The following is a 57,671-nucleotide window of genomic DNA, read 5'->3' as shown; positions in this document are numbered from 1 at the left end:
AGGTGGTCGACCACCGACCACGGCACGTCCAGCGGATCGTCCACCAGGAACCGGCCGACGTACCGGACGGTGCACATCTGGACCCGCGAAGCCGAGCTGGTGGTGCGGCGCGCGCCGCAGCGCGATCAGGTCCCGGTCGACGTCGTCCAGGAAGAAGAACCGCTCCAGCTCCGGGCGGGTCGGCTCCTCCACGAACCGTCCGTACGCCTCGGCCTGCTCATCAGTTAAGAACTCAACCGGCACGGGCGGAGGGTAGCCGGGGTGACACAGGATCAGTTAGCTGTCACCCGAACGCCTGCGCAGAAGATCCCTCCCGCGATATCGGCCCCGGAGCCTTGATCAATCTCAGCGCCAACCACGGTTCCATTGATCCCCGAGGCCGGTTCTGTTCGCGGGCGGCTGGCGTTTGCTGGTGCCGGCCGATGACGAACGGTCGGCGTGGACCGTGACGGCCCTCGGCTATGGATTTCTCACCGCCAAGCCCGGGGGAGGGGTGGCGGTGAGCGGCTCCATTTCTGGCATCAGCTCATAGTTCGGCCTCGTGCAGCGATCTGGGCTTCGATCTCGGCGGCCGGCGCGGCCAGCGCGGCCACGTCGCGTACGTGTGTGTCGAACGTGGTCGCGCACTCGTCCATCATTTGCGAGAGTGCGTCGAGCTTCTCCTGAGTCACGCGGGAGATTCTGGTCGGGGCACGCGGTGCCGACGAGATGGATGTTCAGTGACGCTGGGCCGTGCCACGATTCCCTGGTGAGAGTCCCTGATGCTTCTTTCCGTGGACGGCTGCTTGTCGAGGCGCTGACCGTGCTGGCGGCCGATCCCTCGGCTCAGCTGACCTGGGTGGACGAGCGCGGTGTCCTGGTGGATGAGGTCGCCCTGGACTTCGACCACGCCTTCCGCATGGCCGAGGGCCTGGTCGAGGACGGGGATCTCAGCCGTGAGGTACTACGCGACCTTCGAGCGATCGATGCGATCTTCGCCGGGATGAGCGGCCGGGAGAACTCGGACCGGTGGAACAGGGAGGCTCTGGCGGTCGATCCAGGGTGGATCGAAGCCCGGGAACTGGCCCGTCAGGTCCTCATCGGGTTGCGGGGCGAGTGGTGCCTGCCGATGCCGGAGATTCTTGTCGTGCGATAGCGGGCCCGGATCCCCCGTGGCCGGGTCGGGCCTCATCGCCCGCGCGGGCGCCCCGCGGCAACCAGTGAAGTCACCGAAGGGCAATTCCGTAACAGCCTGTCTTCGCCGTGAATACTCAGAGTGACTGCTATATGTGGGGATATGACGTATGAACAGCACTCAGCCCCTCCTGGACAGCGCCCGCGGCGCGTCCGGACGGCCCGGCTCGCCGCAGGGGCCCTGGCCCTGATCGTGGGCGCCGGAATGCCCCTGTGCCTGGAAACCGGCGCCGAGTCCCTGCCTCGGGCCGGCGGCTCGCCCCTGGTCAGCGAGACGTTCACCCAGGCCGCCGCTCCGGAGTTCACCGGAGTGGGGTCGGCCTGTCTCACCGGCGCGTTGGCTGCCGCCGCGCCCGGCCCCGGGGACCATCCGCTGGGCGGCTGCCCTGGCGGCGTGGGCCCGGTGCCGCCCCCCGACGGCGCGCCACACGGCTATCTGCGGCTGACGGACGCGTCCAACGACCAGGCCGGCGCGGTCCTCTACAACCACGCGCTGCCCGCCAACCAGGGCCTCGATGTCACCTTCGACCAGTGGCAATACGGGAGCACGACCCCGGCCAACCCCGCTGACGGCATCTCGTTCTTCCTGGTGAACGGCGACGGCGCACTGACCCACCCCGGCGCCTTCGGCGGCAGCCTCGGGTACGCGCAGAAGCTTCCCGACGACGACCCCACCGCCACCTTCCTGCCCGGCGTGGACCGCGGCTACCTGGGCGTGGGGCTCGATGTCCTCGGGAACTACTTCGGCGACTGGGAGCACCGCGGCAACGGCTGCCCCACCCGCTCGCCCGCCGGAACGGCGTTCCGCATCCCCGGCCCCGGGGCCAACATGGTCACGGTGCGCGGCCCGGGCGACGGGACCGAGGGCTACTGCTTCCTGACCGCCACCACCAGCAACTTCAGCACCACCGCACCCTGGCCGTCGACGCTCCCGGGCACCCTGCAAGGGCCGCTCACCACGCTGCCTCCGGGGGCCACCCCCGTCCAGGCCGAGACCGCGCTCGAACCCTCGCGCCGCCGGGTCCACGTCGAGCTCACCCCGACGCCCGACCCGGTGCTCACCGTGTCGGTCGACTTCAACGACGGCACCGGCTCCCACCAGGTGCTCAGCACGCCCGCTCCGCAACCGGTGCCCGCCACCTACAAGTTCGGGTTCGCGGCCTCCACCGGCCTGTTCACCGACGTGCACCTCATCCGCAACGTGGTGGTGAGCAGCAACCAGCCGCTGCCGCAGTTGAACCTCGTCAAGCAGGTCCGGCAGCCGCTGCCCGGTGACCTGGTGGCCGGGACACGAGTACCGTACGACTTCGTCGTCACCAACTCCGGTGCCACGGACATCACCGGCCTCGCCGTCAGCGACCCGAAGGTCGGCCCGGTGTCGTGTCCCACGACGACGCTGGCGAGCGGTCATACGGTCACCTGCACCGCCACCTACACCGTCACCGCCGCCGACGTGATCCACGGTTCCATCGACAACACGGCCACCGCGAAAGGCACTTCGGGCGGTCAGTCGGTCTCCTCGCCGCCGTCCTCGCAGAGCTTGCCGATCGAGCGGCCGCCCGGCCTCGCCATCGAGAAGCAGGTGCAGACGCCCGGCCCCTACGCGGTCGGGCAGACGGTCACCTTCCGCTACATCGTCCAGAACACCGGGGGCGCCGAGCTGACCGGCGTCCACGTGACCGACGACCACGTCGCCGACATCACCTGCGCCTCGACCACGCTCGCCCCGGCGGAGAGCCCGGGCGACCGCACCACCTGCCACGGCACGTACACGATCACCGAGAACGACGCTACGGCCGGCTCCGTCACCAACACCGCCACCGCCACCGGTACGGCGAACGAGCGCCCGGTCGTGTCCCCGCAAACCCAGCTGACGCTGCCGATCGGGGAGCCGCACCTCACCCTGAAGAAGCGGGTCCTCTCGCACGGCCCCTACGCCGTCGGCGACACCGTGGAGTACTCCTACACGGTCACCAACACCGGCAGCACCGACCTGCACGGCGTGCTGGTCAACGACGACCGCATCGCCAGCGTCAGCTGCGAGGCGAGCACGCTGACGCCCGGCGCCAGCGCCACCTGCCACGGCACCTACACGATCACCCTGGCCGACATCGAAGCCTGCAAGGCCACCCACCACCGCGGCGGCGCCGAGAAGGGCTGCGACATCACCAACGTGGCGTTCGCGGCGGCCACCGACCCGCACGGGAACCCGATCGTCAGCGAACCCGCCAAGGCCACCATCACCGTGGGGGAGAAGAAGGACTCCTACTGCCACAAGCACCCCGGCCACGGCCACTGCCGCAAGGGCCTCACCGAGCCCGCGACCGACCAGGAAGACGACTGACGGTACCTCGCCACCTCCGGCCTTCGCGTCCCCGTCCCGCACCGCGTTCACACGCTGTTTCATCTGGAGCCCAGGCCGGTCGGCGTTCCACCCCTCCGGTAGGCCCTTGTCGCAGAAGACGCAGACGAAGTCCTGCTCGCGCACGATGTTGAGCTGCCGGCAGGACGGGCAGCGGCGGAACACCACCTCGTGCGTGAAGCCGGACGGGCGAACGACCCCGGCCTGGTCCAGGGCGTCGGCGACGGCCGGCCACGAGCTGACGTCCGGGCAGTAGCCGGTCGACTGGTTGCCGACCTCGTCGACCGTCCACCGCCCGGACCCCTCTCGGAAACCGGCCTCACCGGCGCCCAGGACCACGTCTGCACCGGCAAACACGCCCACGTGCTCACCGCGGCGCAGGGCCCCGGCCCCGGCCTGGGCGACAACGAAGGCGAAAGGCTCGGGCAACACGTTCCGCGGTTCCACCACGGCGGTGTGTTCTCCGGGTGTTCGGGCCCTGGAGGCCCTTGATCCGCATCCGCGAGAGCCGTTCGACGACGGATACCGGGTCCGCATCCGGCAACTGAAGGCCCTCGGCCACGACGTCACCCTCACCCCCGCGGCCGTCTGACCCGCCCCCACAGCCCGCCGGCACCGACCGCCGACGGGCTACCTCGTGCTGCCCGGCCAACCCCCTGGTTTTCCGGTCAGGTGCACGGTTCTATGGGCGCAGGGTTACGGACGTGCTGGTGGATGGACGGCGGGTCGTCGTCTCGCTGAGGCTGCGGTGCCTGGCGTGCCCGGTGCCCGGCCGCCGGCACCACCGCGGCATCCACTGGGAGCCGGGCCGGGGGAGCGGAGTACCGGGTGGAGGGCGGAGCGGGAGCCTGGTCCTCGTTCTGGTGAGTGATGCCCGGCTACGGGTGTGCTTCGTAGTCTCGGGAGAGTGACCGGGCGGCTCACCCGTGGGACGGGCCGCTGTCACCCTCGCCGCGTGGGGCGGTAAGGAGCGCGAGTGGGCCCGGTGGGTCCGGCAGGAGGCAGTGATGGTGGACAACGCAGGGGCGGGCCTGTCCCGGCGGCGGGTGCTGACGTTGGGGGCGCTGGCCGGTGCGACGGTCCTGGGTACCGGCCTGTCGGGGGGAAAGGCGTCGGCCGCGTCCGCTCCGGCGATCTTCTACTCGCCGCACCAGGACGACGAGGCGCTGGGTCTGGCCGGGTCGATCCTGGAGCACAAGGCGGCCGGCCGGCCGGTGTACCTGGTGCTGGTGACACGGGGTGAGAACGACTCGCTGGCGTCGCTGATGAACACCGATCCCTGCCCGCTGACCACACGCGACGACCGGCATCCGTGCGCGGCCCACGGCCACCACGGGCTGAACTGGCCGACCGGCGAAGCCAGTGACAGCGTGATCGTGCCAGCTCGGACCGCCGAGTTCATGGCCTCGGCGGCCACTCTCGGAGTCGACAAGGTGATCAACCTCAAGGTCCCCGACTCCGTGTGGGCGAACGAGCCCGACGCCTTCGCCAAGTTCACCAGCACGGTCAAGTCGAAGATCGCGTCCATCGCGGCGCAGTACCCGGGTGCCTCGCACAAGTTCACCGCGGGCTGGCTGGAGGTCACCAAGACCCACAAGGCGATCACCGACGCGGCCGTGCAGCTGGCGCGCGCGGGCAAGCTGACCGACGTGCGCTTCAACTTCGTCTACGCCTACGACCATCCGCTCTCCTCCCGCGCCGACGGCGCCGCCTACGTGCTGAACATCCCTGCGGACCATATGGGAACCAAGCGCGACGCCATCTACTGCTACAACAGGTGGAGCCCGTCCAAGAACCTCTACGCGCTCGGCTACCACAGCGTCCCGGAGAAGATGGAGAGCGCGCACAACGACCCGCACGAGTACGTCTTCGCCCTCCCCAACTCCTCCTACAAGTACGGAGAGATCGACAGGCCGCGTACGGACTGGTCCTGACGGACGCGACGCAGCGATGGCCCCGAGCGCCCCGACACAGGGATCGGGGCGCTCGGGGCGTGTCGGGCCGGGGCGGTCAGGTGGTGTGGCGGGCAACTCGGCGGCGGGCCCTTGCCCTTCGTGCGGTTGCCACGGTGCAACCGACGACGCAGGCGCTCAGGAGCCCGAAGAGGGAGCCTCCCAGGATGTTCCCGTCGGGCACGGACACGGCGACGGAGAAGAGCCGCCAGACCAATACCACGGCCAGGGCGACCCGGTCGTTCCTCAGCAATAGGAGGAAGGACCGGTCGGGATGCCTGCGTACGGCCACGGCCTCCGAGAAGCACAGGGCCGAGATGTCGATGATCGACAGGAACACGGACACCGGCGCATCCTCTCCACTGCTCGGGGCTCAGGTTTTCGGAACTCGATTGCGCGCGACGGTCACGGCCGCTCCGCCATCGACGGGGCGGATGAGGTCGTAGCCGCCGGTTTCATTGGCGACGACCTCGGTGCCTGCCGGAAGGCCGAGCTCGTAGCGCTGCTCGGCGGGGGCCTTGATGTCCTTCAGGGTGGCGATGGTGCGCGCGCCAGGCGGAGTCAGTGCCGTTGCTCAATGGCGCCCCCGACGGCGCCCGGTCGCGACGCAGCCGCTGCGCCGCCGTCCGGCTCGGCGATGTCCTGGCCGTCGTCGAAGCCCTACTCGCCGCTCCTGATGCCACACCCCGGGCCCTGGTCGGTTCTGTTCACGAGTTCCGGTTCTGGCCGCATGGCCGAGTTCATTCGGCAACTCAAGACTCTGACACCGGATACAGATTCAGCGGTTCGCAACGAGGCCCAACGGCGGCTCTCACTCCTACAGCAGGACAACTGACGTGCGGTGGTCCGTCACCACTGACGCAAACCGCCGTCGGCACACCTTCGGTGCCACGCGGTCCAGGTTTCCTGGCACAGGTCAGGGGGCGTTCAAAGGTACGCAGCTGAGGAGCGAAGGCCGTACACCGACGCTGGGCCTGATGACGGCGCCGACGCCACCTCACCGTGTGTGCACTCACCGGCTTCCCTGTCTCCGCGCTCCGTTCCGGACCAGGGCCGGTGTGGATCGTGTCCGTGTCGATGGCGTGGGGGAGCACGGCGTCGGCGGGTTCGGTGGTGCCGATCTCTGTGAGGCCCGCCGTCCCCGCCGACTCCGTCGGTTCCGTCGGGACCGCAAATTCTTCGGTGCGCTCCCGCACGGGTAACCCCGTTCAGACCTCCAGGACAGGAGAATTTCCTGTCCCGCATGTCGGCGCCGACACCGCAGGGGGCTGCCCGGGGAGGCCGGCCCGGCTGCTGATCCGTTCGGCGCCGCGGTCGCTGCCGGGCACGGGGGCTGTTCGGACCTCGTCGTCCATCGGCAGTCACTCCGTGATGTCCTTGTCGGCGCCCCCTGTGTTCCCTGCGCGCCTGTGGGCTGCTGCGCCCTGCCGGGCTGCTGGTGTTCCGTCAGCGGGCCGGCCGTGGCGGGACACGCCCGTCCGCGGCCGGCCCGCTGAGGGCCTGAGCCGGGCGGTCAGGGTTGCCTACGGGTTTCCGAGGGCGCGCCGGCCCGGCGGGCTGTTCGCAGGCGCTGGTGGCGACGGCGGTCCCGCCACCATTCCAGCCGGTCGTGTGAGGCCTGGGGGAGAACGGCGTTGAGTACGGCCCAGGCCCCGGCTGGCACGGCAAGGAGCAGGATCGCCCACCAAGGGGTGTGGTTGTGGAGCAGGAGGACCGGTGAGATGACACCGGCGGTCCTGGCCAGGGGCAGGGTTCGGTTGCGTTTGTCCACCTGAAGCCTCTCTCTCCTCAACGCCGGCGGGGGCTGCTCGTCCCGCGTGTGACAGCGTTCCTTCACCGAGTCGGGGCGGTGCCGTGTTGGCCAGTTGCGTGCCCCGGGTGGAGAGGTCTCTTCCGTCGGGGTGGAGAGGGACGGAAGGGGTCGTCGGTTACTCAAACTCTACGACGAAGGGGTTGTCGATACTGAGGGACTACTCGGTGAGGTCGCTGGCGAGGACCTCGCCAGCCTGCCGCCAATCGTCCCGGCGGTGCCCGCCGCTCTGGGGTGGCTGTGTCCCGGGGCGCAGCATCGGCTGGGTTGACCACCTGTTAGCGTGCGCGGATGGAAGATCTGGGAGCTGTGGTCTGGCCGCCTGAGCCGGTCAGGACCGGGAGGCTCGTGCTCCGTGAGTCCGAGGTCCGGGACCGTGCGGCGTTCATCGAGCTGCTCGCCTCGCCGGAGGTGCACGCCTACCTCGGCGGCCCCCGGCCGCGTGACGAGCTCGAGCGCGAGATGTCCGGGGCACCCGAGCGGTGGCCCGGGAGTTTCGTCGTCGAGCTCGACGGGGCGATGATCGGCCAGATCCTGCTGAGGAGGGCGACGGGGCATCGCCGTCCGGCCGCCGCGGGGAAGGTCGATCTCGGCTACCTGTTCCTGCCGCGGGCGTGGGGATTCGGGTACGCCGCCGAGGCGTGCACGGCGGCACTCGACTGGCTCGTCGACGCGCTTCCCGGCGAGCCGGTGGTGCTCACCACCCAGAGCGCCAACGTCGGCTCGATGCGTCTGGCGGCGAAGCTGGGGTTCACCGAGGTGGAGCGGTTCGAGGCCTGGGGTGCCGAGCAGTGGCTCGGCATGCGCTCCCCGGTCACGCCGTCCGACTGAGTCTGCGACGCGACCGCCGGGTACCCCCTCCCACCTGCGCGCGGAAGGCACCTGTCGTTCTCTCGTGTCGGAGAGGGTCGCTTCTCGCGCGTCCAGGCGGGCGTGGGCCCGGCGCGAGCGTGTCGGTAGTGGTCGTCGCGACGGATGCGCCGCCCGCGAACTGGCGCGGAGCAGCACGGGCCCCTGTCCCGGTACTCCAGCGGGCTCGGCATCCGAGCGCAATCCCGATCCTTCGGAGGGACCGTCAAGTACCCTGCCAGGCATCGTTCTCGACCGGCTGTTCTGTCGGTGGCGGTGGATAAGGTCCGTATGCCTGTCCGCCGTCCGAAAGAGATGCCCCGATGGTCCGTGTTACACCGCCGCGCCGAGTGGATATCGCCGCGGTCTTCCCGGAACTGGTGCCGTTGGCGCGGCGGACGGCGCGCCTGCACCCACGGTTGGGCGAGCCGACCGTCCACGACAGTTCGGTCGGGGGCCTGTTGCTGTGGCCGGCCAGTGAGCCGTGGCCGGTGTGCGAGGGCCCGCATCCGGAGGAGGACGAGGGCGATCTGCCGGTGTCGATGGCCGATATCCGGCGGCGCCGGGAGCTCTATGAGACCCATCCCGACGACCGGGAGGAGGCGGCCCTGGACGCGACGTCCGCGGGACATCCGTGGAGCCGGAAGCCGAACGCCCTGCTGCCGGTGGCCCAGCTCTACGCGCGCGACATCCCCTCGCTGCCGTGCCCCGAGGGCGCGGACCTGCTGCAGGTGCTGTGGTGCCCGCTGAACCACGATCCGTCGTGGATGCCCGAGGCCAGGGTGGTGTGGCGCTCTTCCCCACAGGTCGACGCGCTGCTGACCGATCCGCCGCTGCCGGCTGACGTGGAGAATTACGGCAACTACGTGCCCGAGCCGTGCGTGCTGCACCCGGAGGTGGTGACGGAGTACCCGGCGCCGCTGGAGCTGGAGGCCGACCTCGCGGACCGGATCGAGGACTGGTGCGAGCGGGAGTTCACCGGCACCGATCCGAGGTACCGGTACGCCGAGGAGTTCCGGGCCTACTACCAGTACGAGCTGTCGGTCGCCCCTGGGTGGAAGGTCGGCGGCTGGGGGCCGTGGAGCTTCCGCGATCCGTCGGTGATCCGGTGCACCGCTTGCGAATCCGCCATGGTGCCGCTGCTGACGATCAGTTCCGGCGTTCTGGACGGCAGCGGCTGGGACCCGGTCGAGGACCGCGACGCGGACGGCGACATCGGCGTCCAGATCGGGCGGAGCTACAATATGCAGCTCTATTACTGCCCGATCTCCTTCGAGCATCCGTGCGGGGAAGTCATGCAGTAACGGCCTTGGGTGAAGTCGGGGTCGGGGCGTGGCTGTTGGCGGTTCGACCGGTGGGTGAGCAGCGAACGGCGTCGCGGGCGAGGACGAGTTCGGCGCTCGTCCGGCAGCGGCGACGGCGGGCCGGGCGTCGTGCGGAGCGGTCGGGGACCAGGCGTCACAACTCACCCAGCCCGTGCGGCCCTTCCACCGTCACGGTCTCACCAGCACCGGGACCGTTCATCCCAAGGCCGCTAATCCGCCTCGCGGTCCCAGGGCGGTAGCCCGCTGGTCGCAGGCTGTCCGAGGTGGTCGCGCAGTTCGTGTCTGCCCAGGTCCGTGAGGGCGAGGGCACGGGTGGTTCCGATCCGGGTCAGCCACCCGGCGGCCAGGGCGTGCCCGCAGAGGGCGGCGCCGACGGCCCCGCCCAGGTGCGGGCGCCGTTCGGTCCAGTCCAGGCAGGCGCGTACCAGCGGTCTGCGGGAGGTGTCGGGCAGTGCGATGCCCAGGTCGTGGAGCCAGGCCGCCCCTTCGGCGGTGAGCGACGGATCGGCTCCCCACTCCAACAGGCCGCGGGCGGCCATCGAGTCGGTGACGGCCAGGCCCAGTTCTCCGGCCAGGTGGTCGTAGCAGAGCCGCGCGCGGGCCAGGGCCCGCTGCCGCCCTGAGCCCGACAGCGAACGCGGCCTGGGGGTGTGGCGCGGTGCGAGTGCGGCGAGGCTCTCGATCAGGGCCATCACGCGCGGATCGGCCATCCGCAGGTAACGGTGGCGTCCGTGGCGTTCCTCGACGAGGAGTCCGCCACGTACGAGCACGTTCAGGTGCTCGGTCGCGGACGAGGCCGCGACACCGGCATGGCGGGCCAGTTCCGTGGCCGTCCAGGCCCGGCCGTCCAGCAGGGCCAGGCAGAAGTCCGCCCTGGTGCCGTCGGCCAGCAGCCTGGCCACGGCGGCCAGGTCCACGCCGACGTCCCGGCCCTCGCGCTGATGGTCCATGTCCCCGATTGTCGTCGATCTCGCTTCGGGCTCGGCCGAAGCGTCCGCGCCCTAACGTCCCGTACCGGCCGAGGCCACCGCGCCCTGCGCCCTGCGCCCTGCGCCCGCACACCGTCCGCCAACCGCCAACCGCCCTGGGAGCTCCATGTCCGCCACCGACAGCACGCCATCGAACCTTCGGCCCGGCATCGGCCTCACGGTCACCGACGCCCCGAAGCCCACCGACGTATCGCTCATCTCCGACGCCCTGGACCGGTTCAACACCGACTCGACAGCCGTCGACGACCGCCGCCCGCTGGCCGTCCTGGTACGTGACGGCGTGACCTCCCAGGTGATCGGTGGCCTGACCGGTCGCACCTCACTCGGGCTGTTCTTCCTCGACCTGTTCTTCCTGCCGGCCGAGTTGCGCCATGGCGGCCTGGGCAGTGAGATCCTGCGCCGGGCCGAAAGCGAGGCCCGCGCACGCGGCTGCCGCACGGCGGTCCTGTACACGATCAGCTTCCAGGCTCCCGGCTTCTACGCGAAGCACGGCTGGCGACGCCTGGGCGAAGTTCCGTGCGACCCGCCGGGCACCAGCAGGGTCTTCATGACCAAGGACCTCGACCTGCCGACAGCCCCCTGAATCCGCAGCACCGCGGTGCCGCGGCCCGCCCGGCCCGCCCGGCCCGCCCGGCGCGGCCGGTTCTGACCGGGCCTCAGGGCCGCAGGTGTGCAGGCCGGTTACGGGGGTGCTCCCGAAACGGGAACCGTTTCCAAAAACCCCGCCATCGATCGGTCAAGGTCTGTCGGAACGCGGCCGTAGCGACCGCCCGCTGCGCCAGGGTGGGCGCCATGAGACTCCTGAAACCCCGTCCTGCCCCGCGCGCGGGCCGGACGCCGTTCCGCGCGCTGCCGCTGATCGCGCTGGTCGTGGCCGGCGCGGTGATATCCCTCGGCACGGTCGTCCCGGCCGCGGCCGCGACCTCCCGGGTCGACCTGAACGTCCTCGTCGTCACCGACGGCAACCCGTGGGTCGAGGGCATCCACAAGCAACTGGTCTCCGAGGGCGTGCCGACCACCGTGGTCGACCTCACCAGCAGCAACCGTGCCACTCTCACGGCGTCCTTCCTCGCCGACGCCCTGGCCGACGGCACACCGCACGGCCACTTCGAGGCCGTCGTCCTGCCCAACGACGCGCCGAGCCAGCTCTCCACCGCCGAACTCTCCGCCCTCACCGGCTACGAGCAGGCGTACCACGTCCGACAGGTCGACTCCTACGTGTGGCCGGGCACCAACACCGGGCTGAACCCGCCCGCGTGGACCGGTTCGCTCGACGCGACCACCGCCACCGCGTCCTCCTCCGCCCGGACCGACGCCTTCCGCTACCTCAACGGCCCGGTGCCGTTCGAGGGCACCGCGGGCGGCAGCGGCTCGTACGGCGCGCTGGCCACGCCGGTGCCCGACAACCCGGCCACCGGCTCGCACTTCGAACCGTTCCTCACCGAGACGGTGCCCGGCACCTCGACGCAGGGCGTGCTCGCGGGCGTCTACACCAGCGGCGGCCGCCAGCAGCTGGTCCTCACCTTCGCGTACAACTACAACCAGCAGCAGTTCCGGCTGCTCGCGCACGGGATCGTCGACTGGGTGACGCGGGGCGTCCACCTGGGCTACTGGCGCAACTACTTCTCGGCGCACATCGACGACCTGTTCAACGCCAACTCCCGGTGGAGCCAGAGCGGCAAGTGCACCCCGGGCGAAGGCGACTGCGCCGCCGGCGTACCGGACACCACGCCCATCCGGATGGCCGCCTCCGACGTCACCGACACGGTGAACTGGCAGCAGCAGAACGGCTACACCCTGGACTTCCTGTTCAACGCCGGCCCGGGTGTCGAGTACCAGGAGGAGCAGGGCGGCGACGACCCGCTGAGCGACGCGCTGCTGGCGAACAAGAACAGCTTCCGGTGGGTCAACCACACCTACGACCACCCGTTCCTGGGCTGCGTGCAGGACTTCTCGGTGATCCCCTGGCGGTGCCAGACCGACGCCTCGGGTGCGATCGAGTACGTCGACCAGCCCACCATCAGCTCCCAGATCACCCAGAACATCCAGTTCGCCCAGGCCAACGGCCTCCCGTTCCGGCCGAACGAGCTGGTCGCGGGCGAGCACTCCGGCACCGTGATGCTGCCGCAGCAGCCCGCCGACAACCCGAACTTCCTGGCCGCGCTGAGCGCCAACAACATCCAGTGGCTCGGCGTCGACGCCTCCCGCGAGAGCGGGCAGCGTCAGATCGCTTCCGCTCTCGGTACCCCGCGCCACCCGGTCAACGTGTTCTACAACGTCTCCACCCAGGCCGACGAGGTGAGCGAGTACAACTGGCTCTACACCTCCAAGGCGAACGGCGGCAGCGGCAACTGCGAGGCCAACCCGGCCACCACGACCTGCATCGCACCGCTGGACCCGAACACCGCCTGGTCGAACTACGTCCTGCCGCTGCAGGTCAGGATCACCCTCGGGTACGTGCTGTCCAACGACCCGCGGCCCTTCTTCATGCACCAGTCCAACCTGACCGACGACAAGCTCGCACTGCAGACCCTCACCGGCATCCTGTCCACCTACCGCACCTGGTTCACCGCGGACACCCCGGTGGTCAACCAGACCCTCACCGACTCCGGCACGGTCCTCCAGCAGCAGGCCGCCTGGCAGCAGGCCCAGAACACGGGCTCGGCCACCGGCTACATCCAGGGCGGCGTGGTCACCCTCCAGGGGACCTCCGGCACCGCCGTGCCGGTCACCGTGCCCGCCGGCACCACCGTCACCGGCGGCGCCACCTTCGGCGCCACGTACGGTGGCGAGCAGTCCGCGAACACCACGCTCGGCGCGACGGCGACCGCACTGACGCTGCCCACGAACGTGTTCGGTACGGTGGCCGACTCGACCCCCACCGGCCAGGGCGCGGAGCTCGCCTCCTACGCCAAGGGCTCCCCGCACGACGTGCGCCGCAACGGCGACGCCATCGTCATCACCGACCCGACCGGCACCCACGTCCTGCCCAAGCTCGCCGGCGCGCCGGAGGAGCAGCTGCACATCGGCGACCACCACCACAACCCGTACAACGCCGTCCCGAAGGCCCCGGCCAAGAAGTAGCCCGCACCCCGTAGCCCGACCCGTAACGCGGCGGCGGGCCGCACGAGCGCTCCCCGGCCCGTGCGGCCCGCCGCCTGCCGTCGGCCCGGCTACGCGGTGCCGACGGTGAGCCGGGTGATGGTCCCGACCACCTCGGTGTCGGTCGCGTCGGGCAGCGAGGCCCGGACGGCCGCCGTGTCACCCGCGGCGTACCGGCTCTGGTTCAAAGTCGTGACCGGGACGGTCACTTCGACATTCGCGCCCGTGCAGTTCGGGGTGAAACGGGCGTAGCCAAGGGCGCCGGACGTACGGTCATCGGCGGTCACGGTCGCGGACGCGACGAAGCCGCCGGCGTCGCAGGAGTACGCGATGGTGACGTTCACCGTCGCCGAGGTGCCACCGGAAACGGTCGCGCCGTCGACCCGTACCCCGGTCCCTGCGTACGCCGGGGCCGCTGCGAGGACTGCTCCCGCGAGCAGTGCGGGTACGCCGAGCAGAGTCACGATCCTGCCGTTCATGATGCCCCTCCCCATGTCGATCACTGGTGTCACACCGTCGACGACGGTACGGACCGGCCGCACGGCGGTCGATCCCGGATTCCTTCCCCGGGGTGATACGCCGGGGCCTGCACCGCCGGCAACACCACCGCCGTGACCTGCAAAACCGACCTGACCATACATCATCAATACTAACTGGCAAGGAACTTGGCTCAGATCCCGGAGGCACTCCACCTGGCCTCTGCGGCGGCGCTGGACACGTCCTGCGCCCGCGCAGCCTGGAGCTCCTGCCGCGGGCCCGGGCCTTGGTGACGAAGACGAAGCGCACCCGGCGCCCGCCAGATAGCCCGGCGGCCTCGCAATCCGGCCTGGCTCCAGCCCCACCCCGTCTCGTCGCCCTGCGACGGCGAGGACCGCAGGCCACCGCCGCCCCGATGTACCTGGTCTGTCCACAGGTGACAGGGAGTTCAGGTGCCGTGGTGGGCGGTGTGTCCGGGCAGGGGGCCGTAGGCGGTGCAGTAGCCGCAGTCGCAGCTGGTGAGGGAGTTGACCTGGCAGTGAGCGGTGGGCCAGGCCCAGGAGGTGCAGGGCCCGGGGTCGACGGCGGCGCTGGAGATCGAGCCGATGCGCGAGAGTGGCGGCGGCCAGGCCCCGGCGAACGAGCTGTTCAGGTCGGTCATCTTGGCCCCGAGCGGGGACACCGTGCGGCGTGAAAACAACAGGCTGGCGCCTGGCGTGGCGCCCTGGTCATTCGGCCGGGGGCATCCACGTCCGGGCGAGTTCCGCGACCCAGGTGACGGCCGCGTCAGGGGTCGGCGGGGGCGCTCCGACGACGACGACCTCGGTGACGCCGGCTGCGGCGAGTTCTGGAAGGTGCTCCGGGTGGCCGTCACTCAGTGCGACAGCGATGGTGAGTTCACCGGGAGTGCGGCCGCGTCGGGCGCACTCGTCGACGAGGACGGCGACGCGTTCGGGGACGTCGGCGACGGGGAGGTTGAAGCCGTACCAGCCGTCGCCGAGTGTGGCCGCGCGGCGCAGGGCGGTGTTGCTGTTGCCGCCGACCACGACCGGGAGTTGGGCGCCGCGCAGCGGCTTTGGGTTGACCCGGATCGCGTCGAAGCGGGTGAACTCCCCGGTGAAGGAGGCGGGGTCCTTGGCCCAGAGGGTGCGCATCGCGGTGAGGTACTCGTCGGTGCGGCGTCCGCGTCCGGTGAAGGGGACGCCGAGGGCGGCGAACTCCTCGGCTGACCAGCCCGTTCCGATGCCGAGGCTGAACCGCCCGGCGGAAAGCCTGTCGAGGGTGGCGGCCTGCTTGGCGACCACCACCGGGTTGTGCTCGGGCAGCAGGAGCACGCCGGTGGCGAGCTCGATCCGGCTGGTGACTGCCGCGGCGAAGCTCAGGGCGAGCAGCGGGTCCAGCCAGTCCGCGTCCGCGGGCACGGCGATCTGGCCGTCCGCGGAGTAGGGGTAACGGGATGCGGGCGTGTCCACGAGCACCACATGCTCACCGCACCACAGCCTGGCGAAGCCATGCGCCTCCGCTGCGGTGGCGACGGCCGCGATCACTTCAGGGCGGGCACCGTTACCGATGCCGAGCGCGTGCAGTCCTACCCGCATTCCCTACCTCCCGGGGCCACCCTAAGCACCAGGCGCGGACGCACGGTGGCATGGCGCGCCGCGGGCGTAGGGACAAGGCATGCCGCGTAGGTGAGCAAGGCCACCGCACCTCCCGGGCTGCGCTGCCGGCCTCGGGCGGGGATGCCGTGCGGCGTGAAAACATGTGGGGCTGGTGCCCGGCCGGTGAGCCTGCGGCAATAGCCGAATCGCCCGGCTACGGTTCGATTCCTCTGAGCCAGGCGGCCACACTGAGGGACTGCTGGAGGGCTGGTCCAAAGAGCGTAGGGTTGGCCTCCGCCATGGCACGGCGGATCGTGACGGCTTCCCGGATGACGGCCAGGCCCTCCTCCCGCCGGCCCATCCCGCCCAGCGGGATGGAGAGGTTGTTGAGGGCTGTGGCGAGGTCGGGCAGGTAGGCGTTCGGATTGGCCTTGGCCAGGGTGCGGTAGTGGCCGGTGGCTTCCTGGATGGCGGCCAGACACTCTGCCCACCGGCCCACCTCACCCAGCCGCATGGAGAGGTTGTTGAGGGACATGGCGAGGTCGGGCACGTAGGCGTTCGGGTTGGCCTCGGCCAGGGCGTGGTAGTGGCCGGTGGCTTCCTGGATGGCGGTCAGACCCTCCTCTCGCCGGCCCACCTCGCCCAGCCGGTTGGAGAGGTTGTTGAGGGACATGGCCAGATCGGGCAGGTAGGCGTTCGGGTTGGCCTCGGCTAGGGCACGGCGGATCGTGACGGCTTCCTGGATGGCGGTCAGGCCCTCCTCCCACCGGCCCGCCTCGCCCAGCCGGTTGGAGAGGTTGTTGAGGGCTGTGGCGAGGTCGGGCAGGTAGGCGTTCGGGTTGGCCTCGGCCAGGGCGTGGTGGTCGTCGGTGGCTTCTTGGATGGCGGCCAGAGCCTCTGCCCGCCGGCCCATGTCGCCCAGCCGGTTGGAGAGGTTGTTGAGGGCTGTGGCGAGGTCGGGCAGGTAGGCGTTCGGGTTGGCCTCGGCCAGGGCGTGGTAGTGGCCGGTGGCTTCTTGGATGGCGGTCAGGCCCTCCTCCCACTGGCCCATGTCGCCCAGCCGGTTGGAGAGGTTGTTGAGGGCTGTGGCGAGGTCGGGCACGTAGGCGTCCGGGTTGGCCTCGGCCAAGGCACGGCGGATCGTGACAGCTTCCTGGATAGCGGCCAGAGCCTCTGCCCGCCGGCCCACCTCGCCCAGCGAGATGGAGAGGTTGTTGAGGGCCCTGGCGAGGTCGGGCAGGTAGGCGTTCGGGTTGGCCTCGGCCAGGGTGCGGTGGTCGTCGGTGGCTTCTTGGATGGCGGCCAGAGCCTCTGCCCGCCGGCCCATGTCGCCCAGCCGGTTGGAGAGGTTGTTGAGGGCTGTGGCGAGGTCGGGCACGTAGGCGTCCGGGTTGGCCTCGGCCAAGGCACGGCGGATCGTGACGGCTTCCTGGATGGCGGCCAGAGCCTCTGCCTGCCGGCCCGCCTCGCCCAGCCGGTTGGAGAGGTTGTTGAGGGCTGTGGCGAGGTCGGGCAGGTAGGCGTTCGGGTTGGCTTCGGCCAGGGCGTGGTAGTGGTCGGTGGCTTCTTGGATGGCGGTCAGGCCCTCCTCCCACTGGCCCGCCTCGCCCAGCCGGTTGGAGAGGTTGTTGAGGGCTGTGGCGAGGTCGGGCAGGTGGGCGTCCGGGTTGGCTTCGGCCAGGGCGTGGTAGTGGTCGGTGGCTTCTTGGATGGCGGCCAGAGCCTCTGCCCGCCGGCCCGCCTCGCCCAGCCGGTTGGAGAGGTTGTTGAGGGCCCTGGCGAGGTCGGGCAGGTGGGCGTTCGGGTTGGCTTCGGCCAGGGCGTGGTAGTGGCCGGTGGCTTCCTGGATGGCGGTCAGGCCCTCCTCCCGCCGGCCCATGTCGCCCAGCCGGATGGAGAGGTTGTTGAGGGACATGGCGAGGTCGGGCAGGTAGCCGTCCGGGTTGGCCTCCGCCAAGGCACGGTAGCGGCCGGTGATGGTGAGAACGAGGCGGGTTGCGGTGGTGGCGAGGCGACGGCTGGCGTGGGGGAACCGGTCGTAGATCGTGGTGAGGGTGTCGAGGGGGGTGTCGGGGCGGGTGGTGACGGCATCAAGGGCATCGATGAGCGGCTGTGGGTGGTCCGTGCGGGTGGCGGTGGCGACGATGTGCTGCGCGAGCTGGTCGTGGCGGCGGACGCACAGGTCGGTGAGCTGCGTGTCGAGTCGGAGGGCGGGATGGGCGGCGGCGCGGGAGTAGACGGTGAGGAGTTGTCCGGTCTGGGTGTCGTCGGCGCCGTCGAGGAGGTGGTCGGCCAGGCGGGGGTCGGTTTCGAGGGTGCGGCCGGTGTGGCGTTCGGCGAGGCGGTCGGGTTGCAGCGCGCCCCAGGGCGGGCTGCTGGTCGAGCTGCCGCCGGTGGCGGGTGGATAGAGGGCGGCGAGCCAGGCGGTGACCCGGTCACGGCGGTCGCGGGACTGGTCGGCGAGCACGGGCAGGCGCCGCCACAGAAGGTCGGCGTGTTCGCGGTCGGCGGCGCCGGCGAGGTGGGCGGCGGCGAGCGCGGTCTCCAGGGTGCTCCTGCTGAGGGCGGGGGTGAGGCCGCGGGCGGTGGCGCTGCTGCGCCAGTAGCGGGCTTCGTGGCCGAGCAGCCGGTCCTCGACGTCCTGCACGTCCTCGTCCCCGGTGCGGTCTGCGGGTTCGGTCCGTGCGGTGTCGAGGAGGTCGGCGAGGGCGGTCATGTGGAGGGTGAGCGCGTTGCCGTAGGTGTCGTCCCGGGCCAACTGCCGTGGCGGCACCAAGGCTGCGGCGGCCGCAGTCCAGTCGTGCTCGGAGAGGCCGGGGACGGTGGGGAGTGCGGTGGCGAGGGCGTGGGCGGCGTCGCGGTAGTGGCCGGTCCGCCGGTCCGGGTCGTCCTCCAGGGGCGTGAGGCGGCGCGTGCGGGCGGTGGCGAGGAGTTCCTCGGCCTGCCGGCTTTCCACCTGGGCCTGCTGCCACCAGTCCCCTGCGGTGCGGGCCAGGAGCAGGAGCTTGAACGGGCTGGCGCCGGGGTGTTCCGCGGCGGCTTCGACGAGGGCGCCGAGCTGTTCGGGGCGGGTCTCGGCATAGTCGAGGACGACCAGCAGGGGCCTGGTCGCCCGCCGCAGTTCCAGCAACTGGTCCCTGCGGGCGCCGGCCCGCGGCCACAGCACCGTCCAGCCCTGGGCTGTGAGTTGCCGGTTGAGGTGGTGGGCGAGGCGGGTTTTCCCTTGGCCGCCGGGGCCGTGCAGCAGCCATGACCCGAACCCGTCCTGTCGGCACCAGGCCTGCAGTTGGGCGAGCAGGTCGTCGCGGCCGTGGAAGGGGACGGTCTGTCGTCCGGCCTCCAGAAGCGCGGCCGGTGTCACCGGGGGGCGTCGGGCCGGGAACTGGGCGGGGTCGGTGATGTCCTGGAACTCGACCGCCTCCAGCCCGGTGGCCACGCCGCCGCCATGGGTGGAGAGGGCGGTGCGGAAGGCGGGGTCGTGGTGGAGGACGTAGGCGGGGACGACGTTGAGCCGGCCGTGGTCCGAGTTCGCCCGGTCGGCGGCGACGACACCGGTCAGGTAGCGGTCGCAGAACACCGCCGCCCCCGACAGGCCGCCCCACGGCGACGTCCCGTCACCCGGCCAGCCGGCGCCGGAGGTACGGAGGTCCATGACGTACTGGTTGCCGACGAAGCCGCTGCCCGGGTTTATCTCCCCGTGCAGTTGCACGGCCTCGATGGCGCGGCCGGGGCGCTGGGCCTCGTCGGGGACGCCCCACGTCTCGCACGCGGTACCGGGGCGGGTCGTGTCCGGCCGCCCCCACCGAACGGGAACGGTGGGGGGCTGCCACTGCGGGGAGTCGTCCACGAGCACGAGCGCCGCGTCGTCACGCCCACCCGGGGTGCCGGCCCACACCACGGTCCCGGCAGCGGTGCCGCTGCCGGCCGGGTGGAAGACCGTCACCCCGGTGCCCAACGGGCCGGTGACGTGCGCAGCCGTCAGGACCAGCCGGCCGCCGACCGCGTACCCCGACCCGTGGCCGTTCGGTCCGTTCACCCCGGTAAGCCGTACCCGCTCCACCCACGCCCCCTACAAGCAGCCCCGCCCGCCGCCCATGGCTGCGACCGGACGACGGGGCGCCGGCCAAGATCCCGGTTCTCAGTCGTTGATGCGCCCGGTGGTGTCGCCGGGCCCGGCCGGGCGCTCCTGCGCGGAGCTGACCAGGAGGTCGCCTCCGTTCGGGCGCTTGGGGGTGAGGGTGAAGGAGACCCGGTGGGTACGGCCGCGGGAAAGCCCGGCCTCGGTCTCCGCCCCTACCGCGAACAGCTTGAAGCCGGCCTTCGCCTTGGCGTCCGCGCGCAGCTCGACCTCGAACTCCATCTCCACCGGCCCCACCGCGAACACCACTCCGGGATCGTCCCCGGCCCGGGCCGCCGCCTTCAGCAGCTCGTCGCGTACCGCAGCCACCGCGTCCGCCAGAGGAACATCCACCAGACCCACCCCACAGTCCTGACATACCGTCACCCGACACCGTAGAACCCGCACCCCCGTCCCCGCAGCCGAAAGCCGCCTTCTGTCGCGGCCGCCCCGGCCCGCCCCGGATCAACAGGACGGGCACGGGCCGCTCCGGCTACGCGCAGGTGTCGAGCATGTCGGCCAGGGTCTGCTGCTCAGCCTGGGGGACGTTGAGGTGGTAGAGGCATCGACCTCGACATGCCCACCTTCAACCGGATCGCTGGACGCACCACCGACACCCGAAGGCCGCCACCATCGTCCGCTCCATGGGCGACGCGTCAGAAGGGCACGTCCGCGCCGGCTTCGCGGAGGTAGGACAGAGCGCGGGACAGGCACTCGTGGGCGGTGGCTCCGTCGGCCCGCATCGGTTGTCTCAACGGACCGCCGCCAGCGGTGAACGTCCATGCGGGCTTCTGGTCCCGCAACCGCTCGGCGTCCACCCTGATCGCGGCGCCCACACCCTGCTCGCCCAGCCACTCCAGGATGAGCAACACCGCATCCTCGATGCCGCTGTCCTGGTCGATCTTCGGCCACCGGCCCCGGCTCACTGTCACAGGCGCGACTCTAGCCGCAACCGGACGAAGGCGGCCGTCCCGATCGGCCGCAGTCTAGGCAAGCCAACGGGCGCTGTGGCGGTGGCGCCCGGGCTCGGTCTCGATGTCCGGTACCAGTCCCGTTCGAAGCAGGCCCAGCTGATGTCGCGTCATTTGACGAGCGCGTCGCTCCTCAACGTAGGAGAGAGCGGCCACCGCCCCTCCTCTCGTATCACCGCGGGCGAAGGAGTACACGGCAACAGACCTCCGTACCTCTTGTGGCAACGGGCGCCGCCCCTCCAGCGCGGCTGAACGCAAGCACTCGGAGCTGTATCGGAGCTCGCGCACCAGGACGGCCCTCCACGGGCTCCCGCGGCGCGAGGCTGCCTGCCCGGAGCGGGCAGCGGTGCGACGAATGTGATGGGCGCTTCTGGCCATGCCCCCACTCGTACCGCAGGGCTTCACCGCGACGCCATCGGTTTTTCCTCGGCCGGCGCAGCAGCGGCCAGCCGGCGAGGTTTCCCCCGTGTCACTGGTTCGGAGAACCCGAGTCGCTGATCACTTCCCGGGTTCGACCCACTGGGACCGCCAGGCCGGCGGGTCGAACGGGTCGGCGAAGTACTGCGTCTCCCGCACCACGCGTCCTGCCGAGAACTCCATGATGCTCACGGTCTGCGTGGGTTTGCCGTCGTAGGTGAGCACGAACTCGGTCACCCAGAGGTCGCCGGATCCGAGGATCCTGCGCACGGTGAAGGTCCGGGCCGCGGGATGTTGGGTGCGCAGTGCCTGGATGTTGCTCCTGCCGCGGATGACCTCGCCGGACTGCGGGTACTCGACGATGACGTCGTCGGCGTAGATGTCGTGTTCCGCGTCCGCGTCACCGTTGTTCGATGCGGCCCAGTGCCGGTCCAGCAGCGCCCGGGCAACCGTCGCTTCCACCGTCATGGCCCTTTCGCTCGGAACACCACGCGTCCGACGTCCTGTGACGCGGGCGCGTGCCTGGGCGGGATCGCTCCAGGACTGGTCACTTGAGGATCTCCAGCATCCGGTTCCCGAGGACCGCGGCCGAGGCCGGGTTCTGTCCGGTCACCAGGTTGCGGTCCTCGACCATGTAGGGCTCCCAGACCGGACCGCGGCTGAAGTTGACCCCGACCTTCGCCTTCACGTCGGTCTCCAGCAGCCACGGCACCTTGGGGGCCAGTCCGACGCCGTCCTCCTCCTCGTCGGTGAAGCAGGTGATGCGGTAGCCCTTGAACGGCGACTCGCCGTGGATCCTGGTGGCCAGCAGCGCGGCGGGGCCGTGACAGACGATGAACAGCGGGTTGCCCGAGGCCAGTTGCCGGGTCAGCAGCCGACCCACGTCGGCGTCCCACGCCAGGTCCGCCATCGGGCCGTGGCCGCCCGGCAGGTAGACCGCGTCGTAGTCCTCCAGGCGCACGTCCGACAGTTGCAGCGGTCGACGCAGCACCTCCGCGGAACGGATGATGGCCTCCAGCTCCAGGGCGCTGTCGTTTCCGCCGACCATCTCGGGGCGCAGGCTCATCATGTCGACGGTCGGTATCACACCGTTGGGCGTCGCGACGACGACCTCGTGGCCGGCGTCCGTGAGGATCTTGTACGGGTTCGCGAACTCCTCGGCCCAGTAGCCGGTCGCGTGCCGCGTGCCGTCCTTCAACACCCAGTAGGCGGCTCCGCTGACGATGAAAAGCACCTTTGCCATGGCAGAGATCCCCTCTCGGACACATGCCAGGAATGGGTTCGGCGGGATGCCCAACGGCGGGATGTTCCACGGCGGGATGCCGCACGCAACCGACCCGCCCCGCCGGTTTTCTCCCCTCGTCCCACGAAACCACGCTAGGCAGCTGCGCCGACCGCGCGCAACCCGGTGCTTCACAGGTGATAGCGCCCCCGGCCCCGGACGCATCCGGTCATATGTCGAGGACCACGTCGGCCGGGGGCGTCGAGCAGCAGATGAGCGCGCTTCCCGTGGCGGGGGGCTCCAGGGGCTGCGGGGCGTACTCGACGTGGCCGGAGAGGAGCGCGGTCTCGCAGGTGTGGCAGATTCCGGTGCGGCAGGACCAGCGCACGGGCACGTCGCACGCCTCGGCGAGTTCGAGCAGCGTCCCGTAGTCGGGGTGCCAGGGGACGACCAGCCCGCTGCGCGCGAAGGCTACGGACGGTCCCGGGCGGCCGGCGGGAGGAGCGGCCGGTTGGTGTGGTGCCCGGGCGGGTCCGGCCACCACACCGGGGGTGAGGGCGGACGTGGCCCCGAAGACCTCGGTGTGGATCCGGGAGGACAGCAGGCCGCAGGCCTGAAGGGCTCCGGTCATGTCCCGCATGAACGCGTTCGGCCCGCAGATGTAGGCGTCGGCGTCCGGGGGCGGCTCCAGGCCGTGGATCCGTTCGGGACTGAACCGCCCGCTGACCGCGTAGTCGACGCCCGGGCGGTCGGCGCCGGACGGGCGGCTGTAGGAGACGAACGACCGGCCTGCGGGCAGTTGGGAGAGCAGTGCGCGCACTTCGCCGGCGAACGGGTGGTTCTCGCCGTCCCGGGCCGCGTGCAGCCACCACACCGCGCGCTGCGAGTGCTCCGCGGCCAGGGCGTGCAGCATGGCCAGGACCGGGGTGGCGCCGACACCGGCGGACAGCAGCAGGACCGGAGTGTCCGCGTCCGCGAGCAGGAACGTGCCGCGCGGAGCGGCGACATCGAGGACGTCACCCACCGTCACGTGCTGACGCAGGTAGGTGCTGGCGACGCCGTTCGGCTCCTGCTTGACACTGATGCGGTACATTTCCGCGCCCGGTCGGCCGGAGAGCGAGTAGTTGCGGATGACCGGGGAGGCCTCCGGGTCCGGCCGCAGGCGGACCGTGAGGAACTGCCCCGGCAGAGCGGCGGGGAGCGGTTCGCCGTCGACCGCCGCCAGAGTGAGCGAGAAGATGTCCGAGCTCTCCGGCTCGATGCGGGCGACTTCGAGCCGACGGAACCCGGGCCAGGCCGGCGGCGGACTGCTGGTGGTCAGCCCGCGGTTTCCGCCCGCGGCGCCGGAGCCGCGGTCCTCGTCGTCGAGCAGGGCCCGTAGCGACGTCTTCCAGCCGGGGCTCAACGCGCTGATGCGCAGGGCCCGTTCGAGCTGTGGCCGGGCGTGGCCGGGCAGGTAGAGCAGCGCGTCGATCTCCGCGACGGTCATCTCCTCGGGGCCCGAGGCGATCTTCACGATCTCGTCGCCGGCCCGCACCGGCCCTTCGGTCAGCACCCGCATGTAGAAGCCCGGGCGGCGATGGGACACCAGCAGGGCGGCCATCTGCGGCTCGCCGAGCCGCAACCCCACGCGGTAACACGTCACGCGGGGTTGGGTGACCTCGAAGACCGCACCGCCGATCCCGTAGCGGTCACCGATGCACACCTCGTCGTCGGCGAGTCCGTCCACGGTGAGGTTCTCGCCGAACTGGCCGTACGTGAAGTCGTCCCGCTTCAGGTGCTCCTGCCAATGGAGGTAGGAGCTCAACTGGTACACCAGCACGGCGCGTTGCTCGCCGCCGTGCCCGGCGAGGTCGCCCTGCCCGTCGCCGTCCAGGTTGAGCCGGCGCGCCATTACGGGCCCGGCGACGGGGTACTTCCAGATGCCGGTGCGGGTGGTCCTGCCCTGCCAGGGGACGTCCTTGGGCATGCCGACGTTCACGGCGATCAGAACGGCCATGACCTGCGCTCCTCCCGCGCTCGACAGGCCGGTGCCTGCCTCCAGGGTCGTACGGTCGGTCGCCGGCCGCACCCGAAGGGCTCTGCGCGGCGCTGGGGCGCGGCGACGAGTAGAGTGAAAACCGGTGGGTGCCGTCGCCGGACGCGTACCGCAGGCGCGGGTAGGCCGCCGCCGTCGAGGCGATCATGAACCTCGACGATCATGCACCTCGAACAGGCCTCGTTCGTCACCGGCGAGGTCCTGTGCGTCGACGGCGGCCAGAGCGCCGGCTTCTGGAAGAACCGGGATCGGGAGCGATCGACCTATGCGCACGCGCAAGCAGCTGACTCCGCTCGGAGCTGTCGGTGCGGGCCTGGCGGCGGGAGTGGTCGGCACCGTCTGCATGGACGCCGTGAGGTTCCTGCGCCAGCGCCGGGCCGGTGGTGAACGCAGCGCCCTGCACTGGGAGTTCGCCCCGGTCCGCACCTGGCAGGAGGCGCCGGACCCAGGGCAGGTCGGAAAGCGCCTGGTCGAGGCCTTCACCCGGCGCGAGCTGCCGGACAGCGCGGCGTTCCCCGTCAGCACGTTCATGCACTGGTCGTACGGGGTGGGCAACGCGGCCTTCTACGGCGCCGTCAGCGCCTCGCTGCGCAAACCCCGCGTCGTGTACGGGCTCCCGTACGGTGCGCTCGTGTGGCTCAGCGGATACGTGGTGCTTCCGGTCGCGGGACTCTACAAACCCATCTGGAAATACGACGCCAAGACGCTGGGCGATGACCTGACCGCCCACCTCGCCTACGGCCTCGGCACCAGCAGCGCCTTCTGGTTGCTGAGCAGGGTTCCCGTGTTCTCACGACGGCTGTAGTTCGCGATCCGGCCGGTGCCGGTCGGCGAGGTGGGGCGAGGCCGGGCCGGATGCCAGGACCAGACGGTGGCCTGCTCGGATGCCGGTTCCCCGCCGGCTCGCGCGGAGCGTGGCGACACCCGGGGTTCTCATGGGCTCGCTACCTCGAAGCGACCGGGTATGGGCGTCTAATTGTGGTTTGTCATGATTTTTCATCAGGTGTCCTGTGTCGCTTGCGCCTTGTCGCGCAGGGGGCGCGGGGCGCTTTGCTGTGAGGAGAGGTGAACCTGCGGATGAGCACTCGTACTCGTGGACAGGGCGATCTGCCGTGGTACCGGGTCAGCCGTCAGTGGCCCGGGGCCGTGTCCAACAGGGCCCCGGCTGGTGCCGTCGTCGTGTCCGATCCGGTCGGCGCGGGCGGGCGGCGCGGGGAGCGCGGTGCGGGGGTGGTGTCGGTGGGGAGCGCGCTGCTGTCCGGCATGGCGCTGCTGGCGGCCACGGCTCCGCCGGTGGCGGCCGCGCCGGTCGGGGCCGTGCCGGTGCGGGCGCAGCTGGCTGATCCGTCGCAGACCTTCACCTTCACCGGCGCATCGCAGACCCTGACGGTTCCGGCGGCGGCAGTGGTGACGATCACCGCGGACGGCGCCGGCGGCGCCGACAACACCGGCACCGCCTGTTCCGTCACGGGGGCCGGTGGGACGGGGGCACGGGTGGTGACCACCTTGCCGCAGACCACCACGGCGACGACCTTCACCATCAACGTCGGCGGCACCGGCGGCAAGGGCTGCAACGGCACGGGGACGCCGGGTGCCGGCGGGTTCAACGGCGGTGCCCCAGGGGGAGGTTTTCCGCTCACCGGCTTTCACTTCGAGGGCCCGGGTGGGGGCGGGGCCTCCAGTGTCAGCACGGGCGGCTCCCTGCTGGTGGTCGCCGGGGGCGGCGGCGCGGCCGGCGGCACCGGAGCGGGCTCCAGCGGAGGGAACGGAGGCAACGGCGGGACGACGCCGGACGCCACCGGCGGCACCGCGGGAAGCGCCACCGGCCCCGGGGCCTCGCCGGGGCAGGGCGGGGGCGGTGGCCGCACCAGTACGAGCACCGGGGGTGCCGGCGGGGCCGCCGGCACCGTTCCGTCCTGTCTGGTCGTGAACGGCGGGCTGGGGAGCGGGTTCTCGGGTGCCACGGTCGGTACCGGTGGCGCTGGGGGCAGCTTCGACGGCGGCTGCGCCGCCAGTACCATCGCTGCTGGTGGCGGCGGCGGGGGCGGGTACTTCGCCGGCGGGGGCGGCGGCAGCGGCGCCGTCAACAGGACGGGCACCTCGGCAGGTGGGGGAGGGGGCGGTGGGGGCAGCAGCTTCGCCACCCCCACGGGTAGCGGCACGAGCTATGCGCTCTCGACGATCGGGACGGCGAACCACAGCGGCCAGGTGATCATCTCCTACACGGTCCCGTCCCTGACCATCACCAAGACCCACGCCAGGCACTTCATCCAGGGGCGGGACGGCACCTACACCATCGCCGTCGGCAACGCCGCCGGGGCCGCTCCGACCGACGGCACCACGGTCACCGTGCACGACACCCTCCCCCCGGGGCTCAAGGCCGACAGCATCAGCGGCACGGGCTGGACCTGTGACCGGAGCACGCTCACCTGCACCCGCAGTGACGCCCTCCCCGCCGGGAGCAGCTACCCGCCCATCACGCTGCAGGTCGACGTCTCCTGCCGGGCCGACGACGAGGTCACGAACACCGCGACCGTCACCGGGGGCGGCGACACCACCACCCACACCGCCACCGACCCGACCAGGATCAAGCACCACGAGCACGACGAACACGACGAGTACGACATGCGCTGCGACCACCACGAGCACTGGTAGACCAGCCCGGGGTCCGACGGGAGGAAGCACCGGCCGCCAGCACGGTGGCCGGTGCTTCTCGCTGTCCGGCGAGGGGCCCGAAGGTGCTTGCACTGCCCGCTCCCGGAGGGCCCTGGGCGGGGCCGCCGGTCCGGTGCGGATGCGCGTTGGGCCATTGGTGTGCAGGGTGGATGGGTACGGTCCGGGCCGCCCGGCGGCGGCAGTCCGTCCAGCCGGGGATGCGCTCGGTGGGCGGGTGACCGCCCGGCCGCCGGTGGACTTCCCGGGAGCGCCGTCGATGACCGAAGGAGACACCATGCCCACCTGGAAGGTCCTTCGCCGGGCTCTGGCCCCGACCGCCCTCGCCGCTGTGTTGGCCATGCCGTTCACGATGCCGTCGCCGGCGCTCGCCACGGGGGCCTTCGCCCCGCAGGTGGTGACCGCTGTCGCGCCGGTCTCGTTCGTCGGCCTGCCCGACCGGCCGCTGCCGTCCGACCACTCGGCGCACCCGATCACGGTCACCTACCGCAACGACTCGTCGGCGGACCGGACCGTCGCCCCGCAGATCCTCGTCGAGTCTCCGGACGACGGGCCCTTCCTCGCGCCGACGGACATCAAGCTCGAGGTCCTGAGCGGCGGCCACTGGAAGACCGTGCGGCTGGCCAGCGAGACCGGCACGCTGTACACCGACCTCACCCGGGCGAAGCTGGTCCTCCACAGCCATCACACCCTCACCCAGCGGTACCGGCTCACCGTCGTCAACGCCGGCCCGGGCACGGTTCAGCCCAGGATCGCGCTGTACTCCTGACCTTCGGGGCTTCGCCGGCCGCATGAGCCGCGTGGGCCGCATGGAGCGCATCGAGATGCCCGGCGACTCGCACACGGCCACGAACGACGCCGGGCTGTCTTCGGAGCGGGGGATTCCGGCGGGACGGGCGTCTCGGGGGCCGGCCGGGATCCCGTGACGGCTTCGCGCCCTGCCCGCCTGCCGCCGTGCCGACCAGGCGGCCGACAGCCGCGGTGACGCCCTGTGGTGCCGTTCCCGCGCCGGCCGGGTGTGGTGGCGGTCTCAATGGCGGCCGATCGGTGGTGACTCGGCGTGGTGGCGGCAGGCCGGTCGGTGATGGCGCCGGGGCTGGGGTCGTGAGTGCGCTCACATGCGAATGCGGTGTACGACGACGGATAGTGGTGTCCGTTTTGCACTATTTTGCAACCATTTGGCGGGTTCTTGGGGGGCGTTTGCGCAGGCAGAGCGGTGTCGGCACGCTCCGGGCGGCTCGCCTCTCGAACCAGTACCGGTCTGTCCGCTACGACGGCGGGTCGTAGCGAGGGGGTCTTGGCGAGGGCCGATCCGGTCTGGCAACTTGGCATTCATCGCCAGCCACACCGGCTCCTGTCCCACCGGTGAACGGCTTATCGCCGAGTCACATCCCGCGACCGTTCGGCCCCTGTCCGGCCACGGTCGAGGCGGGGAGTGACACCGGCCCAACTGATTGAGGTCTTCTGTATATGCCCGCTTTCAAGTTCCGCATGCGTACCACTGCCGTGATTCTTGCCGGTGCCGCCGGTGTGACCGCCCTGGGTGCCGCCGTGGTCCCCGCCGTCGCCTCGGCCGCGGACGCCTCCCCGCAGGCCATCGCCGCGCAGATCGTGCCGGCGGACCAGCTCGCCTCGTTCAGCCAGATCATCTCCCACGAGTCGGGCTGGAACGTCACGGCGACCAACCCGAGCTCGGGCTCCTACGGTCTGGGCCAGGCGCTGCCGGCCTCCAAGATGGCCTCGGCCGGTGCGGACTGGAAGACCAACCCGTCCACCCAGATCAAGTGGTCGCTGGACTACATGAACACCCGCTACGGCAGCCCGAACGCGGCTTGGACCTTCTGGCAGGCCAACCACTGGTACTAAGCCGACCATTCGGCTTCCCCTCACCCCGGGGGTCGGACAGGGGCAACCGGAGTGACCCACGAGGGCCTGTTCCCGCGCATCTGCGCGGGAACAGGCCCTCGTGCCGTTTCCGGGACGCTCGAAACACCGCGATCGGCAGCAGTGCACCTGCGGCGGCGCCCACGCCCCCGGTGCCGCAAACCGCCCGGCGAGCCTGACCGGCCCGCAGGGCTGTCACGGACCGCCCGGGCCGGGGGCAGGCGGAAGCCGGTTCGGGTCAGCCGAGCTCGTTCTTGTGGACGACGCCGTCCTTGACGATCAGTCGCAGGTTGCGTTCGGGGTCGGCGAGGACGGACAGGTCGGTGGTCGGGTCGCCGTCGACGACCAGGAGGTCGGCCCATGCTCCCGGCGCGATGACGCCGAGCGGCGCGGCGCGGTAGGGGTCCCGGCGGCCGGACAGGCGGAACAGCTCGGCGTTGCCGGAGGTGGCCGTCCGCAGGGCCTCGACCGGGCTGAGGTAGCTGCCGAGCCGGACGAGCATCTCGTTCTGCTGGTGGGCCTTACCGGGGTCGAGCACCAGGTCGGTGCCGAAGGCCAGCCGAACGCCGTGCTTCACCGCCCAGCCGATGGTGCGGGCGACGCCTTCGCACACTTCGCGGTTCTTGCGGTCGCTGTCCGGAGAGGCGTAGTGGTGGTCGTCGACCTCGAACGGCTGGGTGCTCAGCCACACGCCCTGCTCCGCGAGGTGGCGGATGGTGTCCTCGTCGACGAGGTGTCCGTGCTCGATGCAGCGCACGCCGGCCCGCACCGCGCGGCGGACGCCTTCGGAGGTGTAGACGTGCACGGTCACGTAGGTGCCCCAGTCGGAGGCCGCGGCGACGGCGGCCTCCAGCTCGGCCGTGGTGAACTGCAGGACGTCCAGCGGGTCGAACTCGGAGATGACGCCGCCGCCGGCCATCAGCTTGATCTGGGTGGCACCCTTCTTCAGCTGCTCGCGCACCGCGGCGAGCACCCGTTCCGGCCCGTCGGCGACCCGGGTGAACCCGATCTGCTCGGTCCGGGCCGGCGGCCCGCCCAGGGCGGTGGGGGCGTCGTGGACCGTCCCGAAGTCGCCGTGGCCGGCGGTCTGGGAGACGGCCGCCTGGCTCGGGTAGATCCGTGGGCCCGGGAACAGCCCGCGGTCCAGCACGCGCCGCAGAGGTTCGGTGTCTCCGGCCAGGTCCCGCACGGTGGTGAAGCCGCGCATCAGCATGTCGCGGGCCGCGGCCAGGGCCTGGTAGTGGAGGGTGCCGGTCGGTGCGAGCCGGAGCTCCGCCATGGTGCTGCCGATCGCGAACAGGTGGACGTGCGCGTCGGTGAGGCCGGGCAGGAGGGTGCGGCCTCCGCCGTCGAGCACCGTCGCGCCTCCGGCGAGGCCGGGCGGGAGGGGTCGGCCCAGCACCACCTCTTCGATCCTGTCCCGTTGGACCCGGACGTGCCCCGGGACCGACTCCGCTCCGATCCCGTCGAAGACGCGCACGTTCGTCACCAGCAGCCCGGCACCCGAGTCGTCGACATGCATGCCGTCATCTTCGGCTGGTCACGGGGCCGGGACCAGTGGGACAGGCCGATCCGACGGGGCGACGCTCTCACCAGTTGATCGACAGTGTCCGGTGGGGCCTGATGGTCGAGGGCGCGGCCCAGGCGCCGCGCCCGACGGGCGGCGGGAACCCGGAAATCGCGACTAATCACTAAATAATATTATCTGCCAAGTTTATTGGCACACCTACCATCATTCGTTGCGAATGATGGTTCGGATTGCACTCGAACGAGTGAATCATGTTGAGAATGTTTGGTTTTGGTGAGCCCAACTCGACTACGGTGACGGAAGATCGGGCGGTGGACCCCATCGGCGAGGAATTCGGTTCGGCGGGAAATCCGCGACGGGAACCGGTCATCCGGCGAGAGGGGTGCTTCCGTCCGTCCTGCTGTGCGCGCTCCGGAGCCCGAAGCGCCCCGGGTCCCCTGTCATCCGTCTGCGTAGAGAGGCTCGAACACCATGCCGCCCGTAGTTCCGCCGTTCCTGATCGGTCTCGTCGTCGCGCCGCTGGCCAAGCGCCTCCTCAAGCCACTGGTACGCGGCGTCGTCAAGACGTCCGTCGGCATCGTCATGGAGGTGAGGAAGGCCGCCCACGAGGCCGGGGAGAACATCCACGACCTCGCGGCCGAGGTGGCCGCCGACGTTGTGGCGGCTCAGGGCACCTCGGGGGACGGCCGGCGCGCCGCCGAGAATGCGGCCCCGGTCGAGAAGAAGACCGAGGTGACGGACGCGGGCGAGGCAGAGGCGAGGACCCCGAAGATCCGTGCGACCGTCGGTGCCGGAAAGGCGAACTGACACACCGGCGCGACCTGGCCCGCCGCCTGGACGCACACCGTGACCGAGCTCGCGAGCTGGGTCCGCGCGGTGGTCGGCCGCGGGCCCTCCGGCCGCACCGGCCGCCCGTTCAGAATTTCCACTCCGTCACATTGATCCGTCGTGCCCGATGGCGGATCGCCCGTGACCTCCGCAAACAGGTGATCGTACACATGCCATCTCTGCTGGGCGTCGCAGCCGGATTCCGCTCCATGGATCTGGACGCGAGCCCGCGCTCGGTCATTCCGGGCCGCCAGCGCCGGGACGTCAGACCGGTTCTCGGACGGCCCCGGCCGGCCGAAGTCCGCGCCGCGACCCTGCGCCGCGTCCCAGGGGTCGCCGAGGCCCAGGCGACCCCGATCACCGGTGGGGTCCTCGTCCGGCACGAACCGCAGACGCCTGCCGCGGATGCCGGCCGGATCCTGCGCCGGGCGGCAGCTTCGGCGCCTCGGACGAGGCCGTCGTCGAGACTGCCACGATGTCCGAGGCGCACGCCTTCATCGCGACGCTGCCGGACGGCTCTGACACGGTGATCGGCGAACGCGGTGCCGCGCTCTCGGGGGGCCGGCGGCAGCGGATCGCCCTGGCGCGCGCGATCCTCAAGGACGCGACGGTCGTGGTCCTCGACGAGGCGACCTCCGCTGTGGACAACGAGATCGGGGCCGTCATCCGGCGCACGCTGCGCGGCTTCGCGGCCGACCGGACGATGGCGGTCATCGCCCACCGGCTCTCCACGGTCCGCCACGCCGACCGGATCTGCGTCATGGACCGGGGCGGTGTGGTGGCCGAGCAGGGCACCCACAAACTTCACGGACTCGACGCATCCCTGTGGCAGCTCCAGACCGGCGAACTCGCCGCCTGACACCGCAGCAGCCGCGCCACCCGCCCGCCGACCGTGTGACGCCACCGCGGTCGGCGTGGCCCCGACGCGCCCCGGCGCGCCTGCCCGCCCACACTTCTGGAGGTACCCCCATGTCCCGTCGCGACGGCGACACCCTTGCCCTGACAGCGGCCCAGCGCGAGATCTGGTTCGCCGAGCAGCGCTCCCGGACACCGATCCCCGGTTACCGCGTCGGTGAGTGCCTGGAGATCCACGGGCCGGTCGACCCGGAGCTGTTCGAGACCGCGCTGCGCCGGGTGGTCGACGAGGTCGACGCGCTGCACGTGACCTTCGTCGACGACGGTGACGGCCCGCGCCAGATCCTCCGCGAGACCTGGGAGTGGGCACCGGCACACCTGGACCTCAGCGGGGAGCCCGCACCCCGCGCGGCGGCCATGGAGTGGATGGAGCGGGACCTGATGCGCCCGCTGGACCTCGCGCGCGACCCGCTGTTCGGGCACGCTCTGATCCGGCTGTCGCCGACCGAGTACCTCTGGTACCTGAACTACCACCACGTGGTGCTGGACGCGATCAGCAGCTCCATGGTCCGCCAGCGGGTCGGCGAGGTGTACTCGGCGCTCGCCGAGGACGGTGCCGTGCCGCCATCCCCGTTCGGCCCGCTGCGCGACCTGGTCGACAGCGATGCCGCCTACCGTGCGTCGGCGGACTTCACCGCCGACCGCTCCTACTGGACGAAACGCTTCGCCGACCGGCCGGAACCGACGCGGCTGACCCGCACGGCCCCGGCCGACCCGAACCGCGCGCTCCGGTTGGCCGAGGAGCGGGAACTACGGCGCCCGGACGCGCTGCGCGCGGCGGCGGGAAGGACCGGCGTCCGCTGGTCCCGCCTGGTGGTCGCGGCGGCGGCGCTCTACGCGCACCGGCTGACCGGAACGCAGGACGTGGTGCTCGCCCTGCCCGTCACGGCCCGTCGGTCCGCCGACCGCGACCTGATGTCGGTGCCGGGCACGATGTCCAACGTGGTGCCCCTGCGGCTGACGGTACGACCGGACATGCCGTGGCGTGACCTCGTCGCCCAGGCGGCGCGGGAGGTCGAGGCGGCCGTCGCGCACGAGCGGTACCGCAGCGAGGACCTGCTCCGGGACCTCGGGGCACCCGGCAGCATCGGAACGGCGTTCCCGCTGATCGTCAACATCATGGCGTTCAACTCCCGGCCGACCTTCGCCGGCCACCCCGCCTCCGTGCACCACTTCGTGTCGGGGTCGACCAGCGACCTGGCCGTCTGGGTGTTCGACTACCGGGACGGGAACCCGCCGTTGCTCAGGCTCCACGGCTCGCCGGAGGCGTACGGCGAGGACGACCTCGCCGCCCATCAGCAGCGGCTGATCTCCCTGCTCGACACCGTCGCGGACTGCGACCCGGACGAGGTGCTGGGCCGGATCGGTCTGGTCGGGGCCGAGGAGCAGCGTGAGCTGCTGGCGCTGGGCACCGGGCCGTCGGTCGAGGTTCCGGCCGAGAGCCTGCCGGGGCTGTTCCGGGCGCATGTGCGGGCGATGCCGGATGTGGTGGCGTTGGTGTGTGGGGATGTTTCGCTGACCTATGCGGAGTTGGACGGGCGGGCGAATCGGCTGGCGCACGCTCTGGTTGCGCGGGGTGCGGGGCCGGAGCGGCTGGTGGCGGTGGCGTTGCCGCGCTCGGCGGAGTTGGTGGTGGCGATTCTCGCGGTGCTCAAGTCCGGGGCGGCCTGTGTGCCGGTCGATCCCGAGTATCCGGCCGCGCGGATCGCGTTGCTGCTCGGTGACGCGCGCCCGGCCCTGGTGGTGACCGACACGGTCAGTGGGGGTCGGTTGCCGGGGGAGGGCTCGGTCGGCCGGCTGGTCGTCGACGACCCGGTGACGGCCGGGCTGGTGGCGGGTCTGTCGGCGGCCGACCCGGTGGTGGTGGTCGATCCGGGTCATCCGGCGTATGTGGTCTACACGTCCGGTTCCACTGGCAGGCCCAAGGGTGTGGCGCCGACCCATGGTGGTCTGCTCAACCTGCTCGCGGACCTGCGGGAGGTCCGCTTCGCGCCGGCGACGGGCGGGCGGCGGTTGCGGGTGGCGTTGACGACGTCGGTGTCGTTCGATGCGTCGTGGAACCAGTTGCTGGCCCTGTTCGCGGGTCATGAGTTGCATGTCCTGGACTACGGGACGTGGACCGATCCTGAGGCGTTCGTCGGTTACGCGGCGCGTCACGGGCTGGACTATGTCGAGGCGACGCCGTCCTATCTGCGGGTCCTGGTCGCGCATGGGCTTCTGGGCGGCGGGGGGTGGCGTCCGGCGCTGGTGGCGTCCGGTGGGGAGGCTGTTCCGGAGGGGTTGTGGGGGGAGTTGCGGGCGGCGGACGGGGTGTCCTGCCTCAATCTGTACGGGCCGTCGGAGTGCACCGTCAATCCGGTGGTGGCCTCGGTGGGGTCGAGTGCGGTCCCGGTGATCGGCCGGCCGGCCGGCAACGTCCGGTTGTATGTGCTGGACGGGGCCTTGCGACCGTTGCCGGCGGGTGTGCCGGGTGAGTTGTACATCGCGGGGCCCGGTCTGGCGCGCGGTTATCTGAACCGGCCGGGGCTGACCGCGGGGCGGTTCGTGGCGGACCCGTACGGTCCGGGTGGATCGCGGATGTACCGCACGGGGGACCTGGTGCGGTGGGGCGCGGACGGGAACCTGGAGTTCCTCGGGCGCACGGACGACCAGGTCAAGGTGCGCGGTTTCCGGGTGGAGCTCGGCGAAGTCGAGGCCGTCCTCGCCGAGCACCCGCAGGTCGCCCGAGCCGCCGCCATGGTGCGCACCGAGGACGAACCCCGACTGGTCGCCTACGCCGTCGCCCAGCCCGGCGCCACGGTCACCGACACCGCCCTGCGCGAACACCTCCGGGAGCGGTTGCCCAAGCACATGGTGCCGTCGGCCCTCGTGCTGCTGGACGCCCTGCCCCTGACTCCCAACGGCAAGCTCGACCGGCGTGCCCTCCCCGCGCCCGACCGGCAGCCCGCCGAACCGGGCCGCGCTCCGCGCACCGCGACCGAGCACCTGCTCGCCGGGCTGTTCGCCGACATCCTCGGCGTGCCGGAGGTCGGCGCCGACGACGACTTCTTCGACCTCGGCGGGCACTCCCTGCTCGCCACCCGGCTGATCGCCCGGGCCCGCTCGGTGCTGGGCGTGGAGCTGGGGCTGCGCGACCTGTTCGACGCGCCGACGGTGGCGGGCCTGGCGGCGGCGGTGGACATCGCCGGCCGGGCGCGCCCGGCCCTGGGTCGGCACGAGCGTCCCGAGACCGTCCCGCTGTCCTTCGCCCAGCGCCGACTGTGGTTCCTGCACAGCATGGAGGGGCCCGGCGCCACCTACAACATCCCGCTGGCGCTGCGCCTCGGCGGAACCCTCGACGAACGGGCCCTGGAGGCGGCCCTGACGGACCTGGTCGAGCGGCACGAGAGCCTGCGCACCGTCTTCCCCGTGGCCGACGGCGAGCCGTGCCAGCGGGTACTGGAAGCCGACGAGGCCCGGCCGCGCTTGCGGGTGACCGAGGGCGGCGAGCGCGACCTGCCGCAGCGGCTGGCGGAGGCGGCCCGGCACGGCTTCGACCTCTCCGACGAGCCACCGCTGCGCGCCGAGCTCTTCCGGCTCGACACCGAGGACCACGTGCTGCTGCTGGTGCTGCACCACATCGCCGGTGACGGCTGGTCGGCGGGCCCGCTCCTGCGGGACCTGAGGACCGCCTACGCGGCCCGTACCGAGGGCGCGAAGCCGGAGTGGTCGCCACTGCCGGTCCAGTACGCCGACTACGCCCTCTGGCAACAGGAACTGCTCGGCGACGGCTCGGACCCGGACAGCCTGCTGAGCGGCCAGATCGCCTACTGGCGTGAGCAGTTGGCGGACCTGCCCGACCAGATGGAGCTGCCCTTCGACCGGCCCCGCCCGGCGGTGATGTCCTACCGGGGCGCCCACCTGCCGGTGCAGGTCGACGCCGATCTGCACCAGGGCCTGCGCGAGCTCGCCCGGGGCGGCGGTGCCAGCCTGTTCATGGTGCTCCAGGCCGGGCTGGCCGCCCTCCTCGGCAAGCTCGGCGCCGGCACCGACGTCCCGATCGGCACCCCGATCGCCGGGCGCACCGACGAGGCCCTGGACGACCTGGTCGGCTTCTTCGTCAACACCCTCGTGCTGCGCACCGACCTGACCGGCGACCCGACCTTCACCGAACTGCTGGGCCGGGTGCGCTCCGACGCGCTGGCCGCGTACGCGCACCAGGACCTGCCGTTCGAGCACCTGGTGGAGGCACTGAACCCGACCAGGTCGCTCGCCCACCACCCGCTGTTCCAGACCATGCTCGCCCTGCAGAACGCCCCGCTCGACGCCTTCGACCTGCCGGGGCTGCGGGTGACGACCGATCTGGTGCACACCGGAACGGCCAAGTGCGACCTGACCTTCATCCTGGCCGAACAGCCGGGTGCGGAGGGGCTGTCGGGCGTGGTCGAGTACAGTACCGACCTGTTCGACGAGGCCACCGTGGCGGGGATCGTCGACCGGTGGCTGCGGCTGCTGCGCGCCGTCGTCGCCGACCCCGGTCGGCGGATCGGCCGGGTGGACGTGCTGTCCGCCGAGGAGCTCCGCGCGCTCCTGCCGGCCGAGGCCGACCGGAGCGGGGAACAGCCGGAAAGCAGTCTGACCGCGTTGTTCGAGCGGCAGGTGCGGGCCGACCCGGCCGCGGCGGCCCTCACGGACGGCGAAGTCGACCTGACGTACGGCGAGTTGAACGCCCGGGCCAACCGGCTCGCGCACGCGCTGATCGAGCGGGGCGTGGGGCCGGAGCAACTGGTCGCCCTGGCGCTGCCGCGCTCGGCGGAGCTGGTGGTCGCCGTCCTGGCCGTCCTCAAGGCCGGCGCCGCGTACCTGCCGGTGGACCCGCAGTACCCGGCGGCCCGGATCTCCTACCTGCTCCAGGACGCCCACCCCGCACTGATGCTGACGACGAGTCAGATCGACGACCTGCCCGGCGCGGAGTCCGTGGACCGGCTCCTGCTGGACACCGCCGACCTGGACGGTCTGCCGGACACGGACCCCGCGGTTGATGTCGACCCGGGTCACCCGGCGTACGTCATCTACACCTCGGGCTCCACCGGGAAGCCCAAGGGCGTGGTGGTCCCGCACCGCAACGTGGTGCGGCTGTTCCGGACGACGGAGGAGCTGTTCGGCTTCACCGCCGAGGACGTCTGGACGCTCTTCCACTCCTACGCCTTCGACTTCTCGGTCTGGGAGCTGTGGGGTCCGCTGCTGCACGGTGGACGTCTCGTGGTCGTGGACCACGAGACCAGCCGCTCGCCCGGCCGGTTCCTGGAACTCCTCGCCCGGGAGCGGGTGACGGTGCTCAACCAGACGCCGTCCGCCTTCTACCAGCTGATGCAGGCCGACGCCGAGCACCCGCGTGAACTCGCCCTGCGGACCGTGGTGTTCGGCGGCGAGGCCCTGGAGCACGCCCGGTTGGCGAGCTGGTACGAACGGCACCCGGAGGATGCGCCCCGGCTGGTCAACATGTACGGCATCACCGAGACCACCGTGCACGTCACCTACGCGGCGCTCGACCGGTCCGGCCCTGCAGCCGGCCAGATCGGCGCGGGCCTCCCGGATCTGCGGACGTACGTGCTCGACGACGGCCTGCGGCCGGTGGCCCCGGGCGTGCCCGGCGAGCTGTACGTGGCCGGTGCCGGTCTGGCGCGCGGCTACCTGAACCGGCCAGGCCTGACCGCCGGGCGGTTCGTCGCCGACCCGTACGGGCCGGCGGGCAGCCGGATGTACCGCAGCGGCGACGTGGTGCGCCGGACTGCGGAAGGCAGCCTGAGCTTCGTCGGCCGGGCCGACCAGCAGGTGAAGGTGCGCGGCTTCCGGATCGAGCTCGGCGAGATCGAGGCGGCCCTGGCCCAGCACCCGCAGATCCGCCAGGTCGCGGTGATCGCCCGGCAGGACCGCGCCGACGACACCCGCCTGGTCGCCTACCTGGTCCCGGCCGCCGACGCGGCCCCGCGCCCGGCCGACCTGCGTGAGCACCTGACCGCGCGGCTGCCGGAGCACATGGTGCCCTCGGCGTACGTCGTGCTGGACGCGCTCCCGCTGACCACCAACGGCAAGCTGGACCACCGGGCCCTGCCCGCCCCCGACCTCGCCCCGGCGGCCACCGGCCGCGCGCCGCGCACCCCGCAGGAGCAGATCCTCTGCGAGCTGTTCGCCGAGGTCCTGGGCGTGGCATCGGCCGGCGTCGAGGACGGCTTCTTCGACCTGGGCGGGCACTCCCTGCTCGCCACCCGCCTGGCCGCCCGGATCCGCGCGACGCTCGGCGTGGAGATGCCGCTGCGCACCCTGTTCGAGGCGCCGACCCCGGCCGGCCTGGCCGCCGCGCTGACGGCGGCCGGACCGGCGCAGGCGGCGCTGGTCCGGCGCGAGCGCCCCGAGCTGGTCCCGCTGTCGTTCGCGCAGCGGCGGCTCTGGTTCCTGCACCAGCTGGACGGCACCGGCGCGAACTACCACATCTCCCTGGCCTGGCGGCTGTCCGGGGACCTGGACCGCCGGGCGATGGAGGCCGCCCTCGCGGACGTGGTCGGGCGGCACGAGAGCCTGCGCACCGTCTACCCGGCCGTCGACGGTGTCCCGTACCAGCAGGTGCTGGACGTCGTGGCGGCCCGCCCGCGGCTGCTCGTGCGCCGGAGCTCCGAGGCCGGGCTGTCCGCCCTGATGGCGGCGGCGAAGGACCGGCCGTTCGACCTGGCGGGTGATGCGCCGCTGCGGGCCGGCCTGTTCGAGCTGGCGCCGGACGAGCACGTGCTCCAGGTGGTGATGCACCACATCGCGGGTGACGGCTGGTCGCTGGGCCCGCTCGCGCGGGACCTGACCGCCGCCTACGCGGCGCGCTGCCGCGGCGAGGAGCCGCGCTGGGAGAGCCTGCCGGTCCAGTACGCCGACTACACCCTCTGGCAGCACGAGCTGCTCGGCGAGTCCACCGACCCGGACAGCCCGTTCGCCCGCCAGGCGGCCTATTGGACGCGGCAGTTGGCCGGTCTCCCGGAGCGGATCCAGCTGCCGGCCGACCGGCCCCGCCCGGCGGCCGCCTCGAACCGCGGCGGCTTCGTGCACGCCGGACTGGACGCCGAGCTGCACCGCGGTCTGCGCGAGCTCGCCCGCGCGCACGGCACCAGTGTCTTCATGGTCCTCCAGGCCGGCCTGGCGGCGCTGCTGAGCAAGCTCGGCGCGGGCGACGACATCCCGGTCGGCAGCCCGGTCGCCGGCCGGACCGACCAGGCGCTGGACGAGCTGGTCGGCTACTTCGTCAACACGCTGGTCTTCCGCACCGACACCTCGGGCGATCCGACCTTCGCCGAGCTGCTGGGCCGGGTCCGGGACACCTCGCTGGCCGCGTACGCCCACCAGGACCTGCCGTTCGAGCACCTGGTCGAAGCCCTCAACCCGGTGCGCTCGCTGGCGCACCACCCGCTGTTCCAGGTCATGCTGGTGCTGCAGAACGCGCCCCGGGCCGACTTCGCGCCGCCCGGGCTGCACGTCGACGACATGCCGTTGACGACGACCACCGCCAAGCTCGACCTGATCTTCACCCTGTCCGAGCGCCAGGCGCAGGACGGCACCCCGGAGGGGATCGACGGGCTCGTCGAGTACGCCGGCGACCTCTACGACCCGGCCACCGTCGAGACGATGTTCGGCCGCTGGGAGCGGCTGCTCCGCGCCGCAGTCGCCGACCCGCAGGGGCGGCTCAGCCGCTTCGGCGTGCTCTCCGCGGAGGAACGCGACGACCTGACGGCACTGGGCACCGGACCGGAGGTGGAGCTCCCGGCCGCGAGCGTACCGGAGCTGTTCCGGGCGCAGGTGCGGGCGACGCCGGACCTGGTGGCGCTGGTGTGCGGGGACGTCTCGCTGACCTATGCGGAGCTGGACGAGCGGGCGAACCGGCTGGCGCACGCCCTGGTCGCCCGGGGCGCGGGGCCGGAGCGGCTGGTGGCGGTCGCCCTGCCGAGGTCGGCCGAGCTGGTCGTGGCGATCCTCGCGGTGCTGCGGACCGGGGCGGCCTACGTCCCGGTCGATCCCGAGTACCCGGCCGCCCGGATCGGGCACATGCTGGACGACGCCGACCCGGTCCTGGCGGTGACCGACGCCCGGACCCGGGACCGGCTGCCGGAGGCCGGCCCGGCCGGGTGGCTGGTGCTCGACGACCCGGCGGCGGCCACCCTGGTGGCCGACTGCCCGGCGACGGACCCGCTGGTCGCCATCGACCCCGGGCACCCGGCCTACGTGATCTACACCTCCGGCTCCACCGGCAGGCCCAAGGGCGTGGTGTCGACCCACGGAGGCCTGCTCAACCTCTTCGTCAGCCAGCGTCCGCTGCTGTTCCCCCGGCGGACGAAGGAGCGGCTGCGCATCGGGCTCACCACCTCGGTGTCGTTCGACGCCTCCTGCGACCAGCTCTCCAGCCTGTACGCGGGCCACGAACTGCACGTCCTGGACGAGGCGACCTGGTCCGACCCGGACGCCTTCGTCGACTACGTCACGCGCGCCGGCCTCGACTACGTCAACGCCACCCCGTCCTACCTGCACGTGCTCGTCGCACGGGGGCTCCTGGACGACCCGGGGCGCCGTCCCGCGGTGGTCTCGATGGGCGGGGAGGCCGTTCCGGACCAGCTGTGGGAGCGGCTGCGGGCGGTCCAGGGCGTGTCCTGCCTGAACTACTACGGGCCGTCCGAATGCACGGTGGACGCCGTCGTCGCACCGCTGGAATCGAGTCCGCGCCCGGTGATCGGCCGGCCGCTCGGGGGCATCCGGCTGTACGTCCTCGACAGCACGCTGCAGCCCGTGCCCGCGGGCGTGGCGGGCGAGCTGTACCTCGCCGGAGCGGGCCTGGCCCGCGGCTACCTGAACCGGCCGGCGCTCACCGCGGGGCGGTTCGTGGCGGACCCGTTCGGTCCGAGCGGCACGCGGATGTACCGCACCGGCGACCTGGTGCGCTGGGGCGCCGACCGGAACATGGAGTTCCTCGGCCGGACCGACGACCAGGTCAAGGTGCGCGGCTTCCGGATCGAACTCGGCGAGATCGAGGCGGCGTTGGCGGAACACCCACAGGTCGCCCAGGTCGCGGTGGCGATCCGGAACGACCGGGCCGGGGACACCCGGCTGGTCGCCTACCCGGTGGCCGTCGCCGGGGCGGAACTCCAGCCGGAGGAACTGCGGGCACACCTGCGCGAGCGACTGCCGGACCACATGGTCCCGGCTGCCTTCGTGCCCCTGGAGAGCCTGCCGCTGACAGCCACCGGCAAGCTGGACCGGCGCGCGCTGCCCGCACCCGTCCACACCGCGGCGCGGACCGGCAGGGCCCCGCGCACCCCGCAGGAGCAGGTCCTCGCGGAACTGTTCGCCGAGGTGCTGGGCGTGGCCGGGGTCGGGGCCGACGACGACTTCTTCGACCTCGGCGGGCACTCCCTGCTCGCCACCCGGCTGGTCGCCCGGGCGCGTGCCGCCCTCGGGGTGGAACTGGAGCTGCGCGCCCTCTTCGAGACGCCGACGGTGGCCGGGCTGGCCGCCGGGCTCGGCGGGGCCGGGCGGGCGAGGCTCGCGCTGCGCCGCGCGGAGCGGCCCGAGACGGTCCCGCTGTCCTTCGCCCAGCGACGGCTGTGGTTCCTGCACCAGCTGGAGGACGCCGGCTCCGTCTACAACATGCCGCTGGCGTGGCGACTGACCGGCGACCTGGACCAGGACGCCCTGCGGGCGGCGCTCGGCGACGTCGTCGCCCGGCACGAGAGCCTGCGCACGATCTACCCCCAGGTCGACGGCGTCCCCCGCCAGGAGGTGCTGGACGCCCGAACGGCACCACCCCGACTGGCCGTCACCCGCGTGGGTGAGGCGGACCTGACGGAGCTGCTGACGGCAGCGGCGGCGAGCGGATTCGACCTCGCGACCCAACCGCCGCTGCGCGCGGAGCTGTTCGAGCTGGCGCCGGACGAGCACGTGCTGCTGGTGGTGATGCACCACATCGCGGGCGACGGCTGGTCGCTGGGCCCGTTGTCCGCCGACCTGGCCACCGCGTACGCGGCACGCCGCCGGGGCGAGGAGCCGCAGTGGGCGCCGCTGCCCGTGCAGTACGCCGACTACACCCTGTGGCAGAACCGGCTGCTCGGCGACGCGGCCGACCCGGACAGCCTGTGCGCCCGCCAGACGGACCACTGGACGCGGACGCTGGCGGGCCTGCCGGAGCAGATCCCCCTCCCTGCCGACCGCCACCGCCCTGCGGCGCCCTCCTACTCCGGTGGCCACCTCGACGTCGAGCTGGATGCCGAACTGCACGCCGGACTGGTCCGGTTGGGCCGGGAGCACGGCGCCAGCGTGTACATGGTGCTGCAGGCCGCCCTGGCATCGCTGCTGGACAAACTCGGCGCGGGCCCGGACATCCCGGTCGGCAGCCTGGTCGCCGGCCGGACGGACCAGGCGCTGGACGAGCTCGTCGGGTTCTTCGTCAACACCCTGGTGCTGCGCACCGACACCTCGGGCGACCCGACCTTCACGGAGCTGCTGGCCAGGGTCCGGGAAGGCGCGTTGGCCGCCTACGCGCACCAGGACCTGCCGTTCGAGCACGTCGTCGAAGCCCTCAACCCGTCCCGGTCGCTCGCCCGGCAGCCGTTGTTCCAGGTGCTGCTCGCGCTGCAGAACGTGCCCCGCACCGAGTTCGCGCTGGACGGTCTGGGCTCCGAGATCCTCCTGGTCCGGACGCCCACGGCGATGTTCGACCTCGGCTTCCACCTGCTGGAGCGCGGCGGCACCGGCGGACCGGCCGAGGGCATCGTCGGGCGGGTCGAGTACAGCACCGACCTGTTCGACCGCGCCACGGTGGAGACGCTGCTCGCCCGGTGGCTGCGGCTGCTGGCGGCGGTGGTCGCCGAGCCGGAGCGGCCGCTGAGCCGGATCGACGTCCTCACCGCCGAGGAACGGCACGAGCTGCTGGTCGCCCGCAACGACACCGCCCGCCCGGTCCCCACGGCCGATCTGCCCGCGCTGTTCGAGGCGCGGGTCCGGGCGACCCCGGAGGCCCCCACCGTGGTGTTCGAGGACACCGAGCTGACCTACCGCGAGCTGAACCGCCGGGCCAACCGCCTGGCCCACGCGCTGATCGCGCGCGGCGTGGGCCCGGAGCAGGTCGTCGCGCTGCGGCTGCCGCGTTCGGCCGAGCTGGTGGTCGCCGTCCTCGCCGTACTCAAGACGGGTGCGGCGTACCTGCCGGTCGACCCGGACTACCCGGCCGCCCGGATCGCGTACATGCTGGAGGACGCTGCCCCGGCCGTGGTGCTCGACGACCTCGCCGCCGTCACGCCGGACGGGGACCTGCCGGAGCACGACCCGGCCGTGGCCGTGGACGGGCGCCGTCCCGCCTACGTCATCTACACCTCCGGCTCCACCGGCCGGCCCAAGGCCGTGGTGATGCCCGCCGCCGGGCTGCTGAACCTGCTGGAGTGGCACCACGAGGCCGTCGGCGGTGAACCCGGCACGCGCACCGCGCAGTTCACCGCGATCAGCTTCGACGTCTCGGTGCAGGAGGTGCTCTCCGCACTGCTCTACGGCAAGACGCTGGTGGTGCCGACCGAGGAGCAGCGCCGCAGTGCCGAGCTGTTCGCCCACTGGCTGGACCGGCACGAGGTGGCCGAGCTGTTCGCGCCGAACCTCGTGGTCGAGGCACTTGCCGAGGCCGCGGAGGAGGCCGGGCTGGAGCTGCCGGCCCTGCGACTGGTGGCCCAGGCCGGTGAGGCGATGCGCCTGAGCGGTGCGGTGCGCCGCTTCCAGGCCCGTCGGCCGGGCCGGGTGCTGCACAACCACTACGGGCCCGCCGAAACCCATGTGATCACCGCCTACTCGCTGCCGGCCGATCCCGCCGACTGCCCGCTGCCGGTGCCGATCGGCCGTCCGATCGCCAACTGCCAGGTGTACGTGCTGGATGCGGCGCTTCGACCGGTCGCCCCCGGCGTGCTGGGTGAGCTGTACCTCGCCGGGGCCGGGCTGGCCCGCGGCTACCTGAACCGGCCCGGCCTGACCGCCGGGCGGTTCGTCGCCAACCCGTACGGTCCGGCCGGTGCCCGGATGTACCGCACCGGCGACCTGGTGCGCTGGCGCGCCGACGGAGAGCTGGAGTTCGCCGGCCGGGTGGACCACCAGGTGAAGGTCCGCGGGTTCCGGGTCGAGCCGGGGGAGATCGAGGCCGAGCTGACGGCGCACCCGGGCGTCGCCCAGGTCGCGGTGCTCGCCCGGGAGGACCGGATCGTCGCGTACGTCGTCCCGGTGGCCGGGAGCGGGGCGAGCGCGGTGGCGCTGACGGCGTACCTGCGCGACCGGGTGCCGGAGTACCTGGTGCCGTCGGCGTTCGTGCTGCTGGAGGCGCTGCCGCTGACGCCGAACGGGAAGCTGGACCGGGCGGCGCTCCCGGCGCCCGACACCACGGCCAGGGAGACCGGCCGGGCGCCGCGCACGCCGCAGGAGCAGATCCTGTGCGAGCTGTTCTCCGAGGTGCTGGGCCTAGCCCGGGTCGGGGCCGACGAGGACTTCTTCGCGCTGGGCGGGCACTCCCTGCTCGCCACCCGACTGGTCTCGCGGGTCCGGGCGACCCTCGGGGTCGAGCTGGAGCTGCGCAGCCTGTTCCGGACCCCGACACCGGCCGGGCTGGCCGCCGGGCTGCAGGGCGCCGCCACCGCGCGGCAGGCCCTGGCGCCCCGGCCCCGCCGCGATCCGATGCCGCTGTCCTTCGCCCAACGCAGGCTCTGGTTCCTCCAGCAGTTCGGGGCACCGAGCGCCACCTACCACATGCCGCTGGCCCTGCGGCTGAGCGGCGAGCTCGACCGGGACGCGCTGAGCGCCGCGCTCACCGACGTGCTGACCCGGCACGAGACCCTGCGGACGGTCTTCCCGCAGATCGCGGGCGTCCCGCACCAGCGGGTGCTGGACCCCGCGGAGGTGCCCGTCCCGCTGGCCGTGCGGGCGGCCGGCGAGGCGGAGCTGCCCGCCCTGCTGCGCAAGGCGGCGGTGCGCGCCTTCGACCTGACCTCGGAAGTACCGCTGCGGGCGGAACTGTTCGCGGTCGCGCCGGACGAGCACGCGTTGCTGCTGGTGATGCACCACATCGCCGGTGACGGCTGGTCCATGGGTCCGCTGGCCCGTGACCTGGCCACCGCCTACGCCGCCCGGCGGGGTGGCGGGGCGCCGGACTGGCCGCCGCTGCCGGTGACGTACGGCGACTACACCCTGTGGCAGCACGAGATCCTGGGCGACGAGCACGACGCCGACAGCATGTTCGCCCGCCAGGTCCGGTACTGGAGCGAGGAACTGGCCGGGCTGCCCGAGCAGCTGCAACTGCCGGTCGACCGGACCCGTCCGGCGACCATGTCGTACGGCGGCGACCTGCTGGAACTCCGGATCGACGCCGAACTGCACGCCGCCCTGCTGGAGCTGGCGCGACGGTCGGGGGCCAGTCTGTTCATGGTGTTGCAGGCGGCGCTGGCGGCGTTGTACACCCGGCTGGGGGCGGGGACGGACATCCCGATCGGGAGTCCGATCGCGGGCCGGACGGACGAGGCGCTGGACGACCTGGTCGGGTTCTTCATCAACACGCTGGTGCTGCGCACCGACACGAGCGGCGATCCGAGCTTCGCCGAACTGCTGGGCCGGGTGCGGGAGAGGGCGCTGTCGGCCTTCGCGCACCAGGATGTGCCGTTCGAGCACCTGGTGGAGGCGCTGAACCCGTCCCGCTCGCTGTCCCACCACCCGCTGTACCAAACCGGGCTGGTCGTGCAGAACGCGCCGGGCGGTGACTTCGAACTGCCGGGCCTCCAGGTCTCCGGGATGACCGTGCTCACCGGGACCGCGCGGCTCGACCTGACCTTCGGGTTCGCGGAGGAACACGGGCCCGACGGCGCGCCGGCCGGGCTCAGCGGGGCAGTCGAGTACAGCACCGACCTGTTCGACCGTTCGACGGTCGAGGCCCTGGTCGCCCGGTGGACCAGGCTGCTGGCCGCGGTCGCCGCCGCGCCCGACCAGCCGATCGGCGGGATCGAGCTGCTGTCCGCCGAGGAGCGCCGCGAGCTGCTGCCCGCCGTCGAGGGCGGGGCGGCCGGGGTGAGCCTGCCGGAACTGTTCGCCGCGCAGGTGGCGGCGGTCCCGGACGCGGTCGCGCTGGTGTGTGGTGATGCGGAGTTGACGTACCGGGAGCTGAACGTCCGGGCGAACCGGTTCGCGGATGCGCTGATCGCGCGAGGTGTGGGTTCGGAGCAGGTCGTGGCGGTGGCGCTGCCGCGCTCGGTGGAGTCGGTGGTGGCCGTCCTGGGCGTGCTGAAGGCTGGGGCGGCGTACCTGCCGGTGGATCCGGAGTACCCGCAGGCGCGGATCGACTTCATGCTGGCGGACGCCCGTCCTTCGATGGTGGTCGACGACCCGGCGATGGTGGGTGAGGGAGACCGGCCGGACACGGATCCGGTGGTCGCGCTCGACGTCCGGCAGCCGGCGTACGTGATCTACACGTCGGGTTCGACCGGTCGTCCCAAGGGTGTGGTGGTGAGCCACAGTGGGGTGTCGGGTCTGGTGGCGGCGCAGGTCGAGCGGCTCGGCGTGGCGCCGGGCAGCCGGGTGCTGCAGTTCGCCTCGCCCAGTTTCGACGCGTCGTTCTGGGACCTGTGCAGCGGGCTGCTGACTGGTGCCGCCCTCGTGCTGGCCCCGGCGGAGGCCCCGTTGGAGGCTCTGACGGACCGTCGGCTCGGCGTGACCCATGTGACATTGCCGCCCTCGGCCCTGGCGGCGCTGGACGGTGCCGATGTCACGGCCGGCACCCTGGTGGTGGCGGGGGAGGCGTGCCCGCCGGAGTTGGTGGCGAGGTGGGCGCCGGGGCGGCGGATGGTGAACGCGTACGGGCCGACGGAGACGACGGTGTGCGCGACGATGAGCGACCCCCTCGCGCCCGGTTCGGGTGTGCCGCCGATCGGCCGTGCGGTCGCGGGCTTCCGGGTGTACGTGCTGGACGAGCGGCTCCGCCTGGTGCCGCCGGGCGTCGCGGGGGAGCTGTACGTCGCGGGGCCGGGTCTGGCACGCGGGTACCTGAACCGGCCGGGCCTGACGGCCGGGCGCTTCGTCGCCTGCCCGTTCGGCGCGGCGGGCGAGAGGATGTACCGGACCGGGGACGTGGTGCGGCGCCGGGCCGACGGGGAGTTGGAGTACGTCGGCCGGGCGGACCAGCAGGTGAAGGTGCGCGGCTTCCGCGTCGAACTCGGCGAGGTCGAGGCCGCCTTGGCCGAGCACCCCGGGGTCGCCCAGGCTGCCGTCGTGGCCCGGGAGGACCGGCTCGTCGGCTACGTGGCGGCCCGTCCGGACGTGACCGTCCGTCCGACGGAGCTGGCGGCACACCTGCGCGACCGGCTGCCGGACTACCTGGTGCCGTCGGTGTTCGTAGTGTTGGCGGCGCTGCCGCTGACGCCCAACGGCAAGCTGGACCGCGCCGCGTTGCCCGCTCCCGACCTCGGTTCGGCCGAGGTCGGCCGGGCGCCGCGCACGCCGCAGGAGCAGATCCTCTGCGAGCTGTTCGCCGAGGTGCTGGGTCTGGCCCAGGTCGGGGTCGACGACGATTTCTTCGACCTCGGCGGGCACTCCCTGCTCGCCACCCGGCTGACCGCGCGGGTGCGCTCGGTCCTCGGCGTGGAGCTCGGGCTGCGCGAGCTGTTCCAGGCGCCCACGGTGGCGGGTCTGGCGGGGGCGCTGACGGAGTCCGGCAGCGCCCGCCCGACGCTGACTGCGCGGGAGCGGCCGGAGGCCGTGCCGCTGTCCTTCGCCCAACGTCGGCTCTGGTTCATGCACCGCATGGACGGCAGCGCCGCCACCTACCACATCCCGCTGGCGCTGCAACTGACCGGGACGCTCGACCGGGTGGCGCTGGACGAGGCGTTGGCCGACGTGGTGGCCCGGCACGAGAGCCTGCGGACGGTGTTCCCGGAAGTGGGCGGCGTCCCGTGCCAGCGGGTCCTGGACCCGGCCGAGGCCCGGCCCCGGGCCGGGCTGACCAAGGTCCCGCAGGCCGAACTGCACCATCGGCTCGCCGAGTTCGCCCGGCGACCCTTCGACCTGGCGGCGGAGCCGCCGCTGCGGGCGGAACTGTTCGCGGTCGCGCCGGACGAGCACGTGCTGCTGCTGGTGATGCACCACATCGCCGGTGACGGCTGGTCGACCGGCCCGCTGGCCCGTGACCTGGCCGAGGCGTACGCGGCCCGGAGCGAGGGTCGTGCGCCGAATTGGTCGGCCCTGCCGGTGCAGTACGCGGACTACACGTTGTGGCAGCGCGACCTGCTCGGCGATGCCGCCGACCCGCAGAGCCGGTTCGCCGAGCAGCTCGACTACTGGAAGCACCAGCTGTCCGACCTGCCGGAGCTGATCCAGCTGCCCGCAGACCGGCCCCGGCCGGCCGTCGCCGGTTGGCACGGGGACCACGTCGGTCTGGAGCTGGGCCCCGAACTGCACGCGGGGCTGACCGAGTTGGCGCGGAAGACCGGCACCAGTCTGTTCATGGTGCTGCAGGCGGCGCTGGCGGCGTTGTACACGCGGCTGGGTGCGGGGACGGACATTCCGATCGGGAGTCCGATCGCGGGGCGTACCGACGAGGCGCTGGACGAGTTGGTCGGGTTCTTCGTGAACACGCTGGTGCTGCGCACCGACACGGGCGGCGATCCGAGCTTCGGTGAGCTGCTGGAGCGGGTGCGGGAGACGGCGCTGTCGGCGTACGCGCACCAGGACGTGCCGTTCGAGCACTTGGTGGAGGTGCTGAACCCGTCCCGGTCGCTGTCGCATCACCCGTTGTTCCAGACGATCCTGGCCGTGCAGAACGCGCCGATGGGCCGGTTCTCGCTGCCCGGCCTGGAGGTGGCCACCTACGCGGTGGCCACCGGAACCGCCAAGTTCGACCTCGGGGTGAGCCTCGTCGAGCAGTTCGGTCCGGCCGGGGAGCCGGCCGGGATCCTCGGCGCGGCGGAGTACGCCACCGACCTGTTCGACCGCTCGACGGTCGAGGCCCTGGTGCGGCGCTGGACGCTGCTGTTGGAGGCGGTTGCCGCCGATCCGGACCGGTCGATCGGGGGGATCGACCTCCTCGACTCCGACGAGCGGGACCGGTTGCTGGAGCGGGGCAATGCGACCGCCCGCGAGGTGGGCGCGGTTCCGGTGCCGCAGGCGTTCGCGGCGCAGGTGGCGGCGACGCCGGACGCACTGGCTCTGGTGTCCGGCGGTATCGAGCTGACGTATCGTCAACTAGAAGTTCGGGCGAACCGGTTCGCGCACGCGCTGATCGCCCGGGGCGTGGGTCCGGAGCAGTTGGTGGCGGTGGCGTTGCCGCGGTCGGTGGAGTCGGTGGTGGCGGTCCTGGGTGTCCTGAAGGCCGGGGCGGCGTACTTGCCGGTGGACCCGTCGTACCCGCAGTCACGGATCGACTTCATGCTGGCGGACGCCCGTCCGGCGCTGGTGGTCGATGACTCCGCCATGGTGGTCGGGGGCGACTGGCCGGAGACCGATCCTGGGGTTGCCCTGGATGTTCGGCATCCGGCGTATGTGATCTACACCTCGGGTTCGACCGGTCGTCCCAAGGGTGTCGTGGTCGCGCACGGCGGCGTGGCCAGTCTGGTCGCGGCGCAGATCGAGCGGTTCGCGATCGATCCCGGCAGTCGGGTGCTGCAGTTCGCCTCGCCCAGCTTCGATGCCTCGGTGTCGGAGATCTTCACCGCCCTGCTGTGCGGTGCGGCGTTGGTGCTGCCGCCGGCGGCGGAGCCGGTGGCCGCGCTGACGGATCCGGGGCTCGCGGTCACCCACGCGACCGTGCCCCCGTCCGTCCTGGCGGCCCTGCCGGAGGGCGCGGTGAGGGTGTCGACGCTCGTGGTGGCGGGCGAGGCGTGCCCGCCGGAGTTGGTGGCGCGGTGGGCGCCGGGTCGGCGGATGGTGAACGCGTACGGTCCGACGGAGACGACGGTGTGCGCGACGATGAGTGACCCGCTCGCGCCTGGGGCGGGTGTGCCGCCGATCGGTCGGCCGATCGCCAACGCGCGGGTGTACGTGCTGGACGAGCGGTTGCGGCCGGTGCCGCCTGGTGTGCCGGGGGAGTTGTACGTCGCCGGCGCCGGCTTGGCGCGCGGGTACCTGAACCGGCCGTCCCTGACGGCGGGGCGGTTCGTGGCCTGCCCGTTCGGCGCGGCGGGCGGTGACCGGATGTACCGCACCGGCGACGTGGTCCGCTGGCTGGGCGACGGACAGTTGGAGTACGTCGGCCGGGCCGACGAGCAGGTGAAGGTGCGAGGGTTCCGGGTCGAGCCGGGTGAGATCGAGACGGTGTTGGCCGAGCACCCCGCCGTCGCCCGGGCCGCCGTCCTCGCCCGGGACGACCGCCTCATCGGCTACGTCGTCCCCCGCCAGGACACCGACCGCGACAGCACCCTGGAAGCCGACCACGTCGGCGAATGGCAGGACATCTACGACGCCCTGCCCATCACCCCCGAGGAGACCGCTTTCGGCCAGAACTTCGTCGGCTGGAACAGCAGTTACGACGCCAGCCCGATCCCCGTCGAGCAGATGCGGGAATGGCGCGATGCGACCGTGGCCCGCATCCTGGCCCTGCGCCCCCGCCGGGTGCTGGAGGTCGGCGTCGGCACCGGGCTGCTCCTCTCGCAGGTCGCACCGCACTGCGACATGTACTGGGCGACCGACTTCTCCGCCACCGCGATCGACGCACTCACCACCCAGGTCGCCCGGCAGGAGCACCTGGCCGACCGCGTCGTCCTGCACACCCGACCGGCACACGACACCGACGGCCTGCCCGCCGGGCACTTCGACACCATCGTGATCAACTCGGTCGTGCAGTACTTCCCGTCCGCCGACTACCTCACCGACGTGATCGACAAGCTGATGGGGCTGCTCGCCCCCGGCGGCGCACTCTTCCTCGGCGACATCCGCAACCTACGGCTCCTGCGCCCGCTGGCCACCGCCGTCCAACTCCACCGGGTCGGCGACGGCGCCGACCTCACTTCGGTGCGTCGCGCGGTGGAGCAGTCCCTCCGGGTGGAGAAGGAGCTCCTGGTCGACCCGGACTTCTTCACCACCCTTCGGGAGCACGGCACGGACATCGGCACGGTGGCCGTGGAGGTCAAGCGCGGCCGACACCACAACGAGCTGACCCGCTACCGCTACGACGTCACCCTGCACAAGCCGCCGGTCACCCCGACGGCCCCGGACCGGTCCGTCGAGCTGGCGTGGGGGCAGCAGGTCGCCGGACCGGCCGAACTGCGCGAGCTGCTCGCCCAGCCGCCCGCCGATGTGCTGCGGATCACGGGGGTGCCGAACCGCCGCGTGGCGCGGGAAGCCGCGTTGGCCCGGGCGGTGCAGAACGGGGACGGCTCGCTCGCCGAGCTGCTGGAACGGCTGCGCGCCCCCGAGGACGGCGGCCTCCCCGATCCGGAGGACTTCCACGCCCTTGGGGCGGAGTTCGGCCGCTCGGCGGTCGTCACCTGGTCGTCCACCACGGCGGACGCCGTGGACGTCGTTTTCACGGACCCGCAGGCGCTTCACCGCTCCCCGGTCGAGGCCTACCGGCCGGCCCGGGCCACGAGCCGGGCGCTGTCCTCGCTGACCAACCGCCCGACCGGAGGCCGGGGCACCGGCGCCCTCCTGGGCGAAATCCGTGACTGGCTGCGAGGCCGCCTGCCCGACTACCTGGTCCCGTCGGCGTTCGTGGCGCTGGAGGCGCTTCCCCTGACGGCCAACGGCAAGCTCGACCGCCGTGCGTTGCCCGCACCCGACCTCGGCCCCGTCGCGGCCGGACGGGCGCCGCGCACCCCGCAGGAGCAGCTCCTCGCCGAGCTGTTCGCCGAGGTGCTGGGTCTGGCCCAGGTCGGCGTCGACGACGATTTCTTCGACCTCGGGGGGCACTCCCTGCTCGCCACCCGGCTGGCCTCCCGGGTCCGGGCCACCCTCGGTGCGGAGCTGGAGGTCCGGACGCTGTTCGAGACCCCGACCGTGGCCGGGCTGGCCGCCCGCCTGGACGGCTCCGGGGCGGCGCGGCCCGCGCTGACCGCCGGTCCGCGCCCCGACCGGGTGCCGCTGTCCTTCGCCCAGCGCCGCCTGTGGTTCCTGCACCGCATGGACGGGCCGAGCGCCACCTACAACATGCCGCTCGCGCTCAGCCTGACCGGCGACCTCGACCGCCCGGCCCTGCACGCCGCGCTGGCGGACGTGGTCGCCCGGCACGAGAGCCTGCGGACGGTCTTCCGCGAGACGGACGGCGTGCCCTACCAGGTCGTGCTGAGCGCTGCGCAGGCGCACCCCGCACTGCCGGTGGTCGAGCTCGACGAGAGCCGGCTGGCGGAGCGCCTGACGGAGACGGCCCGGTGCGGCTTCGACCTGGCCGCCGAGCCGCCGGTCCGGGCGGAGCTGTACGCCCTGGCCCCCGACCGGCACGTGCTGCTGGTCGTGGTGCACCACATCGCCGCCGACGGCTGGTCGATGGGCCCGCTCTCGGGTGACCTCGCCGCGGCCTACGCGGCCCGCTGCCGGGGTGAGGCCCCGCAGTGGTCCCCGCTGCCGGTGCAGTACGCCGACTACAGCGCCTGGCAACGCGACCTGCTCGGTGACGCCGCCGACCCGGCCAGCCTGTTCGCCCGGCAACTGGCCTACTGGAAGGAGGAGCTGGCCGGCGTCCCGCAGCAACTGCAACTGCCCGCCGACCGGCCCAGGCCGCCGGTGGCCTCCCAGCGGGGCGACCGGGTCGTGGTCCGACTGGAGGCCGAACTGCACCAGGCCCTGCGGGACTTGGCCGCCGCGCGCGGCGCCAGCATGTTCATGGTGCTCCAGGCCGGACTCGCGGCCCTGCTCACCCGGCTCGGCGCCGGCACCGACATCCCGGTCGGCAGCCCTATCGCCGGCCGTACCGACCAGGCGCTGGACGACCTCGTCGGGTTCTTCGTCAACACCCTGGTACTGCGCACCGACACCGGCGGCGACCCGGGCTTCGCCGAACTCGTCGGCCGGGTGCGGCAGAAGGCGCTCACCGCGTACGACCACCAAGACGTGCCGTTCGAGTACCTGGTCGAGGTGGTCAACCCGGCCCGGTCGCTGGCGCACCACCCGTTGTTCCAGATCATGCTGGCCCTGCAGAACGCGCCGCTGGGCGAGTTCGCGCTGCCGGGGCTGGAGACCGGCCACCTGGAGGCGCCGACCGGGACCGCGCGGGTCGACCTGACCTTCAGCCTGGCCGAGCAGTTCCGCCCGGACGGCGCCGCCGACGGCCTGGTCGGCGCGGTGGAGTACGCGACCGACCTGTTCGACCCGGCCACCGTGGAGCTGTTGTTCGAGCGCTTGGCCCGGCTGCTGCGCGCGGCGGTCGCCGACCCCGACCGGCCGATCAGCCGGATCGACATCATGCCCGTCGAGGAACGCCGCCGACTGCTCGCCTGGTCCAACGGTGGCGCGGCCGAGCTGCCCCGCGCCGCCGTGCCGGACTTGTTCGCCCGCCAGGTGCGGGCCACCCCGGAGGCCGTCGCGGTCGTGGCCGGCGGCGCCGAGCTGACCTACCGGGAGCTCGACCTGCGGGCCAACCGGCTGGCCCGGGCCCTGGTCCGCCAGGGCGTGCGGCCGGAGACGCCGGTCGCGGTCATGCTGGACCGCTCGGCGGAGCTGGTCGTGGCGATCCTGGCGATCATCAAGGCCGGCGGTGCCTACGTGCCGCTGGACTCGCGCTTCCCCTCCTCCCGGATCGACCTGATCCTGCGCGAGAGCGGGGCGGCCCTGGTGCTTACCCAGGAGGTGATCACCGCGCTGGTGCAGTCCGAGGCCGCCGATCCCTCCGGCTTCGAAGTCCGCTGTGAACCCGGGCAGTTGGCGTACATCATGTACACCTCCGGCTCGACGGGTCGGCCGAAGGGCGTGGCCGTCACCCACCGTGACGTGGTGGGTCACGCGCTGACCCCCGAGTTCCGCGGCGGCGGACACGAGCGGGTGCTGATGCACTCCCCGACGGCCTTCGACCTCTCCACCTACGAGCTGTGGGTGCCGCTGCTCAACGGCGGCCGGGTCGTGGTCGCACCGCCGGAGCAACTCGACCTCGACCTGCTCCAGCACACGGTCACCTCGTACGGGGTGACCGGACTGTGGCTCACGGCCGGACTGTTCCGCCTGGTCGCCGAGGAGCGCCCGGGCCTGCTCGCCGGGGTGCGCGAGGTGTGGACCGGCGGCGACGTGGTCTCCCCGGCCGCCGTCGCCAGGGTGCTGGCGGCCTGCCCCGGCATCGAGGTGGTCAACGGCTACGGGCCCACCGAGGCCACCACCCTGGCCACCTGCCACCCGGTGGGCGTCCTGCCCGAACACGCCGCGACCGTGCCGATCGGCCGGCCGATGGCGAACATGCGCGCCTACGTGCTCGACGACCGGCTGCGCCCGGCGTCGACCGGCATGGTCGGCGAGCTGTACCTCGCGGGGACGGGCGTGGCCCGCGGCTACCTCGGGCGGGCCGGCCTGACGGCGGAGCGCTTCACCGCAGACCCGTACGGGCCGCCCGGGAGCCGGATGTACCGCACCGGCGACCTCGCGTCGTGGCGCACCGACGGCACACTGGACTTCGCCGGACGCGCCGACCACCAGGTCAAGCTGCGCGGCCTGCGGATCGAGCCCGGAGAGATCGAGGCGGTCCTGGCGGGCTGCCCGGGCGTCGCCCAGGCGGCGGTGGTCGCCCGGGAGGACCGGCCGGGCGACAAGCGGCTGGTCGCCTACCTGGTGCCCGCTCCCGAGGGCGCGCCCGAGGCGGGCGAGCTGGCCGGCCGGCTGCGTCGCGACCTGCCGGACTACATGGTGCCGGCGGCGTTCGTCACCGTGGACGCGCTGCCGCTGACCGCCAACGGCAAGCTCGACCGGGCCGCCCTGCCCGCCCCCGAGTACGGGGCCTCGGCCGCCGGGCGCGGACCCCGGACGCCGCAGGAGCAACTGCTGTGCGGCCTCTTCGCCGAGGTCCTCGGACGGGAGCAGGTGAGCATCGACGACAACTTCTTCGACCTCGGCGGGCACTCGCTGCTGGCCGCCCGGCTGGCCTCGCGGGTCCGCGAGACCCTCGGCCTGGAGCTGGGCCTGCGGATGCTGTTCGAGGCGCCGACCGTCGCCGGTCTCACCGAGCGGCTGCTCATGGACGATCCCGACGACGCGTTGGACGTGGTGCTGCCGCTGCGTTCGACCGGGACCGGCACACCGCTGTTCTGCATCCACCCCGGCGGCGGCATCAGCTGGTCGTACAGCGGACTGCTGAACCACCTCGGCCCGCAGCACCCGGTCTACGCCATCCAGGCGCGCGGCCTCGGCCGACCCGAAACCCTGCCGACGTCCTACGAGGAGATGGCGGCCGACTACGCCGACCAGATCCAGAAGATCCAGCCGGAGGGCCCGTACCTGCTGCTCGGCTGGTCCGCCGGCGGGCTGATCGCCCACGCGCTCGCCTGCGAGCTGCAGTCGCGCGGCGAACGGACCGCACTGCTGGCGATCCTCGACGCCTACCCGGTGAAGGACGTGCAGTTCGCGGAGGTGCCGGTGCCCACCGTGCGCGACGTGCTCGTCGGGGTGCTCGACGTCGACCCGGACGAGCTGGGCGACCAGGAGATCACCTACGCCGAGGTCGCCGAGGTCCTGACCCGGCGGGGCAGCGCGCTGGCCGGCCTGAACGAGCGACAGATCGAGGTGATCGTCGACATCATGATCAACAACGCCAGGCTGGCGGTCGACTTCGTCCCCGGCGGCTTCGACGGAGACCTGCTGCTCTTCAACTCCACGATCGACCGGGCCGAGGACAACGCGGGGCCCGAAATCTGGCGCCCCTACGTCGCCGGCCGGATCGAATCGCACGAGATCACCACCCGCCACGACCGGATGACCCAAGCCGGCTCGCTGGCGCAGATCGGACCGATCCTGGCCGCCAGGATCGCCGAGGCCACCGGTGACACCGATCGCGCCGATGGCGCCGGCAACGCCGATGGCACCACCACCCTTTCCCACCAGGAGGACTGACCCATGACCAACCCCTTCGACGACCAGGACGCCACCTTCCTCGTGCTCGTCAACGACGAGAACCAGCACTCGCTCTGGCCGCAGTTCGCCGACGTCCCGGCCGGCTGGACCGTCGCCCACGGCCCCGACACCAACGCCGCCTGCCTGGCGTACGTCGAGAAGTCCTGGACCGACATGCGGCCCAGGAGCCTCGCCGACGCCATGGAAGCCCAGCGGTAGCGCGGCCCGCAGTGAACCTGACCGACACCACGGACGAGGCCCGCCCCACGGCGGGCCCCGCCCCGGCCCACGACCTCGCCGCCGACCTGCTCACCCCCGAGGCCCGGCGGGACCCGTACCCGTTCTACGCCCGCATGCGGCGCGAGAGCCCGGTCCACCGCAGCGCGCAGGGCATCTGGTACCTCACCCGGTACGCCGACGTCGAGACGGCGCTCGGCGACCTGCGGCTGTCCAACGACCGGGACCGGATGACCCGCGCCTACGGCGGCCTGGGCGGCGACCTGAAGGCCCTCAGCCGACTCGCCGACCGGCTCGGCCGGGTGATGACCAACACCGACCCGCCGGACCACGCCCGGCTGCGCAAGCTGGCCAACCGGGCGTTCACCGCCCGGCGCGTCGAAGCCCTGCGCGACGGCGTCCAGCGGATCGTCGACCGGCTCATCGACGAGGCGGTCGCGGCCGGGCCCACCATGGACCTGATCGAAGCGGTCGCCTCCCCACTGCCGATGTCCGCCGTCTGCGAGCTCTTCGGCATCCCGGACGGGGACCGGCCCCAGGTCAAGAGCTGGTTCCACCGCTTCGGGCGGCTGGGCGAGGACATCGACAAGTCCGAGGAGGCGATCGGGCAGTACGAGGAGTACCTGTCCGGGCTCATCCGGCAGCGCCGGCGTGAACCGGGCGACGACCTGATCAGCGCCCTGGTCGCCACCCAGGCGCAGGACGACCGGCTCACCGACTCCGAACTGCTCTCCACCTGCTTCGTCCTGATCACCGCAGGCGACGAGACCACCACCCACCTGATCGGCAACGGTGTCCTGGCCCTGCTGCGCCACCCCGACCAACTGGCCCGGCTGCGCGCGGATCCGGGGCTGATCCGCGGCGCCGTCGAGGAACTGGCCCGCTACGACACGGTGACCCAGGCGATCGTCCGGGTCGTCGCGCAGGACCTGGAGATCGGCGGGCAACTGCTGCGCGAGGGCGAGCTGGTGTACCTGTTCCTCGGCGCGACCAACCGCGACCCCGAGCGCTTCGAGGACCCCGACCGGCTCGACCTGACCCGCCCCGGCAACCGGCACCTGAGCTTCGGCCACGGCCCGCACTTCTGCCTCGGCGGCCCGCTGGCCAAGCTCCAGGCGGAGGTAGCGATCGGCACGCTGGTCCGCCGACTGCCCGAACTGCGGCTGGCCGACGG

General features: G+C 72.3%; 28 protein-coding genes and 2 pseudogenes (2 of these 30 cut by a window edge). 16 read left to right on the top strand and 14 right to left on the bottom strand.

Going from position 1 to position 57,671, the window contains the following annotated elements; translation table 11 throughout:
- Together OG556_RS34415 and OG556_RS34410 are read right to left on the bottom strand one after the other, a co-directional pair.
- A pseudogene (locus OG556_RS34415) lies at positions 1-243 on the bottom strand (DUF4158 domain-containing protein) (its annotated part extends 673 nt beyond the left edge of the window); the annotation flags it as partial.
- Between the two features lie 278 nt (positions 244-521).
- Positions 522-671: a hypothetical protein gene (locus OG556_RS34410; RefSeq protein ID WP_331743077.1), complete on the bottom strand. Its 150-nt coding sequence runs from the start codon at positions 669-671 to the stop codon at positions 522-524.
- Positions 672-748: 77 nt separating this feature from the next.
- Here OG556_RS34410 and OG556_RS34405 point away from each other — a divergent pair, with 77 nt between their 5' ends.
- From OG556_RS34405 to OG556_RS34395, 3 genes are all read left to right on the top strand, one after another.
- On the top strand, positions 749-1,135 hold the full coding sequence (locus OG556_RS34405) for a hypothetical protein (protein ID WP_331743074.1): 387 nt from the start codon (positions 749-751) through the stop codon (positions 1,133-1,135).
- Between the two features lie 243 nt (positions 1,136-1,378).
- Positions 1,379-3,517, top strand: a complete 2,139-nt coding sequence (locus tag OG556_RS34400) for a hypothetical protein (RefSeq protein WP_371523068.1) — start codon at positions 1,379-1,381, stop codon at positions 3,515-3,517.
- Positions 3,518-4,542: 1,025 nt separating this feature from the next.
- Positions 4,543-5,469, top strand: coding sequence for a PIG-L family deacetylase (locus OG556_RS34395; RefSeq protein ID WP_331743069.1), 927 nt, complete (start codon positions 4,543-4,545; stop codon positions 5,467-5,469).
- Positions 5,470-5,545: 76 nt separating this feature from the next.
- On the opposite strand, the gene OG556_RS34390 is transcribed toward OG556_RS34395, so the two are convergent.
- Positions 5,546-5,833: a hypothetical protein gene (locus OG556_RS34390; protein WP_331743066.1), complete on the bottom strand. Its 288-nt coding sequence runs from the start codon at positions 5,831-5,833 to the stop codon at positions 5,546-5,548.
- Between the two features lie 1,755 nt (positions 5,834-7,588).
- Here OG556_RS34390 and OG556_RS34385 point away from each other — a divergent pair.
- The gene (locus OG556_RS34385; protein ID WP_331743063.1) at positions 7,589-8,128 is read left to right on the top strand and encodes a GNAT family N-acetyltransferase; all 540 of its coding nucleotides are present in this window, start codon (positions 7,589-7,591) and stop codon (positions 8,126-8,128) included.
- Between the two features lie 368 nt (positions 8,129-8,496).
- A complete protein-coding gene (locus OG556_RS34380) occupies positions 8,497-9,450 on the top strand; it encodes a hypothetical protein (RefSeq protein ID WP_371523067.1) in 954 nt (317 codons plus the stop codon).
- 230 nt (positions 9,451-9,680) lie between these two features.
- Here the strand turns inward: OG556_RS34380 and OG556_RS34375 are convergent, their stop codons facing one another.
- Positions 9,681-10,421, bottom strand: coding sequence for a winged helix-turn-helix domain-containing protein (locus OG556_RS34375; protein ID WP_331743057.1), 741 nt, complete (start codon positions 10,419-10,421; stop codon positions 9,681-9,683).
- Positions 10,422-10,566: 145 nt separating this feature from the next.
- Between OG556_RS34375 and OG556_RS34370 the strand changes: the two genes are divergently transcribed.
- Together OG556_RS34370 and OG556_RS34365 are read left to right on the top strand one after the other, a co-directional pair.
- A complete protein-coding gene (locus OG556_RS34370; RefSeq protein WP_331743054.1) occupies positions 10,567-11,043 on the top strand; it encodes a GNAT family N-acetyltransferase in 477 nt (158 codons plus the stop codon).
- A 209-nt stretch (positions 11,044-11,252) separates the two neighbouring features.
- Positions 11,253-13,544, top strand: a complete 2,292-nt coding sequence (locus OG556_RS34365) for a hypothetical protein (RefSeq protein WP_331743051.1) — start codon at positions 11,253-11,255, stop codon at positions 13,542-13,544.
- A gap of 89 nt (positions 13,545-13,633) precedes the next feature.
- Here the strand turns inward: OG556_RS34365 and OG556_RS34360 are convergent, their stop codons facing one another.
- From OG556_RS34360 to OG556_RS34320, 9 genes are all read right to left on the bottom strand, one after another.
- Positions 13,634-14,104: a hypothetical protein gene (locus OG556_RS34360; RefSeq protein WP_371523066.1), complete on the bottom strand. Its 471-nt coding sequence runs from the start codon at positions 14,102-14,104 to the stop codon at positions 13,634-13,636.
- Positions 14,105-14,487: 383 nt separating this feature from the next.
- On the bottom strand, positions 14,488-14,700 hold the full coding sequence (locus OG556_RS34355; RefSeq protein WP_331743046.1) for a hypothetical protein: 213 nt from the start codon (positions 14,698-14,700) through the stop codon (positions 14,488-14,490).
- Between the two features lie 67 nt (positions 14,701-14,767).
- Complete coding sequence (locus tag OG556_RS34350) at positions 14,768-15,637, bottom strand: LLM class F420-dependent oxidoreductase (RefSeq protein ID WP_331743043.1); 870 nt, start codon at positions 15,635-15,637, stop codon at positions 14,768-14,770.
- A 214-nt stretch (positions 15,638-15,851) separates the two neighbouring features.
- Positions 15,852-19,673 carry a tetratricopeptide repeat protein gene (locus OG556_RS34345; RefSeq protein WP_331743040.1) on the bottom strand — a complete coding sequence of 1,274 codons (3,822 nt, stop codon included), beginning with the start codon at positions 19,671-19,673 and terminating at the stop codon, positions 15,852-15,854.
- 102 nt (positions 19,674-19,775) lie between these two features.
- Entirely contained in the window at positions 19,776-20,108 is a 333-nt protein-coding gene (locus OG556_RS34340) for a trypco2 family protein (protein WP_331743037.1), read from the bottom strand.
- Positions 20,109-20,410: 302 nt separating this feature from the next.
- Positions 20,411-20,686, bottom strand: coding sequence for a hypothetical protein (locus OG556_RS34335; RefSeq protein ID WP_331743034.1), 276 nt, complete (start codon positions 20,684-20,686; stop codon positions 20,411-20,413).
- 537 nt (positions 20,687-21,223) lie between these two features.
- Positions 21,224-21,610 carry a nuclear transport factor 2 family protein gene (locus OG556_RS34330; protein ID WP_331743031.1) on the bottom strand — a complete coding sequence of 129 codons (387 nt, stop codon included), beginning with the start codon at positions 21,608-21,610 and terminating at the stop codon, positions 21,224-21,226.
- A gap of 79 nt (positions 21,611-21,689) precedes the next feature.
- Positions 21,690-22,385, bottom strand: a complete 696-nt coding sequence (locus OG556_RS34325; RefSeq protein WP_331743028.1) for a type 1 glutamine amidotransferase domain-containing protein — start codon at positions 22,383-22,385, stop codon at positions 21,690-21,692.
- 208 nt (positions 22,386-22,593) lie between these two features.
- Positions 22,594-24,363, bottom strand: a complete 1,770-nt coding sequence (locus OG556_RS34320; protein WP_331743025.1) for an MOSC and FAD-binding oxidoreductase domain-containing protein — start codon at positions 24,361-24,363, stop codon at positions 22,594-22,596.
- Between the two features lie 304 nt (positions 24,364-24,667).
- Between OG556_RS34320 and OG556_RS34315 the strand changes: the two genes are divergently transcribed.
- The 4 genes from OG556_RS34315 to OG556_RS34300 all read left to right on the top strand — a co-directional run bounded on the left by OG556_RS34315 (position 24,668) and on the right by OG556_RS34300 (position 28,941).
- On the top strand, positions 24,668-25,207 hold the full coding sequence (locus OG556_RS34315; RefSeq protein ID WP_331743022.1) for a hypothetical protein: 540 nt from the start codon (positions 24,668-24,670) through the stop codon (positions 25,205-25,207).
- Positions 25,208-25,581: 374 nt separating this feature from the next.
- Positions 25,582-27,057: a hypothetical protein gene (locus tag OG556_RS34310; protein ID WP_371523065.1), complete on the top strand. Its 1,476-nt coding sequence runs from the start codon at positions 25,582-25,584 to the stop codon at positions 27,055-27,057.
- 295 nt (positions 27,058-27,352) lie between these two features.
- Complete coding sequence (locus OG556_RS34305) at positions 27,353-27,844, top strand: signal peptide protein (protein ID WP_331743017.1); 492 nt, start codon at positions 27,353-27,355, stop codon at positions 27,842-27,844.
- Between the two features lie 722 nt (positions 27,845-28,566).
- Positions 28,567-28,941, top strand: coding sequence for a transglycosylase SLT domain-containing protein (locus tag OG556_RS34300; RefSeq protein WP_331743014.1), 375 nt, complete (start codon positions 28,567-28,569; stop codon positions 28,939-28,941).
- Between the two features lie 256 nt (positions 28,942-29,197).
- Here the strand turns inward: OG556_RS34300 and OG556_RS34295 are convergent, their stop codons facing one another.
- Positions 29,198-30,481 (bottom strand): amidohydrolase family protein, encoded by a 1,284-nt coding sequence (locus OG556_RS34295; RefSeq protein WP_331743011.1) that lies wholly within the window; start codon positions 30,479-30,481, stop codon positions 29,198-29,200.
- A 477-nt stretch (positions 30,482-30,958) separates the two neighbouring features.
- Here OG556_RS34295 and OG556_RS34290 point away from each other — a divergent pair, with 477 nt between their 5' ends.
- The 5 genes and pseudogenes from OG556_RS34290 to OG556_RS34270 form a co-directional block, all read left to right on the top strand.
- On the top strand, positions 30,959-31,294 hold the full coding sequence (locus OG556_RS34290; protein WP_331743008.1) for a DUF5132 domain-containing protein: 336 nt from the start codon (positions 30,959-30,961) through the stop codon (positions 31,292-31,294).
- 451 nt (positions 31,295-31,745) lie between these two features.
- Positions 31,746-32,174, top strand: a pseudogene (locus OG556_RS34285) (ATP-binding cassette domain-containing protein); the annotation flags it as partial.
- Between the two features lie 110 nt (positions 32,175-32,284).
- Complete coding sequence (locus OG556_RS34280) at positions 32,285-56,260, top strand: non-ribosomal peptide synthase/polyketide synthase (RefSeq protein ID WP_331743002.1); 23,976 nt, start codon at positions 32,285-32,287, stop codon at positions 56,258-56,260.
- 3 nt (positions 56,261-56,263) lie between these two features.
- Positions 56,264-56,479, top strand: coding sequence for an MbtH family protein (locus tag OG556_RS34275; RefSeq protein WP_331742999.1), 216 nt, complete (start codon positions 56,264-56,266; stop codon positions 56,477-56,479).
- 11 nt (positions 56,480-56,490) lie between these two features.
- Positions 56,491-57,671 carry the 5' portion of a cytochrome P450 gene (locus OG556_RS34270; protein WP_331742997.1) on the top strand. Its footprint extends 67 nt past the window's final position, so only the first 1,181 of its 1,248 coding nucleotides appear in the window; it begins with the start codon at positions 56,491-56,493; the stop codon falls past the right edge of the window.

It is taken from the genome of Kitasatospora sp. NBC_01300 (genome assembly GCF_041435235.1).
Taxonomy (GTDB): domain Bacteria; phylum Actinomycetota; class Actinomycetes; order Streptomycetales; family Streptomycetaceae; genus Kitasatospora.
Note: the sequence above shows the minus strand (reverse complement) of the source record. Positions and strands in the feature narration are given on the sequence as shown.

What these genes read in the sequence shown, in the direction of transcription:
- OG556_RS34330 (WP_331743031.1), bottom strand. Translation starts at nt 21,610, where the DNA reads ATGACGGTGGAAGCGACGGTTGCCCGGGCGCTGCTGGACCGGCACTGG.
- OG556_RS34370 (WP_331743054.1), top strand. Translation starts at nt 10,567, where the DNA reads ATGTCCGCCACCGACAGCACGCCATCGAACCTTCGGCCCGGCATCGGC.
- OG556_RS34375 (WP_331743057.1), bottom strand. Translation starts at nt 10,421, where the DNA reads ATGGACCATCAGCGCGAGGGCCGGGACGTCGGCGTGGACCTGGCCGCC.
- OG556_RS34355 (WP_331743046.1), bottom strand. Translation starts at nt 14,700, where the DNA reads ATGACCGACCTGAACAGCTCGTTCGCCGGGGCCTGGCCGCCGCCACTC.
- OG556_RS34365 (WP_331743051.1), top strand. Translation starts at nt 11,253, where the DNA reads ATGAGACTCCTGAAACCCCGTCCTGCCCCGCGCGCGGGCCGGACGCCG.
- OG556_RS34300 (WP_331743014.1), top strand. Translation starts at nt 28,567, where the DNA reads ATGCGTACCACTGCCGTGATTCTTGCCGGTGCCGCCGGTGTGACCGCC.
- OG556_RS34280 (WP_331743002.1), top strand. Translation starts at nt 32,285, where the DNA reads ATGTCCCGTCGCGACGGCGACACCCTTGCCCTGACAGCGGCCCAGCGC.
- OG556_RS34295 (WP_331743011.1), bottom strand. Translation starts at nt 30,481, where the DNA reads ATGCATGTCGACGACTCGGGTGCCGGGCTGCTGGTGACGAACGTGCGC.
- OG556_RS34400 (WP_371523068.1), top strand. Translation starts at nt 1,379, where the DNA reads ATGCCCCTGTGCCTGGAAACCGGCGCCGAGTCCCTGCCTCGGGCCGGC.
- OG556_RS34320 (WP_331743025.1), bottom strand. Translation starts at nt 24,363, where the DNA reads ATGGCCGTTCTGATCGCCGTGAACGTCGGCATGCCCAAGGACGTCCCC.
- OG556_RS34275 (WP_331742999.1), top strand. Translation starts at nt 56,264, where the DNA reads ATGACCAACCCCTTCGACGACCAGGACGCCACCTTCCTCGTGCTCGTC.
- OG556_RS34395 (WP_331743069.1), top strand. Translation starts at nt 4,543, where the DNA reads ATGGTGGACAACGCAGGGGCGGGCCTGTCCCGGCGGCGGGTGCTGACG.
- OG556_RS34315 (WP_331743022.1), top strand. Translation starts at nt 24,668, where the DNA reads ATGCGCACGCGCAAGCAGCTGACTCCGCTCGGAGCTGTCGGTGCGGGC.
- OG556_RS34305 (WP_331743017.1), top strand. Translation starts at nt 27,353, where the DNA reads ATGCCCACCTGGAAGGTCCTTCGCCGGGCTCTGGCCCCGACCGCCCTC.
- OG556_RS34325 (WP_331743028.1), bottom strand. Translation starts at nt 22,385, where the DNA reads ATGGCAAAGGTGCTTTTCATCGTCAGCGGAGCCGCCTACTGGGTGTTG.
- OG556_RS34350 (WP_331743043.1), bottom strand. Translation starts at nt 15,637, where the DNA reads ATGCGGGTAGGACTGCACGCGCTCGGCATCGGTAACGGTGCCCGCCCT.
- OG556_RS34290 (WP_331743008.1), top strand. Translation starts at nt 30,959, where the DNA reads ATGCCGCCCGTAGTTCCGCCGTTCCTGATCGGTCTCGTCGTCGCGCCG.
- OG556_RS34385 (WP_331743063.1), top strand. Translation starts at nt 7,589, where the DNA reads ATGGAAGATCTGGGAGCTGTGGTCTGGCCGCCTGAGCCGGTCAGGACC.